The organism is Paenibacillus jilunlii (assembly GCF_900102965.1).
GTDB classification, from domain to species: Bacteria; Bacillota; Bacilli; order Paenibacillales; family Paenibacillaceae; genus Paenibacillus_AQ; species Paenibacillus_AQ jilunlii.
The window spans coordinates 1-57,671 of the sequence record NZ_FNGM01000008.1; the positions used below are offsets into that span (position 1 = coordinate 1).

Annotated in this window: 47 protein-coding genes; 37 read left to right on the forward strand and 10 right to left on the reverse strand. The window is 52.6% G+C overall.

The genetic code is table 11. From position 1 onward, the window contains the following. From BLQ82_RS14910 to BLQ82_RS14925, 4 genes are all read right to left on the reverse strand, one after another. Positions 1–278: transposase (locus tag BLQ82_RS14910; RefSeq protein WP_074648801.1), on the reverse strand; the 278-nt coding region annotated here is incomplete at its 3' end. A gap of 248 nt (positions 279–526) precedes the next feature. Continuing rightward, positions 527–802, reverse strand: coding sequence for a hypothetical protein (locus tag BLQ82_RS32010; RefSeq protein WP_062518909.1), 276 nt, complete (start codon positions 800–802; stop codon positions 527–529). A 67-nt stretch (positions 803–869) separates the two neighbouring features. After that, a complete protein-coding gene (gene ilvD, locus BLQ82_RS14920; protein WP_062518911.1) occupies positions 870–2,555 on the reverse strand; it encodes a dihydroxy-acid dehydratase in 1,686 nt (561 codons plus the stop codon). Between the two features lie 302 nt (positions 2,556–2,857). Then, positions 2,858–3,898, reverse strand: coding sequence for an acyltransferase family protein (locus BLQ82_RS14925; RefSeq protein WP_062518913.1), 1,041 nt, complete (start codon positions 3,896–3,898; stop codon positions 2,858–2,860). Positions 3,899–4,099: 201 nt separating this feature from the next. Between BLQ82_RS14925 and BLQ82_RS14930 the strand changes: the two genes are divergently transcribed. The 4 genes from BLQ82_RS14930 to mgrA all read left to right on the forward strand — a co-directional run bounded on the left by BLQ82_RS14930 (position 4,100) and on the right by mgrA (position 7,566). Next, the gene (locus tag BLQ82_RS14930) at positions 4,100–4,843 is read left to right on the forward strand and encodes an alpha/beta hydrolase (protein WP_244280802.1); all 744 of its coding nucleotides are present in this window, start codon (positions 4,100–4,102) and stop codon (positions 4,841–4,843) included. 40 nt (positions 4,844–4,883) lie between these two features. Further along, the gene (locus BLQ82_RS14935) at positions 4,884–5,657 is read left to right on the forward strand and encodes an HAD family hydrolase (protein WP_062518917.1); all 774 of its coding nucleotides are present in this window, start codon (positions 4,884–4,886) and stop codon (positions 5,655–5,657) included. 32 nt (positions 5,658–5,689) lie between these two features. Next, entirely contained in the window at positions 5,690–6,427 is a 738-nt protein-coding gene (locus BLQ82_RS14940) for an NAD-dependent protein deacylase (protein ID WP_062518919.1), read from the forward strand. 137 nt (positions 6,428–6,564) lie between these two features. After that, positions 6,565–7,566 carry an L-glyceraldehyde 3-phosphate reductase gene (mgrA, locus tag BLQ82_RS14945; RefSeq protein ID WP_062518921.1) on the forward strand — a complete coding sequence of 334 codons (1,002 nt, stop codon included), beginning with the start codon at positions 6,565–6,567 and terminating at the stop codon, positions 7,564–7,566. Positions 7,567–8,456: 890 nt separating this feature from the next. On the opposite strand, the gene BLQ82_RS14950 is transcribed toward mgrA, so the two are convergent. Then, on the reverse strand, positions 8,457–9,314 hold the full coding sequence (locus tag BLQ82_RS14950) for an AraC family transcriptional regulator (protein ID WP_062524858.1): 858 nt from the start codon (positions 9,312–9,314) through the stop codon (positions 8,457–8,459). A 235-nt stretch (positions 9,315–9,549) separates the two neighbouring features. On the opposite strand from BLQ82_RS14950, the gene BLQ82_RS14955 reads away from it, so the two are divergent. From BLQ82_RS14955 to pulA, 14 genes are all read left to right on the forward strand, one after another. Next, a complete protein-coding gene (locus BLQ82_RS14955; RefSeq protein WP_062524856.1) occupies positions 9,550–10,728 on the forward strand; it encodes a galactokinase in 1,179 nt (392 codons plus the stop codon). Position 10,729: 1 nt separating this feature from the next. Next, the gene (gene galE / locus BLQ82_RS14960; RefSeq protein ID WP_062524854.1) at positions 10,730–11,716 is read left to right on the forward strand and encodes a UDP-glucose 4-epimerase GalE; all 987 of its coding nucleotides are present in this window, start codon (positions 10,730–10,732) and stop codon (positions 11,714–11,716) included. 64 nt (positions 11,717–11,780) lie between these two features. Next, positions 11,781–13,361 carry a UDP-glucose--hexose-1-phosphate uridylyltransferase gene (locus tag BLQ82_RS14965; RefSeq protein ID WP_062524852.1) on the forward strand — a complete coding sequence of 527 codons (1,581 nt, stop codon included), beginning with the start codon at positions 11,781–11,783 and terminating at the stop codon, positions 13,359–13,361. A gap of 252 nt (positions 13,362–13,613) precedes the next feature. Further along, positions 13,614–13,874, forward strand: coding sequence for a hypothetical protein (locus tag BLQ82_RS14970; RefSeq protein WP_062524850.1), 261 nt, complete (start codon positions 13,614–13,616; stop codon positions 13,872–13,874). A gap of 456 nt (positions 13,875–14,330) precedes the next feature. Beyond that, a complete protein-coding gene (locus tag BLQ82_RS14975; protein WP_062524848.1) occupies positions 14,331–15,494 on the forward strand; it encodes an iron-containing alcohol dehydrogenase in 1,164 nt (387 codons plus the stop codon). Positions 15,495–15,796: 302 nt separating this feature from the next. Continuing rightward, positions 15,797–16,333, forward strand: a complete 537-nt coding sequence (locus tag BLQ82_RS14980; RefSeq protein WP_062524846.1) for an NfeD family membrane protein — start codon at positions 15,797–15,799, stop codon at positions 16,331–16,333. Then, positions 16,333–17,874, forward strand: coding sequence for a flotillin lipid rafts scaffold protein FloT (locus BLQ82_RS14985; protein WP_143013446.1), 1,542 nt, complete (start codon positions 16,333–16,335; stop codon positions 17,872–17,874). Before BLQ82_RS14980 ends, BLQ82_RS14985 begins: the two co-directional genes overlap by 1 nt. Positions 17,875–17,957: 83 nt before the next feature. After that, complete coding sequence (locus BLQ82_RS14990) at positions 17,958–18,674, forward strand: ABC transporter ATP-binding protein (RefSeq protein WP_244280804.1); 717 nt, start codon at positions 17,958–17,960, stop codon at positions 18,672–18,674. Next, a complete protein-coding gene (locus BLQ82_RS14995) occupies positions 18,667–20,283 on the forward strand; it encodes a hypothetical protein (protein WP_062524843.1) in 1,617 nt (538 codons plus the stop codon). The genes BLQ82_RS14990 and BLQ82_RS14995 overlap by 8 nt, the downstream gene beginning before the upstream one ends. A 135-nt stretch (positions 20,284–20,418) precedes the next feature. Continuing rightward, positions 20,419–21,288 (forward strand): glucose PTS transporter transcription antiterminator GlcT, encoded by an 870-nt coding sequence (glcT, locus tag BLQ82_RS15000; protein WP_062524841.1) that lies wholly within the window; start codon positions 20,419–20,421, stop codon positions 21,286–21,288. A 326-nt stretch (positions 21,289–21,614) separates the two neighbouring features. Next, positions 21,615–23,678: a glucose-specific PTS transporter subunit IIBC gene (gene ptsG / locus BLQ82_RS15005; protein ID WP_062524840.1), complete on the forward strand. Its 2,064-nt coding sequence runs from the start codon at positions 21,615–21,617 to the stop codon at positions 23,676–23,678. A gap of 99 nt (positions 23,679–23,777) precedes the next feature. After that, the gene (locus BLQ82_RS15010; protein WP_039790804.1) at positions 23,778–24,053 is read left to right on the forward strand and encodes an HPr family phosphocarrier protein; all 276 of its coding nucleotides are present in this window, start codon (positions 23,778–23,780) and stop codon (positions 24,051–24,053) included. Further along, positions 24,046–25,758 (forward strand): phosphoenolpyruvate--protein phosphotransferase, encoded by a 1,713-nt coding sequence (gene ptsP, locus BLQ82_RS15015; RefSeq protein ID WP_062524838.1) that lies wholly within the window; start codon positions 24,046–24,048, stop codon positions 25,756–25,758. Before BLQ82_RS15010 ends, ptsP begins: the two co-directional genes overlap by 8 nt. A gap of 635 nt (positions 25,759–26,393) precedes the next feature. After that, positions 26,394–28,790 carry a type I pullulanase gene (gene pulA, locus BLQ82_RS15020; protein WP_062524836.1) on the forward strand — a complete coding sequence of 799 codons (2,397 nt, stop codon included), beginning with the start codon at positions 26,394–26,396 and terminating at the stop codon, positions 28,788–28,790. 468 nt (positions 28,791–29,258) lie between these two features. Here pulA and BLQ82_RS15025 read toward each other — a convergent pair whose 3' ends face one another. Next, complete coding sequence (locus tag BLQ82_RS15025) at positions 29,259–30,863, reverse strand: sensor domain-containing diguanylate cyclase (RefSeq protein WP_062524834.1); 1,605 nt, start codon at positions 30,861–30,863, stop codon at positions 29,259–29,261. A gap of 1,041 nt (positions 30,864–31,904) precedes the next feature. Between BLQ82_RS15025 and pheS the strand changes: the two genes are divergently transcribed. From pheS to BLQ82_RS15045, 3 genes are all read left to right on the forward strand, one after another. Continuing rightward, positions 31,905–32,939, forward strand: a complete 1,035-nt coding sequence (gene pheS / locus BLQ82_RS15035) for a phenylalanine--tRNA ligase subunit alpha (RefSeq protein ID WP_062524830.1) — start codon at positions 31,905–31,907, stop codon at positions 32,937–32,939. Positions 32,940–33,280: 341 nt separating this feature from the next. After that, positions 33,281–35,725, forward strand: a complete 2,445-nt coding sequence (pheT, locus tag BLQ82_RS15040; protein ID WP_062524827.1) for a phenylalanine--tRNA ligase subunit beta — start codon at positions 33,281–33,283, stop codon at positions 35,723–35,725. Between the two features lie 195 nt (positions 35,726–35,920). Further along, positions 35,921–38,092 carry a hypothetical protein gene (locus BLQ82_RS15045; RefSeq protein WP_074648268.1) on the forward strand — a complete coding sequence of 724 codons (2,172 nt, stop codon included), beginning with the start codon at positions 35,921–35,923 and terminating at the stop codon, positions 38,090–38,092. Positions 38,093–38,702: 610 nt separating this feature from the next. Here BLQ82_RS15045 and BLQ82_RS15050 read toward each other — a convergent pair. Then, on the reverse strand, positions 38,703–39,095 hold the full coding sequence (locus tag BLQ82_RS15050) for a cupredoxin domain-containing protein (RefSeq protein ID WP_062524823.1): 393 nt from the start codon (positions 39,093–39,095) through the stop codon (positions 38,703–38,705). 307 nt (positions 39,096–39,402) lie between these two features. Between BLQ82_RS15050 and BLQ82_RS15055 the strand changes: the two genes are divergently transcribed. Continuing rightward, positions 39,403–40,440, forward strand: coding sequence for a GGDEF domain-containing protein (locus BLQ82_RS15055; protein ID WP_163704371.1), 1,038 nt, complete (start codon positions 39,403–39,405; stop codon positions 40,438–40,440). 80 nt (positions 40,441–40,520) lie between these two features. On the opposite strand, the gene BLQ82_RS15060 is transcribed toward BLQ82_RS15055, so the two are convergent. After that, complete coding sequence (locus BLQ82_RS15060; RefSeq protein WP_062524820.1) at positions 40,521–40,868, reverse strand: phage holin family protein; 348 nt, start codon at positions 40,866–40,868, stop codon at positions 40,521–40,523. 153 nt (positions 40,869–41,021) lie between these two features. On the opposite strand from BLQ82_RS15060, the gene BLQ82_RS15065 reads away from it, so the two are divergent. The 9 genes from BLQ82_RS15065 to BLQ82_RS15100 all read left to right on the forward strand — a co-directional run bounded on the left by BLQ82_RS15065 (position 41,022) and on the right by BLQ82_RS15100 (position 50,907). Then, on the forward strand, positions 41,022–43,388 hold the full coding sequence (locus BLQ82_RS15065; RefSeq protein WP_062524818.1) for an endonuclease MutS2: 2,367 nt from the start codon (positions 41,022–41,024) through the stop codon (positions 43,386–43,388). Between the two features lie 31 nt (positions 43,389–43,419). After that, on the forward strand, positions 43,420–43,839 hold the full coding sequence (locus BLQ82_RS15070) for a DUF350 domain-containing protein (protein ID WP_062524816.1): 420 nt from the start codon (positions 43,420–43,422) through the stop codon (positions 43,837–43,839). Positions 43,840–43,970: 131 nt separating this feature from the next. After that, entirely contained in the window at positions 43,971–44,516 is a 546-nt protein-coding gene (locus tag BLQ82_RS15075) for a hypothetical protein (RefSeq protein WP_062524814.1), read from the forward strand. 78 nt (positions 44,517–44,594) lie between these two features. Beyond that, on the forward strand, positions 44,595–45,809 hold the full coding sequence (locus tag BLQ82_RS15080; RefSeq protein WP_062524812.1) for an MFS transporter: 1,215 nt from the start codon (positions 44,595–44,597) through the stop codon (positions 45,807–45,809). Positions 45,810–45,838: 29 nt separating this feature from the next. Further along, entirely contained in the window at positions 45,839–47,449 is a 1,611-nt protein-coding gene (gene dcuS, locus BLQ82_RS15085; protein ID WP_143013452.1) for a DcuS/MalK family sensor histidine kinase, read from the forward strand. Then, positions 47,439–48,155 carry a response regulator gene (locus BLQ82_RS15090; RefSeq protein WP_062524810.1) on the forward strand — a complete coding sequence of 239 codons (717 nt, stop codon included), beginning with the start codon at positions 47,439–47,441 and terminating at the stop codon, positions 48,153–48,155. Before dcuS ends, BLQ82_RS15090 begins: the two co-directional genes overlap by 11 nt. Before the next feature lie 44 nt (positions 48,156–48,199). Continuing rightward, positions 48,200–48,382: a hypothetical protein gene (locus BLQ82_RS31470; protein ID WP_143013448.1), complete on the forward strand. Its 183-nt coding sequence runs from the start codon at positions 48,200–48,202 to the stop codon at positions 48,380–48,382. 13 nt (positions 48,383–48,395) lie between these two features. Beyond that, on the forward strand, positions 48,396–48,830 hold the full coding sequence (locus BLQ82_RS15095; protein ID WP_062524808.1) for a hypothetical protein: 435 nt from the start codon (positions 48,396–48,398) through the stop codon (positions 48,828–48,830). A 544-nt stretch (positions 48,831–49,374) separates the two neighbouring features. Further along, complete coding sequence (locus BLQ82_RS15100; protein ID WP_062524806.1) at positions 49,375–50,907, forward strand: flavocytochrome c; 1,533 nt, start codon at positions 49,375–49,377, stop codon at positions 50,905–50,907. A gap of 170 nt (positions 50,908–51,077) precedes the next feature. On the opposite strand, the gene BLQ82_RS15105 is transcribed toward BLQ82_RS15100, so the two are convergent. Continuing rightward, positions 51,078–52,319, reverse strand: a complete 1,242-nt coding sequence (locus tag BLQ82_RS15105) for an NAD(P)/FAD-dependent oxidoreductase (RefSeq protein WP_062524804.1) — start codon at positions 52,317–52,319, stop codon at positions 51,078–51,080. A 172-nt stretch (positions 52,320–52,491) separates the two neighbouring features. On the opposite strand from BLQ82_RS15105, the gene BLQ82_RS15110 reads away from it, so the two are divergent. From BLQ82_RS15110 to BLQ82_RS15130, 5 genes are all read left to right on the forward strand, one after another. Then, positions 52,492–52,728, forward strand: coding sequence for a hypothetical protein (locus BLQ82_RS15110; RefSeq protein ID WP_062524801.1), 237 nt, complete (start codon positions 52,492–52,494; stop codon positions 52,726–52,728). A gap of 49 nt (positions 52,729–52,777) precedes the next feature. Next, a complete protein-coding gene (locus BLQ82_RS15115) occupies positions 52,778–53,164 on the forward strand; it encodes a spore coat protein (protein ID WP_062524799.1) in 387 nt (128 codons plus the stop codon). 170 nt (positions 53,165–53,334) lie between these two features. Beyond that, positions 53,335–53,835, forward strand: a complete 501-nt coding sequence (locus BLQ82_RS15120) for an Lrp/AsnC family transcriptional regulator (protein ID WP_074648272.1) — start codon at positions 53,335–53,337, stop codon at positions 53,833–53,835. 13 nt (positions 53,836–53,848) lie between these two features. After that, positions 53,849–55,069, forward strand: coding sequence for an aminotransferase class I/II-fold pyridoxal phosphate-dependent enzyme (locus BLQ82_RS15125; protein ID WP_062524796.1), 1,221 nt, complete (start codon positions 53,849–53,851; stop codon positions 55,067–55,069). 230 nt (positions 55,070–55,299) lie between these two features. Continuing rightward, positions 55,300–55,557: an aspartyl-phosphate phosphatase Spo0E family protein gene (locus BLQ82_RS15130; RefSeq protein ID WP_082722723.1), complete on the forward strand. Its 258-nt coding sequence runs from the start codon at positions 55,300–55,302 to the stop codon at positions 55,555–55,557. Positions 55,558–55,612: 55 nt separating this feature from the next. Here BLQ82_RS15130 and BLQ82_RS15135 read toward each other — a convergent pair whose 3' ends face one another. Next, positions 55,613–56,041 (reverse strand): MarR family winged helix-turn-helix transcriptional regulator, encoded by a 429-nt coding sequence (locus tag BLQ82_RS15135; RefSeq protein ID WP_062524794.1) that lies wholly within the window; start codon positions 56,039–56,041, stop codon positions 55,613–55,615. Between the two features lie 182 nt (positions 56,042–56,223). Here BLQ82_RS15135 and BLQ82_RS15140 point away from each other — a divergent pair, with 182 nt between their 5' ends. Further along, positions 56,224–57,540 (forward strand): amidohydrolase family protein, encoded by a 1,317-nt coding sequence (locus tag BLQ82_RS15140; protein ID WP_062524792.1) that lies wholly within the window; start codon positions 56,224–56,226, stop codon positions 57,538–57,540. Positions 57,541–57,671 lie beyond the last annotated feature (131 nt).

The window sequence follows — 57,671 nt, forward strand, 5'->3', positions numbered from 1 at the left end:
ACGATGGCGAGCTCCTCTTCGACGTCTGCAATTCGCTGCGCCCTTGCCTGTAATTCTTTTTCTTGTTCCAACAGTCGCTGCTCGAGTTCACGAACCTTTTCCGCACTGTTTACAGGTTCATTCCCGAACTCCCGATACTTTGCCAGCCAGTTGTGCAGTACGCCAGGGGAGATGCCCAGCTCCTCACCAATCTCCACCACTGTCTTCGTCTGTTCCTGAATATACTTGACCGTTTCTCTTTTAAACTTTTCATTGTACCGTTGCCGTTGTTCACCCATGTGAACACCTCCTCGTTAAGTTCATTATTCATACTCTCTTAACGGGTGTCCACTTTTTATTCTACTTTCAAAAGGAAACTTAATTCGGCAATTTCCTTCCACCAGGAGAGAAACGAGCTGAATTAGTGTCCCTTTTTCCACTTAGCCTGCGGAGCGCAGCATTTTCGAGCGAATTAGTTTTACTTTTTCCACCTAACCGGCTAAGGAAGCCCCGAGAAGTTACGTATGCTTCCTACACATCTCTTACGCTATCCCGCCGCCATAGCACCCCCCGCAATAACGGCAAAAATGCCGTTGTTTGTCCCGGCGCAGCGCCAAACCCCCGTAACAACGGCAGAAATGCCGTTGTTTGTCCCGTCGCAGCGCCAAAGCCCCGTAACAACGGCAGAAATGCCGTTGTTTGTCCCGCCGCAGCAGAAAAGCTCCGTAACAACGGCAGAAATGCCGTTATTACGGAGCTCTTGTGAACCAACATCTGTGATTCTCCTGGCAGGTGTCTTAGCCAGGAAACCTTTGAAGCACATTCACTCACCGTTCTTGTGCTTCCCGCACGGAAACGTTAGCGGTGCTGTGCAAATTGAACAGTGCCGATTAGATCTTCAACACGCCGCCCTTGCTGGCATTGGTTACCAGCTTGGAGTAGCGGGCCAGGTAGCCTGTCTTCACCTTCGGCTCGAAGCCTTTCCAGCCGGCGCGGCGGACAGCCAGCACTTCCTCGTCAACCAGCAGCTCGATCTTGCGGTTGTTGAGGTCCAGCTCGATGATGTCGCCGTTCTCGACAAAGGCGATCGGGCCGCCTTCCGCAGCTTCCGGCGAGATATGGCCGATACTGATGCCGCGAGATGCGCCTGAGAAGCGGCCGTCGGTGATCAGACCCACCTTGGCGCCGAGACCCATGCCGACGATCTGCGAGGTTGGTGCGAGCATTTCCGGCATGCCCGGTCCGCCCTTCGGACCTTCATAACGGATTACAACTACATGGCCTTCTTTGACTTTGCCGTTGGCAATGCCTTCAAGCGCCTCTTCCTGCGAATCGAAGCAGATGGCCGGTCCTTTGTGGTAGCCGCCTACGGAAGCATCCACCGCACCGACTTTGATGATGGAGCCTTCAGGTGCAAGATTGCCGTAGAGGACAGACAGACCGCCCACTTCGGAATACGGGTTGTCCAGCGGATGAATAACCGTCGTATCCAGGATTTCATGCCCGGTGACATTTTCGGCCAGCGTTTTGCCGGTAACGGTCATGCAATCCCCGAAGATGGCCCCCGGTTTCTTCAAAAGCTCATTCAGTACAGCGCTCACGCCGCCCGCCCGGTCAACGTCTTCAATGAAGATGTCGGAGGCCGGAGCCAGCTTGGACAGGTAAGGCACGCGGTTAGCAACTTCGTTAATGCGTTCCAGCGGGTAGTCAATTTCCGCTTCCTGAGCCAGAGCCAAGGTGTGCAGCACCGTATTGGTGGAGCCGCCCATGGCCATATCCAGTGCGAAGGCATTGTCGAGCGATTCTTTGGTTACGATATCACGCGGCTTCAGATCCAGCTTGATCAGCTCCATGAGCTGGGTAGCCGATTTGCGGACGAATTCCTTGCGTTCTTCGGCTACAGCGAGAATGGTGCCGTTGCCCGGCAGCGCGAGGCCCAGTGCCTCAGCCAGACAGTTCATGGAGTTCGCGGTGAACATCCCGGAACAGGAGCCGCAGGTTGGACAGCCGTATTGTTCCAGTTCAAGCAGCTCATCATCATTGATTTTGCCGACCTGGTGAGCGCCTACGCCTTCGAATACGGAAGTCAGGGAGAGCTTTTTCCCCTTGCTGTCCACACCGGCTTTCATAGGACCACCGCTGACAAAAATCGTCGGAATATTGACGCGCAGGGCGCCCATCATCATGCCCGGGGTGATTTTATCACAGTTGGGAATGCAGACCATGCCGTCGAACCAGTGGGCGGAAACAACCGTTTCCAGGGAATCGGCAATGATCTCGCGGCTTGGCAGGGAATAACGCATCCCGATATGTCCCATGGCGATCCCGTCATCGACGCCGATCGTATTGAATTCAAAAGGAACGCCGCCGGCTTCGCGGATCGCTTCCTTGACGATTTTGCCGAATTCCTGCAAATGCACGTGGCCAGGCACGATGTCGATATAGGAGTTGCAGACCGCAATGAACGGCTTGCCGAAATCCTCCTCTTTTACACCTGCTGCCCGCAGAAGACTGCGGTGCGGAGCGCGGTCAAAGCCTTTTTTGATCATGTCTGAACGCATTTTCTTGACTGCCATGATGACATTCCCCTCCTAATTAATTGTGAACCGGATATAGTGTCGCATTAACGCAATGCAATCCCAAAATCTGCGTATCTGCGGCTTATAGAAAGAACGGGGTCCAGCTTCCTGACGAAAAATAGAAGAGGGCGAAGCCGTTTCTATAAAATATAAGCGGATATAATACGAACGTTATTAGAGAGTCTATCACAAAAAACCTCTTTTTTCTACCGGGCAATGTGAAGTTTGTCATTAGAAGATTCCCTTGCCGGACGCGGAAAAAGCCCATCCCGGAGGGGATAGGCTGATTTGGAATTATGTTACAGGGAACGGCGCAGGGCGGCGCGCTGCAGAGAAATCATCCAGTCCACGGAAGGCTCGACAAGGGGATGCAGCCATCGTTTGACTGCGGGCTGGGCCAGCAGCACTGTAAAAGCAACAGCGCACAGCAGCACAAGCGTTGCCCCGGCGGCATTGCCAAGATAAGCGTAAATTCCCGACACGGCAGCGAGGCGGACCACAAAGCCGTGCAGCAGGAAGACATACAGTGTGCGGCGGCCCCAGTCGGTCATCCGGCTCAGCCGGTGAGGCACCCATCCCAGAAAAGCGAGGGAAGCGGCAAGCTGCAGCCCGTACATTCCCAGCCGGTACACACCTGCATACCACTCAGGCGCGTCAAGCTGCATATAGGTCATGCTGCCGTACAGCCAGCCCAGCGGAAGCTCCGAACCGAGCGTGCCCAGCAGGAGGAGCAGCAGGACCGATGCGGCAGCGGCAGCGATTTTAACATATTTATTGTAAAGCCGGGCAAAAGCCTCAAAGGAGAAATGGTAGCCGATTACAAAAAACGGCAGATAAACAAAGGTGCGGCTGATGCTGAACCAGATACCGTCAAGCTGCAAATAGCCGACAGCGACACCGGCCGAAACGGAGAAAATAATTTGTGCCGCCCTGCTCCATCTGCCCATGCCCAGCATCAAAAGGCGCCAGCAGGCATGACTGGCCAGAAACCACAGCAGCAGATAAGGCGCGAAAAAGGAATGATGGATATTAGCTGCATGGAAGACGGATACGTCCAGCACGGAGTACAGAGTCTGAAAAATGAGGTATTGGAGTCCGATTTGCAGCAGGACCTTGCGTCCGGCGGCACCGGTGAGGCTTTTTCCGGCAAAATAGCCTGTAACAAGCACGAACAGCGGCATATGGAAACTGAAAATCCACAAATACAGGCTGTGCATGCCGCTCAAGGAATGAATCAGAGGTTCAATGGCATTGCCGGCAAAAACGGTGACTATAAGCATGAAGCGCAGGTTAAGAAAAAAGGTTTCTCCGCGTGCTGTAAGTGAACTGTTAGCTACCATGACTTTACCTCCAATAGGCTTGCGCTAAGCAAATTACTTTAATTTTAAAATACTAGATTTCCGGAAAAACAATTGTGAAATACATCACAAATACCAATTTAGTAAGCGCTATCATAGCGGATAATTGTGGCGATGTGTTGAAGGTTGTTTGAATGCATTGATTCCTCTATAATTTTCTGTATGCAGTCATCGGGAGTGAGCATGATGGGAAAAAAATTAACGAAGCGCCGTGTCCTACTGGGGATTTTTGCTATTCTGATTGCGGCAGGTTTTTTTCTGTGGAGATATTTAACACCTTATGCGCCTGAGGAAAAGGCAGAGAGTGCACTGGTCTCCGCAAATGGCGTCCGGGTGGAACAAAATGATAACTGGATTTCATTTGAGCCTTCGGTCACTCTTGGAGCGGCCGTGATTTTTTACCCGGGAGCGCTGGTTGCAGCGGAGGCTTATGCTCCTCTGGCCAAAAAAATCGCTGCAGCCGGACACCCGTTCTATATCGCCAAAATGCCGCTGAACCTCGCAGTCATCAAAAGCGATGCGGCCGGAGAGATCATCCGCGTGCATCCGAAGCTGTCTTTTGTGCTGGGCGGCCATTCGCTGGGCGGGGTCATGGCTTCGCGTTATGCGGCAGAACATGCGGACCAGCTGAAGGGGGTATATTTTTTGGCCTCCTACCCGGATGAGAAGGGCAGTCTGAAGGATACTACGCTGTCTGTCCTGTCGATACTGGGCACGGAGGATCAAGTGGTTGACCAGGACAAATATAATAAAGGGCGTTCCTATCTGCCCGGCAACACGGTATATTATTCGGTCAAAGGCGGAAATCATGCCCAGTACGGAAGTTATGGCGAGCAGAAGGGCGACGGGAAAGCTGCGATATCCGAGGAAGAGCAGCAGACCCTCACCGCGCGGGCGATGCTGGATTGGATGGGCAATCTGCGTTAAGCTGCCCTGTTCACCTGTTCATTAGGAGAGGAGCTGAAGAATGGCTGTACTGCATGTAAATGATCTGGCCATACCCTGCAAGGGCATATTGTTCGACAAGGACGGCACCTTGCTCGATCTGCTCGCGACCTGGGGAACCTGGGCTGATCTGGTATTGAAGGGGCTGGAGAACCAGTTGGCGTTCATCGGAAAAGACAACTCTGGCTCCGGCCGGGGCCTCGCCAGGGTGCTTGGTACAGTGCATGACGACGCCGGGCAGGTGATCGGCTATGACCCTGCCGGTCCGCTGTCCATGGCTACCGCAGAGGAGACAAATGGCATCCTGGCCTGGCAGCTGTATACAGCGGGAGTCCCCTGGAACGAAGCGCTTGCCAAGGTAACGGCCATCGGCAAGGAAGCGATGAATGAGCTGCGCCGTCTCCGCAAGGCCCAGCCCTTGCCGGAGCTGCTGCCGTTTCTCCGGCAGTGTGCCGCAGCTTCATTGAAGCTTGGCGTCGTTACTTCCGATGGGGCTGTGACCACCAGCGAGCAGCTGGAATGGATGGGGATTACCGGTTATTTTGATACGATAGTTACAAGAGACCGCGTTACTCACGGCAAGCCCGCGCCGGAAATGGCAGAGACCGCCTGCCGGGAGCTGGGCCTTGACCCGGGGGAGACTGTGATAATCGGCGATAGTAACGCCGATATGCAGCTAGGCAAAGGCGCGGGCCTGCGCCTGTCCATTGGCATATCGCCAGCCGGGAGCACCGCTCACCTGCTGGAGGCGGATACTGTCATTTCCGGCTATCATCAGCTTCGTCTCACAATCTGAATTATATATATGGAAAGGATGCGTGCAGGCTTATGGACCCATTGCAGACACTGGTTTCCTGGATTAAGGACAGCGGCAGCATTGTTTTTTTTGGAGGGGCGGGAACATCCACAGAAAGCGGAATCCCGGATTTCCGCTCAGCGGCAGGGCTGTATCAGACACAGCACAATTCTCCTTATCCGCCTGAGGTAATGCTGAGCCGCAGTTTTTTTATGTCCTCGCCGGACATTTTTTTTGACTTTTACCGCAGCAAAATGATTCACCCGGAAGCGAAGCCGAACGGGGCGCATCAGCTTCTTGCCCAGCTGGAGCGTGACGGCAAGCTCAAAGCGGTTATTACACAAAATATCGACGGCCTGCATCAGCTGGCTGGAAGCCAGCGAGTCCTGGAGCTGCATGGCTCGATTCACCGCAACCACTGTATGGATTGCTCGCGTTATTACGGGCTGGACCAGGTGCTTGCCTCCGGGACCGGAGTTCCGCGCTGCCCGGAATGCGGCGGGATTATCAAACCTGATGTGGTGCTCTATGAAGAGGAGCTGGATCATGATGTCCTTGTTGAATCGGTCGCGGCCATTGCTGCTGCAGACCTGCTCATCATCGGCGGGACTTCGCTTACGGTGCAGCCGGCCGCCAGCCTGATTACTTATTTCCGGGGCCGGCACACGGTGCTGCTGAACGGAGATCCGACTCCGTATGATCATCAGGCCGATCTGATTATTACGGACCGGATCGGCGCTGTGATGGGGAAGGTTCAGGAACTGCTGTAAGCCGGCAGCAGCTATGCCGGGAGGCAGTAAGAAAATATATTTTATAAACTGCCTGGTTCTCAGAAGATTACATTCACCTCCAGTGGTTTAAAATAGGGTAGCGCGTCTATCAGCGAAACGAGGGGCAGGGATGAAGAATGGTATATGTGGCTAGCGATGAACGGTATGAAGGGATGCGGTACAACCGCACGGGCAGATCCGGCCTCAAGCTTCCGGCCATTTCACTGGGACTCTGGCATAATTTTGGCGGCATCGATACCTATGAAAAGGGCCGGGAGATGATCACCCGCTCGTTTGACCTCGGGATTACCCATTTTGATCTCGCCAATAACTACGGGCCGCCCGCCGGGTCGGCGGAGGAGATGTTCGGCAAGGTGCTTGCCCGCGATCTGGCTCCCTACCGTGATGAGCTGATTATTTCAACCAAGGCAGGGTATTATATGTGGCCCGGCCCCTATGGGGACTGGGGTTCACGTAAATATATGCTGGCGAGCCTCGATCAGAGCCTGAAACGGCTGGGGCTGGATTATGTGGATATTTTTTATTCGCACCGGCCTGACCCGGAGACGCCGCTGGAAGAAACGATGGGCGCTCTGGATACTGCGGTCCGTTCCGGCAAGGCACTGTATGTGGGGCTGTCCAATTATACGGCGGAGCAGACCGTGGAGGCCATCCGTATTCTGAACAGCCTCGGCACGCCGCTGCTGATTCATCAGCCCCGGTACTCCATGCTGGACCGCTGGATCGAAGGCGGGCTGCAGGATGTGCTGGAGGAGCATGGTGTTGGCAGCATCGCCTTCACCCCGCTGGCGCAGGGCCTGTTAACCAGCAAATATCTCAACGGTATTCCGGAGGGTTCCCGGGCGGCAGGTCCGTCCGCTTTTCTGAACGAAAGCCGGATTACCCCCGAAGTGCTGCGCAAAATTCACGCGCTCAATCAGCTTGCCGTCTCCCGCGGCCTGTCTCTGGCGCAGTTTGCGCTGCTCTGGACCCTGCGCGGCGGACGGGTTACCTCTGCACTGATCGGCGCGAGCCGGGTTAGCCAAATTGAAGAGAACATCGCCGCATTATCCCACGGCGAGTTCTCGCAGGAGGAGCTGGACCGGATCGAGACGATCCTGAAGACGGACAGCGAGTAGTTCAGAATAAGCTGCTCTGTATAAAAACAGCATCACATCTGAAAAGCCCGCTTCCTGCTGATCCGGAAACGGGCTTTTCGTGCAGATTGTCCGGCCGGTGGCCGGTCATGCAAAGTATTTGCAGGAGCTGCTTGCATTGCTAACGCTTTTATTAGGAAAGAAGAGAGAAGCGGAGGCCCGGAACAGGTCCAGCGTTGGCCTGTCAGTTCCTGCTCCGGGCGCTGTCTCAAGTCCGGTTTATCATGGAAGCTTCGCGCTGAGTAGGGCAAAAGCATACGTAATCCGGACTTTTAGTCTCCATGCGTATTTTAGCGTGAGAAGTACCACTAATCTGGTTCAACTGTATGCTGGGACGTTCTGAGTGGAAAAAGTATCACTAATCCGGCTTGACTGTTCGCTGGGGCACTTTTAGTGGGAAAAAGTATCACTAATTCACCAATAAACGTCCGGATGTGAGGAAACAGCTTGAATTAAGTGGACAAAATCCCACTAAAACCTGCTCCCGCCAGATTTCCGGCAAATTAGGTTTACTTTTTCCACTTAGCACCTACCGCAAGTGGAGTTTCAAGCGGGAACAATCTGAGGAAAAAGGCGTAAGTACAATTCTACTTAGCGTTCAGCCAATGTTGGCGATTATGAACAGGTTGGACCGGACCCAGGGGGACTGGCAGAAACTCCGCGAGCCTCAGCCGGCCGCCAGCCCCGTCCGTCTGCTAGCTCTGGCCATCCACCCGCGAGCCCCGTCCGTCGCGGGCCCCAACCGTCCCCCAGCCCCGTCCGACGCGAACCCCGTCCGTCTGCCAGCTCCGGCCATCCACCCGCGGGCCCCGTCCGACGCGAGCTCCAGCCCCGTCCGTCCGCCAGCCCCGTCCGTCCCCCAGGGCCGCCATCTATTTCTCCCCATGCCTTGCCGTAGCAATGCGGTAAGCGGTGGGGGACTGCGCGCAGAAGCGCTTGAACTGCCGGGAGAAATACAGGGCATCCGTCAGGCCGACCGAGGCCGCAACCTGCTCAACGGACAGCTCCGGGCGCTCCCGCAGCAGCAGCCGCGATTTCTCAATGCGCAGCTTCAGCAGGTAAGTTACGGGCGACAGGCCCGTTTCCTGCTTGAAGATGCGTGACAGATAAGCGCGGTTGTAGCCCAGGCTGGCGCACATCTGCTCAATGGAGACGGGATGGGCGTACTGGGCCGCCATGTAGTGGATCATTTGCTTCACGGTGCGCTTAACCTGCGATTCCGCGCCGGGCAGCCGGGAAGAGGCGAGAAGCAGCTCGGCTGCTTCGCCGACGAGCAGATAGAGATAGCCCAGCGAGGTGAGATGGGCGCTCTCTTTGCCCGTATAGAAGGCACGCATCATCCCGGCCAGGGCGCCGGGGAAGACACTGCCTTCGGTGGTGGACAGGACCGGCTTCTGCGGAGTGAAGCCGGTCTGCAGCACGAGCGCGTCCGCGTCCGTGCCGGTGAAGGCTGCCCAGCGGTAGCGCCAGGGCTGCGCCTCGTCCGAGACATAGCTGACGAGCTGTCCGGGATGAATCAGGAAGCAGTCACCCGGCCCAAGCTCGTACTTCCGCTCCTCGGTGCGGAAGGCTCCGAAGCCGGATTCAATGAAATGCATGAGGTAGTAATCGTAGATTTTGGGACCGGCCTGATGCAGAGGCAGAGTCTGGCTCTCGCCGGCAAAAAGCACATGTAAATGCTGCCGGTCATAAACCACGGGATTGGACCCTACGGAATAAGTATGTTCCACGCTGGAACCGCCTTTCTTGAGTTAACGCTGCCATAACCGTGCAGACGGGTGAATAGGGCGAGAGGACTTCCTTTTGATTATATCGCCACTTTTTTGAAAAGTCACATTTGTCCATGCATTACACACATGATTGCATTATCAGGGCAAGTCTGATTTGATTATAATGTAAGCATAAACGACGCAATACGATTTCCAAAGTTCAAGCGAGAAGCAGCGAAAGGATGGAGTGGCATTAATGAGTGTACAGGATCTGAAAGGCAAATTTATCGAGAAATACGGAGAAAGCACAGAGGAGGCACGTGTATTCTATGCTCCGGGGCGGGTGAATCTCATCGGAGAGCATTTGGACTACAACGGGGGCTACGTGTTTCCGGCAGCGCTGGACTTCGGGACTACACTGATCGTGCGGCCGCGCAGCGACGGCAAGGTTCAGTTCGCATCGACGAATTTTCCATATGAAGCTTCTATTGACTACAGTGAAATCGGCAAAGCCAAAACCGGGGAATGGGTGGATTATCCGGTAGGTGTGATGGTGGAACTGGCCAAAAAAGATCTTCCGGTCGCTGCAGGCTATGACCTCCTGTTCCACGGCGAGATTCCGAACGGCTCGGGCCTGTCCTCCTCGGCTTCCATCGAAGTGGTCACCGGCTTCGCCTTCCTGACGCTGCTCGGCGGAAATACGGATACTGTGGAAATCGCCTTGCTGTCGCAGCGTGCGGAGAACCAGTACGTGGGCGTAAATTCGGGGATTATGGACCAGTTCGCCGTGGCCAACGGCAAGCGCGACCAGGCCATCCTGCTGATGTGCGACACGCTGGAGTACAGCCTGGTTCCTTTTGTGACCGGCTCTTACAAGCTGGTCATCAGCAACACGAACAAGAAGAGAGGCCTGGTGGACTCCAAATACAATGAGCGCCGCAGCCAATGCGAAGAGGCCCTGGCGATTTTGAAGCAGGAGGTTCCGGGCTTGTCTTACCTGGCAGAGCTTGCGCCTGAGCAATTTGAAGCGCACAAGGACAAAATCACCGACGAAACTGTACAGCGCCGCGCCCGCCATGTAGTGGAGGAGAACCAGCGTGTGCTGGACTCCGTGGAAGTGCTGAAGCAGAACGACCTGAAGCAGTTCGGCCTGTATATGAATGATTCCCATGTCTCGCTGCGCGACCTCTACGAAGTCAGCTGTGAAGAACTGGATGTCATGGTGGAAGAAGCACAAAAAATTCCCGGCACCCTCGGCTCCCGTATGACCGGCGCAGGGTTCGGCGGATGTACTGTGTCGCTGGTGCATGAGAACGACGTGGAACGTTTTATTCGTGAAGTAGGAGAAGCCTACAGAACCAGAACCGGTTTAACCGGCGAGTTCTATGTATGCGGGATTGGCAATGGAGTAGAAGAACTGAAGGGAGTGGAGTAAGATGGCGATTCTAGTAACAGGTGGGGCAGGGTATATCGGTTCCCATACCGTAGCGGAGCTGCTGGAGCGGGGCGAAGAGGTTGTGGTGATCGACAATCTGCTGACAGGACACCGCGAGGCGCTGCTGGGCGGCAAGCTGTATGAGGGGGATCTGCGTGACAAGGTAACGCTCAATAAGCTTTTTTCGGAAAATAAAATCGATGCCGTCATCCACTTTGCCGCCAGCTCACTGGTTGGCGAGAGCATGAAGGACCCGGTCAAATATTACGACAACAATGTGTATGGCACCCAGTGTCTTTTGGAAGCCATGCAGCAGGCCGGTGTGGACAAAATCGTCTTCTCCTCCACAGCCGCAACCTACGGCGAACCGGAGAAGGTGCCGATTGAGGAAACCGACCGCACGGAGCCGGCCAATGTGTACGGTGAAACCAAGCTGACCATGGAACGGATGATGGCCTGGTTCGACAAGGTGCTGGGCATCAAATATGTGGCGCTGCGCTACTTCAACGCCGCAGGTGCTCATGCCAGCGGGAAGATCGGGGAAGACCACCGTCCGGAGAGCCATCTGATTCCGCTGGTGCTGCAAACTGCGCTGAAGCAGCGCGAGAGCATTGCGGTTTTCGGTGACGATTACCCGACAGAAGACGGCACCTGTGTGCGCGACTATATCCATGTCAGCGATTTGGCGGATGCCCATGTGCGGGCAGTAAACTACCTGCGCAGCGGCAGCGCCAGCAACATTTTTAATCTGGGCAACGGGCTGGGCTTCTCCGTTAAGCAGGTCATCGAAACGGCGAAGAAGGTAACCGGTCTGGATATTCCGGTAGTGATTCAGGAGCGCCGCGCCGGAGATCCGGCTGTACTGGTCGCTTCCTCCGACAAAGCCCGGTCTGTCCTTGGCTGGAATCCGCAGCACGCCGATGTCGAAGGCATTATCCAAAGCGCCTGGAACTGGCATTCGGCCAATCCGCAGGGCTATGGGGAATAGATATCCGACGCGGTCGAATATCTACACCATTAGGGTAAGCACAGCCAGATGAAGGAGTAATGAAATGGATAACGAAAAGAGTGCCGCTCCCGCTGCGCAGAAGGCGCTGCATGCGATCGAACAGCTGGTGCTGTTTGCCAGCCATCAGCAGTTAATTCAGCCTGCGGATGCCGATTACAGCCGCAATGCGCTGCTGGACCAGTTCGGCTTCAGCGAGCCGTATGCTGCAGAATTCACAGAGGCTCCGCTTGAGAGCCCGCAGGCTCCGCTGGATGTTCTGATCGACTATGGCTTTGAAACCGGCCTGATTCCCGAGAATACCGATACGTACCGCGACCTGCTGGATGCCAAAATCATGGGCCTTCTCATGGCCCGCCCTTCCGAGGTCAATTCCGAGTTCTACAGGCTTTCTGCGGAGAAGGGCATTGAGGCGGCAACCGACCGCTTTTATAAGCTGAGCATAGATTCCAATTATATCCGTATGGACCGCATCTCCAAAAACGTGTTCTGGCTGCAGGATTCTCCGTACGGCGACATTGAGATGACGATCAATCTGTCCAAGCCGGAGAAAAATCCGAAGGAAATCGCCATGGCCCGGCTGCTGCCGCCGCCGGTCTATCCGAAATGTCTGCTTTGCCGCGAGAATGTAGGTTATGCCGGAAGGCTCAATCATCCGCCGCGGCAGAATCTGCGCGTTATTCCGCTGAAGCTGAACAACGAGAATTGGTTCCTCCAGTATTCTCCTTATGTCTACTACAATGAGCACTGCATCGTGTTCCACCACGATCATGTGCCGATGAAGCTGACAAAGGATTCGCTGAAGCGCCTGCTTAGCTTTGTGGAAGCTTTTCCGCATTACTTCATCGGCTCCAATGCCGATCTGCCGATCGTTGGCGGCTCCATTCTGACCCATGACCATTTTCAGGGCGGACGCCATACTTTTCCGATCCAGAAAGCACCGAAGGAGGTTACCTTCACCCACGCTGCCTATCCGGGTGTCAGCCTCAGCATTGTGAAGTGGCCGATGTCGGTGCTGCGTCTGAATGGTACAGATCCGGCGGTGCTGCTGGAATGCGGTAATGAAATCTATGAAGCCTGGAAAGTCTACAGTGATCCTGAAGCCGAAGTCCTGGCCGCAAGCGAGGTGGACGGGGAACAGACGCGGCATAATACCGTCACTCCGATTGTACGCCGGTCGGAAGACGGCGGATTCGAAATGGATCTGGTGCTGCGCAACAACCGGACCAGCGAGGCGCATCCCGAAGGGATTTTTCATCCGCACCGGGAGATGCACCATATCAAGAAAGAAAATATCGGCCTGATCGAAGTGATGGGGCTGGCGATTCTGCCGGGCCGCCTGAAGGAAGAGCTGGATGCCATCGCCGGGATTCTCGCCGGAGACACGGCTCTGCTGGAAGGCGTACAGTCACAGGCAGATCATGTGCTGGCGCAGCATGCTTCCTGGGTTCAGGAGCTGGTGTCACGCTTTGGGACGGCTATGGAGCGTGAAGAGGCAGTCAAGGCCGTGCAGAATGAGGTCGGCATTAAATTCACCCACATTCTGGAGCATGCCGGTGTCTATAAGCGGACACCGGAAGGCCAGGCGGCTTTCCGCCGTTTTGCCCACAGCCTGGGCTTCCGCTGAGCCGGCGTCTGCACAGCTCCTGTGTGTGCATAAGGCTTTATCGGAAGCCGTATAGGCTCTGCTAATTTTATAGCCCTGCTTTATGAAATGTCCCCGGTTGTTGCGGCGCGGGGACATTTTTGTTCTTGTATAGGAAACTATGGATTACTTCCGCTTGTGAATAAAATTATGCCAAAGTTGTAGAATAAACACTTTGGACCAATTTGTAACGAACAACGGCAGAAATACCGTTGTTGAGTGCCGAAGGCCAGCTTGCCCGGAAACAACGGCAGAAATGCCGTTGTTGGAGAGTCGAAGGCCGGTTTACCTAGAAACAACGGCAGAAATGCCGTTGTTGGAGCGTCGAAGGCCGGTTTACCTGGAAACAACGGCAGAAATACCGTTGTTGGAGTGCCGAAGGCCAGCTTGCCCGGAAACAACGGCAGAAATGCCGTTGTTATAGCGTTGAAGGCCGGTTTGCCTGGAAACAACGGCAGAAATACCGTTGTTGGAGTGCCGAAGGCCGAGTTCTGAGGGGGGGAGTCGGTCTAGATATCCTAATTCCAACTAGCAATTACTTACCGGCTTCTTCGCAGGTGCTAGTTGGAAAAAGGGATCTTATTTTTCCGAAAATGAAAAAGTCCTAAAATTCAAGTGGAAAAAGTAAACCCAATTGGGCCACATTTCTTGTCCAATGGAAAATGAGCTGAATTAGTGCACCTTTTCCACTTCATCTGCCCAAGGACAGGATACTATAGCAAATTAGTAAACCTTGTTCCACTTAAAGAGTTGCCGTAGGATTCATGGGGCGTCGTTCTCCTGGTAGCGCTAGAACCAAGAAGGCTGCACTGTCCCGTGGAGGACGGCACGGCCGTTTTTGTGCTTTTCTTATGCCCGGCGGTAGTTTAAGTGCTGATTTGAATGCTGCGGGTGAGAGGTCTATAATAAATTATTGCATCACATTCCAGAAATAACGGAGGGTTCATCCTTATGCGCAAGTTTGAATTTTATAATCCTACCAAGTTGATTTTTGGACAAGGTACCCTAAGCGCGCTTCAGACCGAAGTGCCGAAATACGGCAAAAATGTACTGCTTATGTACGGCGGCGGCAGCATCAAGCGCAGCGGTCTGTACGATAATGTAATTTCCGGTTTGAAGGCCGCCGGCGCTGTGGTCACGGAATTGTCCGGTGTCGAACCGAATCCGCGCCTGTCCACCGTACATAAAGGTGTGGCCCTGTGCCGCGAGAACAATATTGAGCTGATTCTTGCCGTCGGCGGCGGAAGCGTGCTGGACTGTGCCAAGGCGGTTGCAGTCGGTGCGAAGTATGATGGAGACATGTGGGACTTTGTAGAGCGCAAGGCGGCTCCACAGGGGGCTTTGCCGCTGGGTACAGTGCTCACTATGGCTGCTACCGGCTCGGAAATGAACAACGGCTCCGTGATTACCAATGAAGTCACCAAAGAAAAAATGGGCTGGGGCAGTGTTCATGCCTTCCCGGCCTTTTCGATCCTTGATCCGGAGAACACCTTCTCCCTTCCGCGTGACCAGACCGTATACGGGATGGTAGATATCATGTCCCACGTGCTGGAGCATTACTTCCATACCGACGGCAACACTCCGGTCCAGGACGGGTTCTGTGAGACGCTGCTGCGCACGGTGATTGAAACTGCGCCGAAGCTGATTGAAGACCTGAACAACTATGAGCTGCGTGAAACGATCATGTACTGCGGTACAATGGCGCTCAACGGAATGGTCAGCATGGGCTTTGCAGGTGACTGGGCCACCCACAATATTGAGCATGCCGTATCGGCGGTTTACGATATTCCGCACGGCGGCGGGCTGGCGATTCTCTTCCCGCACTGGATGAAATACAACCTCAGCACGAATCCTGCCCGTTTCCGCCAGCTGGCTGTGAACGTATTCGGCATTGATGCCGCCGGCAGATCCGATGAAGAGGTTGGTCTTGAGGGCATCGAAGCGCTGCGCCGCTTCTGGGATTCCATCGGCGCGCCAAAATCGCTGGGCGACTATGATATCGACGGCAGTGAAATCGGCAGCATGGCCGACAAAGCCGTCCGCTTTGGACCATTCGGCAATTTCCGCAAGCTGCAGCGTGAAGACGTTGTAGAAATTTATACAATGGCACTGTAAGAGCATCCGGCAGCCCGCTGCCGTTCAGTGGTTAAGAAGAAAAAGCTGCCCCTTTTGGGGCGGCTTTTTTTATGGGGCAGCCCATGCTGGAAAAAGTACTACTATTCCGGCTCAACTGTCACCCTGGGACGCTTTTAGCGGGAAAAAGTACCACTATTCTGTCCATAAACGGCCGGATGTGATGAAACAGCTTTTGTTCCACACATTTTTGAGATAAATACCCAGGATTGTGAAACCAAGGACATGGTTTATACGTTTAAGCTATTATGACAGTCCGGAAGTAAAGACGGGAGGAGAACGACATGGAAACGCTGTATTTGGGCTGTTTGGCGCTTGGCGTCATTTTTGCCGTAGTCAGCGTGCTTTTGGGAGATCTGATCGGCAGTGCTTTGGACGGAATTTTTGATGTGGTGTCCTTTCATTTTATCAGTCCTGCGGTTCTGGCCGGAGGCATCACCGTATTCGGGGGAGCAGGCATTCTGCTGACCCGCTACAGCAGTCTGGACAATGGTCCGATTCTGGCATTGTCTCTCTTGACGGCAGCGTTTATGAGCGTTGTCATGTATCTGGGCGTAGTGAAGCCGGTGAACAAGAGCGAAATGTCCAGCGGGTTCTCCATGAATGAGCTGCCCGGCAAAATCGGGGAAATTACGGTACCCGTCCCCGCACAGGGCTACGGCGAGATTATGGTGAAGTTCGGTGCAGGCAACAGTCTGCATACGGCGGCTAGCTTCGACCATCATCCTCTGCCTGCCGGAAGTAAGGTTGTAGTGGTCGAGGTTGAAGATGGTGTTGCGCTTGTGTCTGAATTCGAACAGCGAAGAGGAGTGGATGCGTAATGTTTGGCTTGCCTGATTTTTTGTTTATTCCAGCTGTGGTAATTGCTGTGCTTCTGGTGCTCGGGATTGCCTTCTGGGCGCGGTACAAGACGGTAGGCCCCGATGAAGGGATGATCGTTACCGGTTCGTTCCTTGGCAGCAATCATATATCCGATGACGGCTCCGGCCGCAAAATCAAGATTGTCCGCGGTGGCGGGGCATTCATTCTGCCGGTTTTCCAAAAGGCGGAGTTCATGTCGCTGCTCTCCCACAAGCTCGATGTGACGACACCGGAGGTGTATACGGAGCAAGGGGTGCCTGTGATTGCCGACGGGGTGGCCATTATTAAGGTGGGCAGCTCCACCGAGGATGTGGCTACCGCAGCAGAGCAGTTCATGGGCAAGCCGATTGATGCGCTGAAGAGCGAAGCCCAGGAGGTGCTCGAGGGTCATCTGCGGGCAATCCTCGGCTCGATGACCGTGGAGGAGGTCTACCGCAACCGTGACCGTTTTGCCCAGGAGGTCCAGGGGGTAGCCGCACGTGATCTGAAGAAAATGGGGCTGCAGATTGTCTCCTTCACGATTAAGGATGTGCGCGACAAGCATGGATATCTGGAAGCGCTCGGGAAGCCGCGGATTGCAGCTGTGAAGAGGGACGCAGAGATTGCTGAGGCGGAAGCGCTGCGGGATGCGCGGATTCAGAAGGCCAATGCCGAAGAACAGGGGCAGAAGGCTGAACTGCTGCGGGATACGAACATTGCCGAAGCCTCCAAGGATAACCAGCTCAAGGTTGCTGCGTTTAAGCGTGATCAGGATACCGCGAAGGCAGAAGCTGACCAGGCGTACCACATTCAGGAGGCACGTGCCAAACAGACAGTGGTAGAGGAGCAGATGAAGGTCGAACTGGTCCGCAAGGAACGTGAGATTGACCTCCAGGCCAAGGAAATCCAGGTCCGTGAGAAACAGTATGATGCGGAAGTGAAGAAAAAAGCCGAAGCCGACCGCTATGCGGTGGAACAAGCAGCCGAAGCCGACAAGGCGAAGAGAATGCGCGAAGCGGATGCCTTGCAGTACAGCATTGAAACCCAGGCCCGGGCGACTTCAGAGCAGAAGCGGCTGGAAGGCCAGGCGGTGGCCGATGCGGAGCTGGCCAAAGGTAAAGCAGAATCCGAGGTGATCCGGCTGCGCGGTCTTGCGGAAGCGGAAGCCAAGGAGAAGCTGGCGGAAGCGTTCCAGAAATTCGGCGAGGCCGCTGTGCTTGATATTATTGTCAAAATGCTGCCGGAGCTGGCCGGACGCATCGCCGAGCCGCTCGCTTCGATCGATAAGCTTACGGTGGTGGATACCGGCAACGGGGAGGGTGCGGCCCGGGTCAGCAACTATGTGACCCAGCTGATGTCCACGGCTCCTGAAATGCTGAAGAGTGTCTCCGGGATTGATGTGGAGGCGTTGATCAAGGGGCTGACCAAAGGGAAAACGCACACCCCGGCATCTTCCGGTCCGGCTGTAACCCAGCCTGCAGCTTCTGCTCCTGTAGCACTGGCTGAGAAACGCGAAGAATAGTAAATAAGCACCAAGATCCAGGGGATGACCGGCTTCTGCCTGTCGTCCTTTCTGATAAACACCCGAATTTATATGTAGTGGAGGTGGCCCGGTTGCAACTGGTCCTGGATAATATCCGCAAAAGCTTTGAGAACAAAACAGTGCTAAAAGGCATCGACTTTACCTTTGAGCAGGGCAAAATCTACGGCTTGCTGGGGCGCAACGGAGCCGGGAAGACTTCGCTCTTCAATTGCCTGAGCGGAGAAACCCGTATGGACAGCGGTGGAGCTTTTTTACGGAGAAATGAAGTAAGCCTGCCGCTGCGGGAGGAGGAGATCGGGTATGTCTTTTCTCTGCCGATCCTTCCGGAATTCCTGACAGGCTATGAATTTGTGAAGTTTTATATGGACATCAACCAGGATAAAATACAGTCTGGGAGAACCATTGACGACTATTTTGACATTATCCGGTTCGAGCAAGAAGACCGGCACCGGCTGATCAAGGGCTATTCCCACGGCATGAAGAACAAAATCCAAATGCTGTGCTTTATCATCACCCGTCCGCCGCTGATCCTGCTGGATGAGCCGCTCACCTCGTTTGATGTCGTCGTCGCACTGGAGATCAAGAAGCTGCTGCGCGAGATGAAGCAGGACCATATTATTATTTTTTCGACCCATATTCTGCAGCTTGCCGCCGATCTGTGCGATGAACTGGTCATATTGAATAACGGTGTGCTTCAGGAGATTCCAGCTGATACCCTGCACAGTCCTGAATTCGAGGAACAGATTATCGCACTGCTGAAGGATGGCAGCCATGATTAGCACGCTGAATACCATAATGAAGATTCGCGGAGCCTCTGGGGCCAATCGTCTGCTGTACTATTTTGGACGGCTGCCTCTCATCGGCAAACTGATGAATGACAGCGTGTATTCCAAGACATCCCTCAAAAAAACATTTACCATAGTGGTCCTTATACTTAAAATAATCTGGGGCTTTCTGACCAAGTTTGCCTATCTGGGGCTTGTGGTATACCTGCCTATCCAGCTTGCCGTCAAGGAGCTGCAGCTTGCTGATCAGTACGATCTGTATCTGTATGTGCTGGTTCTGCTAAGCTTTGGGGTGGGGACTGTGTCAAATGCTATTATTCTGGAACCCAAGCGGGATAAATATATCTGCGTCAAGCTGATGAGACTGCCTGCCGATAAATACATGCATGCTGTCCTGGCTCTCAGGGCGCTGACCTTTTTTATTTACTTTGTTCCTGCAATGCTGGTATTTGCCGAGGCCTATGGCGCGCCGCTCTGGCAAGGTCTGCTGCTGTCTCTGCTGCTGTCCCTATGGCGTATAGCGGGTGAAGCGCTGCATTTGTGGATTTTTGACCGGCAGGGAATTGTTCTGGTCAAAAAAAACGGCTTCGTCTGGATTGTCATTGGTGCAGGATATCTGCTGGCCTTTGTCCCCTTGTACATGGGAAATTCCCTGCTTGATATGGATAGCGTACTGTTTAGCCTTCCCTTAAGTCTGGCGCTTGTGGTTCTGGGAGCTGTATCCGCTTTGTATATTGCGAGGTATGCCGGCTACCGGAACGCAGTGGATGCGGTCACCAAAATAGATGATCCGCTGCTGGACATGGGAAGGATGATGAAAGAGGCAAACATGAAGCAGGTCGAGACCAAGGTGAAGGACTTCTCGGCGGAGAAGCTGCGGCCTGGCCAATTTGCGGGGAAAAGCGGCTTTGCCTACTTGAACGCGATTTTTTTCTCCCGGCATAAACGGTTCCTGATTCAACCCATTCAGCGGCGGCTGGTGATCATTGGTGCACTTTCTGCTGCCGGGCTGCTGGCGACGTATGCCTCACCGGATACCTTCTCGAAGCTGGCCCGGTATTTAATCAGCAGTCTGCCTGTCCTGGTCATTGCCATGAATTTCACCTCTATCGGGGAACGGGTCTGCAAAGCGATGTTCTTCAACTGTGACCTGAGTCTGCTGCGGTATGGCTTTTACCGTGAACGCTCGGCGATTCTGAGCAATTTCCGCACCCGCCTGCTCCGCATCAGCGGCCTTAATCTAATTCCGGCCGCAGCCATCAGTGTGGCAGTAAATCTGCTTCTTTTCTTGTCCGGGGAGCGTTGGGGGGTCGGAGAAGCACTGTCCGTCAGTGGCGCGGTTCTGGGGTTATCGCTGTTTTTCTCAGTGCATCATTTGTTTATGTATTATATCTTCCAGCCTTACAGCACGGAGCTGAATGTGAAGAATCCCTTTTTCAGCATCGTGAACAGTATTGTTCTGGCTGTGGGTGTTGTCTGCATGCAGTTTCAGAGCACACCGGCCCGGTTTGCTATAGTGGTGGTGCTTGCGGCTGCGGCCTACATGCTGATTGCCTTGTTTTTGGTATACAGATATTCGGACAGAACCTTCCGCGTAAAATGATGTCTCCTTCCAGCCCCTTCTAAAATGGAATTCTTGATGTTATGATGGTAGCTCAAGAATAATCCACAGATGCTGCTATGTTATACGGGTTGCTTTATAAAGAAAGGGTATTCAGAAGTAAAAGAGGTGTCGGAAGTGAGCAGCATAACAGTAGCTAAGGTACTGAACAATAACGTGATTATAGCCCAGCATCCCCAATATGCCGAGGTAGTTGTCATTGGCAAGGGCATCGGGTTCAACCGTAAAGTACGCGATCTGATCAATCTGTCCTCCGTGGAGAAGATGTTTATTCTCCGTAACCAGGAAGAGCAGGAACAATATAAGCAGCTCGTTCCCCAAGTAGACGAGAAGCTGATTGAGGTTATGCAGGAGATTGTCCTGCATATCCTGCAGAGCAGCCGCCAGCCGCTGAATGAGCATATTCATATTGCGTTAACCGACCATATCTCATTCGCCATCCGCCGCAACGAGCAGAATATTGCCATACATAATCCGTTTCTGTACGAAACCAAAGAAATCTATCCTGAAGAGTACAGCCTGGCGGAGTATGCGGTGGGGAGGATTAACGAGGCGATGGGGGTAAGACTGCCTCCGGACGAAATTGGTTTTGTCGCCCTGCATATTGTCAGCGCACTCAGCAACCGGCATATTTCCGAGGTCAAGGAGCATTCGCTGCTGATTGGAGATTTGGTGAATCTGGTGGAGGATCATCTGGAATATCGTATTCCGCGCGATTCCCTGGATTACTCCCGGCTGGTGACCCATCTGCGCTTCGTGCTGGAGCGGCTCCGCCGGGGAGAAACGGTCCGGGAAACCTCCTCGCTCGATGGGTTGATGAAACGGGAATATCCGGAGATGTATATGCTGGCCTGGAAGCTGACCAAAGTTATTGAGAAGCGGGTGCGGATTCCTGTATACGCTGCCGAGGTAAGCTACCTGACGATTCATCTGCAGCGGCTTGCCCAGAAAAAAGAGGATGAAGCGGATATGCAGCAGCCGGATTAGCCATTACAAAGTTGAGACGTTTGTGCTGCCCGCTGAAAAAGGCATTTTCATATGCATTCTTATATTTGGAGCAAAGTCCCGCGTTTCGGTTTTTTTTAGCTTGCATGTTCAAATGAACGGTGCTACAATGTTTCCTGGTAAAACAAAACAGAATCCAAAGCGTGTAACTGATTCGATCAGGCATGAGTGATTTACAGTATTTTGGTTGTTCAGCCCCAAGTCGGGGTAATCTAACCTTGTGTTAGAGGAACAACCTGTATGCTGTGTTGCTCATGCCTTTTTTGGCTTCTGTTTGGACGAAATTAACTAATAAGGAAGTGAACTCCATGTTCAAAAAGTTGTTTGGCGTGCTGCAGAGGGTTGGTAAGGCGCTTATGCTGCCCGTTGCCATTCTGCCTGCCGCGGGTCTGCTTCTTGGGATCGGCAACATGCTGGTTAACCCCGACTTCCTTCAATACGTTCCGGCACTGGAAAATGATGTAGTTCAAGCCATTGCAACCGTATTGATGAATTCCGGGCAAATTGTTTTTGACAATCTGTCGCTGCTGTTCGCGGTTGGTGTGGCCATCGGTCTGGCCGGAGGCGAAGGCGTTGCCGGTCTGGCCGCCATCATTGGTTTCCTCGTTATGAACGTAACGATGGGAACGGTTGTCGGTGTGAATGCTTACGTGCTATCCTGGAAGGATTTTGCCTACTCCAGTGTGCTCGGCATTCCTACATTGCAGACAGGTGTCTTCGGCGGTATTCTGGTAGGTATTCTAGCCTCCGCCATGTATAAGCGGTTTTTCCGCATAGAGCTGCCGTCCTATCTCGGTTTCTTTGCGGGTAAACGGTTCGTGCCAATTATGACTGCAGTAACCTCTCTGTTGCTGGGTCTCCTGCTAACACTGATTTGGCCGCCGATTCAGCACGGTCTGAACTATGTATCGCAGAGTATGATCAACACAAACCTGACGCTGTCGGCGTTCATCTTTGGGGTCATCGAGCGTTCACTGATTCCTTTTGGCCTGCATCACATCTTCTATTCGCCATTCTGGTATGAATTTGGAAGCTATGTGGATAAAGCGGGCGAGCTGATTCGCGGGGACCAGCGGATATTCATGCAGCAGCTCCGCGATGGTGTTGAGTTTACAGCGGGTACCTTTACAACCGGTAAATATCCGTTTATGATGTTCGGTCTGCCTGCTGCGGCGCTGGCAATCTATCATGAAGCCAGACCCGAAAATAAACGGGTAGTCGGCAGCTTGATGATTTCTGCGGCCCTGACTTCATTCCTGACCGGGATTACCGAGCCGCTGGAATTCTCGTTCCTGTTCGTGGCTCCGCTGCTGTTCGCAGTACATGCCGTATTCGCAGGTCTGTCCTTCATGACTATGCACATCCTGAATGTCAAAATCGGGATGACCTTCTCCGGCGGGTTCATCGACTATATGCTCTTCGGGGTTATCCCTAACCGTACGGCATGGTGGCTCGTTATCCCGGTAGGTCTTGTGCTTGCGGTCATCTACTACTTCGGATTCCGCTTCGTAATCCGGAAGTTCAACCTCAGAACGCCTGGGCGTGAAGATCCGTCCGATGATATTGAAGAGACTAACACTGAGAATGTATCCAGAAGCGGCGACGATCTGCCGCGCAACATCTTGTCCGCACTTGGCGGCAAAGAAAACATTACCCACCTCGACGCTTGTATTACACGCCTTCGTGTAGAGGTCAAGGATAAAGCCGGAGTTGACAAGAACCGCCTGAAGAAGCTGGGTGCATCCGGTGTGCTTGAAGTCGGCAACAACGTGCAGGCGATCTTCGGAACCCGGTCCGATACGATCAAATCGCAGATCCAGGATGTGATGGACGGCAGAACGCCTGCCGCTTCACCTGCCGCAGCCGCACCGCAGCCCGAGCTTGAGAAGCAGGCTGGTGAAGAAGGTGCAGCCATTATCCCTGAAGATATCGTGTCTCCGGTTAACGGAGAACTGCTCGATATCACCCAGGTGCCGGATGCCGTCTTCTCACAGAAGATGACCGGTGACGGATTTGCATTCCTGTCGGATGACGGCAAGATTGCCTCGCCGGTATACGGCAAAGTATTTAACGTCTTCCCGAGCAAGCATGCGGTCGGCATCATGTCCGATGGCGGCAAGGAAGTGCTGGTTCATATCGGCGTCAACACGGTTAAACTCAAAGGGAAAGGTTTTACAGTCCTGGTTGAAGAAGGTGATCTGGTTGCCGCAGGACAGCCGATCATGGAGGTTGATCTGGAGTACGTCAAGGCGAATGCGCCTTCTGTAATCTCACCAGTGATTTTCTCCAATCTGCCGGAAGGATCAGCGGTGACTTTGAAGAAGCCGGGTAAAGTGGTTATCGGCGATAAAGATATCATCAGCATTGTGTAAAATGTGCAATGGCGAAGCGCTTCCTTTATAATTAAAGGGAGCGCGGCCTTCACCATATAATATAAACCTATATGAACAGAAAGCGAGTTGGATATTATCATGCAAAAAACATTCAGAATTATTGACGAAGACGGAATTCACGCACGCCCGGCAACAGCGCTGGTAAATACAGCAACTAAGTTTAAAGGCACTGAATCTTTTGCAGAAGCCAAAGGTAAAAAAGTAACGCTTAAATCCATTCTTGGCGTATTGTCTTTGGGTCTTGAAGCCGGCGATACGCTGACTCTGATTACAGAAGGCAGTGAAGAAGCGGAAGCGCTGAGCGCACTTCAGGAAGTTATGGTTAAAGAAGGGCTGGGAGAGCTGCATGAGTAAAATTTCAGGAATCGCGGCTTCAGCAGGTATTGCCGTAGCCCGTGCCTTTATCCTGGAACATCCGGACTATACCATTACAAAAACGGCTGCCGCCGACGTGGAAGCAGAGATTGCTAAACTGACAGACGCGCTGGAGAAATCCAAAGCCGAGCTGCAGAGCATCAAGGAGCGCACGCTTGCTGAGCTGGGGGAGAAGAAAGCGGAGATTTTTGAATCCCATCTGCTGATTCTGGATGATCCCGAGCTGATCAGTCCCGTAATGGACAAAATCCGCGAGGAAATGGTTAATGCGGACTACGCCTTAAATGAAGTGGCCACACAGTTTATTGAAATGTTCGAAAATATGAAAAGTGCTTACCTGCAGGAACGTGCAGCGGATATGCGCGATGTGACCAAACGCGTGCTGAACCACCTGCTGGGTATCCATTATGTCAGCCCTGCCGAGATCAGCGAGGAAGTCATCGTGATTGCCCAGGATTTGACGCCTTCCGATACAGCTCAGCTGAACCGCAACTTTGTCAAAGGCTTCACTACGAACATTGGCGGACGCACGTCACACTCGGCGATCATGGCCCGTTCGCTGGAAATCCCTGCGGTAGTCGGCACTAAGAATGTACTGTCTGAAGTCAAGGCAGGAGATCTGGTGATTGTCGACGGCCTGAGCGGCGATGTGCTGATCAATCCGAGCGACGCCGAAGTTGCGGAGTACAAAGCCAAGCAAGCGGCTTATGATCTGCAAATCGCTGAGTGGAAAAAGCTCCGCGACGAGCCGACGGTATCCGCAGACGGCAAGCATGTGGAGCTGGCGGCCAACATCGGCACACCTAACGATGTGAACGGTGTGATCGATAACGGCGGGGAAGGCGTGGGCCTGTACCGCACCGAGTTCCTGTACATGGGCCGCGACAAGCTGCCCTCCGAAGAAATCCAGTACAATGCTTACCGCACCGTACTGGAGAACATGAAGGGCAAACCGGTTGTGGTGCGCACGCTCGATATCGGCGGCGACAAGGAGCTGCCTTACCTGGATCTGCCGAAGGAAATGAACCCGTTCCTCGGTTTCCGGGCGATCCGCCTGTGTCTGGACCGTCAGGATATTTTCCGCACCCAGCTGCGTGCCTTGCTCAGAGCGAGTGCCCACGGTGATCTGCGGATCATGTTCCCGATGATCGCTACGCTCGGCGAATTCCGGGCAGCCCGTGATTTGCTGCTGGAAGAGAAGGCCAAGCTGCGCGAAGAAGGCAAGGAAGTATCGGACAGCATTCAATTGGGCATTATGGTGGAGATTCCTTCCACTGCGGTCCTGGCTGACCAGTTCGCCAAAGAAGTGGACTTCTTCAGTATCGGAACCAATGACCTTATCCAATATACAATGGCTGCTGACCGTATGAATGAGCGGGTATCGTACCTGTACCAGCCATACAACCCGGCCATTCTGCGCCTGGTCAAAACTGTGATTGACGCCGCCCATGCTGAAGGCAAATGGGCTGGCATGTGCGGTGAAATGGCTGGAGACAGCACAGCTATTCCGCTGCTGCTTGGCCTTGGCCTTGATGAATTCAGCATGAGCGCCACCTCCATTCTTCCGGCACGCAGCCAGATCTCCAAGCTGTCTGCCGCAGAGATGAAGGACATGGCTGCGAAGGCGCTGCAGCTTAGCACCGCCGAGGAAGTTGCCGCACTGGTGCAGAGCAGCGTCAAATAATTACTTGTTTCAGGAATTACTCCGTTTGATCCGCAAGTCACTTTTCCAACTACTCTATGCCGGCCTCCTTTGGGAGGCCGGTTTTTTTTGCTGATTATAGGGTCAGAATCCTTTTTCCAACTAGCGCTTGGCAGGAAGCAGGATTGGGGGGAATTAAGTTCACTTTTTCCACTAGGTCATGCTGCCAATCCAAACAATAAGGCTATTAACATGGGCAGTTGTAACATTATTCTGTGGTACTGCGTCGAAAGATAAGAAGGGTTGTGTTAATCCATCGCTTCGCAAGCGTTAGAGCATGTTCATAACATCAATTTACAGTAGCTATCCAAACCATAGCAGGTTATACTTCCGGTAGACCATCTGTTTTGCTGGATAAGCTTAAGCAGGGAGCCATAACAGCCGATATAGGAATGTAGACAGCAGAATAGGTTCTTGGACCCAAACTTGTGAACATAGTGTTACATATAATAAGTTGAGCCAAGTAATAGGTTGGATCAGAGCAATACAATACTTTCAAAGCCCTGCTTGCAAAGCCGTGCAAGTATTATTTTTCATCCGTGCGGAAACGTTGGATAATAGCAGCGGCAAATCCGTTTTCCGGCAGCTTTGCGGAGAACATGGGATGGTGATTATGAATGAACAGCAATTATATAAATACAGAAAAAGAAATCGAAACCTATACCGGCAAAGATCTGGGTTTGACCTATACTGCCGGGTACAGCCTTTTTAAAGTATGGGTACCCACAGCGTTTACCGTGTCGCTGGTGTTGTATCAGACGGACGGTAACAATATAGAAAGCGCGGTTTCCGGTGATAGGGACAGCGGGCGGATCGTGAACATGCAGCGTCAGGAGGGGGGGATCTGGCAGGCCCGTCTCCATGAAGATCTGAAGGGTATGTATTACATGTATCGTGCCGTATTTGAAGACGGCACGCTTAATGAAGCCGCAGATCCTTACGCCAAGGCGGTGTCGGCCAACGGTGTACGCTCGGCCATTGTGGATCTGCAGGACACTGACCCGGAAGGCTGGGACCGGGATGTGTCCCCGGCTTTGCCGCATCCCGCCGATGCTGTGATTTATGAGCTGCATGTGCGGGACTTCTCGTCGGCTGCGGATTCGGGTATGCGGTACAAGGGGAAATTTAAGGCTTTCACTGAATTCGGGCTGACCAATTCCGCAGGGCAAGCTATTGGGGTTGATCATTTGGCTGAGCTGGGCATAACCCATGTGCATTTAATGCCGGTAGCTGATTTTCAGACCGTCAACGAACTCGGAATGAACAGCGAACGGTCTGCCGAGCCTTTTTTCACCGAATATAACTGGGGATATGATCCGCAGCACTATAACGTGCCGGAGGGGTCTTACAGCACCAACCCGTCTGATCCAGGCACCCGTATTCGTGAAATGAAGGAAATGGTGCAGGCGCTGCACAGCAAAGGCATATCCGTGATCATGGATGTCGTATATAACCATACCTATTCTGTGGAAAAAGGGCCTTTTCAGCCGCTGGTGCCGGACTATTTCTACCGGCATGACTATACTGGCAGGCTCTCCAACGGCTCCGGCGTCGGCAATGAGCTGGCCACGGAACGTCCGATGGTACGCAAATATATCAAGGATTCATTGGCCTATTGGGCTTCTGAATATCACATCGACGGCTTCCGTTTTGATCTTATGGGGCTGATGGACAGTGTGACCATGCGTGAAATTGCAGAAGAGCTCCGGCTGGAGGCTAACTCCGATCTTCTGCTCTATGGTGAACCATGGACCGGAGGCGACTCTCCGCTGGCAACCAAAACGCTTAAGGGTGTGCAGAAGGGCAAGGGATACGCCGTCTTCAATGACAATTTCCGTTCTGCGGTCAAAGGCGACAGCGACGGCTGGGGCAAAGGTTTCGCAACCGGAGAGTATGGCAAGGAAGGTGCGGTTGCTTCCGGAATCAAAGGGGCGATTCATGAATTCACCGACTCCCCGGTGGAGGCCGTGAATTATGTTACCGCCCACGATAATTTGAATTTGTGGGATAAAATGCTTGCCACGCAAGGTTTGCGCCAGGCAGCAAGGCTGCCTGAGCTGGAGAATGGCCGGCTGAAGTACGGAGGCTCCGTGGAAGCGGCGGTTGCCGCAGCTGATCCTTACATTGGGATTGACCCGGACGATATTCTCGGCAATGAGACGGTGCGCCGGACACTGCTCGCGAACGGAATAATCCTGACCTCGCAGGGGATTCCTTTTCTGCAGGCCGGTGATGAACTCCTCCGCAGCAAGTACGGAGACCACAACAGCTACCGCAGTCCCGATGCGGTTAATGCCATCCGCTGGGAGAACAAAGGGAAATTCCTCCCTGTTTTTGAGTATTACAAAGGGCTGATTGCGCTGCGCCGCGGGCATCCGGCCTTCCGCCTGCATGGACGCCAGGAGATTGAGCGTTCTCTGGAATTCCTTCGCTGTGACAGCGGAGTGGTAGCGTATCTGCTGAAGAATAACGCAGGCGGTGACGCCTGGAATAATATCGTGGTGATTTTTAATGCCAATCCCGGACCAGTCAGCCAAAGGCTTCCTGATACGGACGGCTGCTGGAATATTGTTGTTGACCATACTGCTGCCAGAGCCGATGCCTTCCGCAGTATCCAGGACCCTGAGGTAGAGATTGAAGGGTTGTCCATGATGGTACTTTACGATAAATACGGCCAGCCTGAGCCAAGGTCCAAAATGATTGAAATCCGTTATGAACGTCCGGATGGCGATTACCGGGGCTGGAATCTATGGGTATGGGGTACAGGCATTCAGGATGGACAACATGATTTCCGGCAGATGGAAAACGGTTATGCGGTGGCGCGGATCGAAGTGCTTCCAGAGACTTCTTCGGTAGGCTATATTCTCAGGCTGAATGACTGGGAAGAGAAAGACGGCGCCGGAGACCGCTTCATCGACTGTTCCGGCAGCAAGGATCTGGTGCAAGTGACCGTCCGTGAACGTGAGCAGGAGAACAGCGGCGATAAGAATGATCCGCTGCCGATGACCAGTTAGCATACAAGCAAAGGAGCTGTTCTGTACGGCCTCCCTCTTAGAGGGCTGCCGGCAGAACAGCTCCTTTTATATTCCTTAGGAAACTTTCTGTTGGAGATAAGATGGGCTAGGGATAAGAATCCTTGGCAGAATCGTCCAAAGGGTGCTAGTTGGAAAAAAGAAACTTATTTCTCCCTGAAATCAACAAATGTGAGGTTTAAGTGGAAAAAGGAAACTTGATGGGGCCATATTCCTTCGTCGGAGTGAAATGAGCTGAATTAGTTACCCTTTTTCCACTTAACCTGCGCGGAATATGATGCACGAGCAAATTAGTTACTCTTTTTCCACTTGGAATTGCCGAAGGATTCATAAAAGGTTCTCCAGGCAACGTTGTGCTCCTTTGAAATATAAGCTTCATTAGCTGGAGGCTATTAAGTATGCGGCGCTAAAACGGAAGTCTCCTCCCACAGACGACGGCCGAAGACAGCTTTATTTAGGCTGGTTCTTATAGTCTTCATCCACAAGCTCACTGTAGAGATTGGCTTCGTTGCCGCCGTGTTTTTTGGAACGGTACATCGCCAGATCGGCGGCGCGAAGAAGCTCATTGATGCTGCTGCCGTGCTGCGGATACAGCGCGACGCCGATGCTGGCTGAAGTATGGAAGCTGGAGCCTTTGTTGATCGACCAGGATTTATTGAAAAGCTGCAGCAGCCGGTCCAGGATTTCATCCAGCATCTCGGGACTGGTAAAGCGGTGAAGCACGACGGCGAATTCATCCCCACCGATCCGGAATGCCTGGCCGGAGCCCTTCACGGTCTGCTGCAGCTCGCGTGAGAGCAGCTGCAGGAATTCATCCCCTGCGAGATGGCCAAGGGTGTCATTGAGCTGCTTGAACCGGTCGCAATCGAGCAGGGCAAGCGCAATGTCCTGTTTGCGCTCCTCCGGCTGGCTGATCAGATTCTCCATGTACATTTTGAAATGGGCCCGGTTGGGGATGGCGGTCAGATGATCATAGAAGGCCAGCTTATGCAGGCGTTCTTCATATTGTTTTCGCTCGGTGATCTCGCGGGAGACCAGCATGAACTGCGCAGGAACAGCACCGCCCCCCTTAATGGGGGTAACCTTTGTTTCCAGCCATACCCAGTGGCCATCCGCTGCACGCATGCGCAGCTCGGAAATCCGCGGAGTGGACTGGACTACACTTTTGAGCTTGGCCCAGGTAATTTCCGCCTCGCGGATATAATTGGAGAGCGGAGTCCCCCTGCCGGGAAGATAGCCGAGCAAGCTGGAATGGGAGGGGGAAGCATACATGATCTGTCCATTCGGGTCGGTTAAAATAATAAAGTCAGACATCGTCTCCCCGATTAACTGATACAGCGACTTCTCCTCAAGCATTTCGTTCTGGAGGTCAATCAGCTTGCGGCAGAGATAGATAATGACAAGCACCAGTAAAAACAGGAAGAGTGAATACAGCGCAAATAATGAACTTTTTTGGTCCCGGAATTCCTGTGTAACCTGAAGTGCGTAGTCGTCAATCAACTGCTCGCAATTATCGAGAGGCTCCCGTACATTTTTTAGAAGGACATTGGCCTCCAGGGCAGAGTAAGATTCGGCGTTCCAGCCGCTTCGGACCCGCTCGGCCATAAGTTTCGTGCCTGTATCCTTCCAGATTTGAAAGGGGGCATCAATACTGTCCAGCACTTCCCTCAGTTTGCTTAGCAGCAGTTCGCTCTGCTTCATTCCGCTGAACGGGTTCTTCACGGAATTGATGTTATCGCTGGCCATCCGGAGACGCTGCTCCGCCTGGGCATTGTTCTCTTGGAAATCCTGGGACAGCCTGCTGTGCTCCCCGGTGGTCAGATTCCCGTTCATCGCCGTATGGAAGGCCAGGGATGCCTGGTACAGGTCACGGTCGGCGTTCAGAATAAGCTGGGAATTCTGATAGACGCCGCTGTATAAGGAGCCGGACAATTTGTTCATCGTATGATTCAGATACAAAAGGGAAGCAACACTGATGCCGACCAGAAGAACGGAGATAGCGGTGAATAAAAGGATTAATCTGCGTGTGTTTTTGATCTCGGGAAAACCTGCCACTTCATCCACCCCCTGCAATAACAATTATGTGTTCTCTATTGCTGTGTACATGAACACGCGAAGTATATCCATATTGGGGACCAATTGCTGTGTGTGCAGGACATTGAAGAGATGACGATCCAAGCGAGTCATACAGAGCTGGAGGAAGAATGAGGTGGCAGAAATGGGATTCTCCCGGTATGATCGAAGTTTCTTCTCATCAGTATACAAGGAAGCACTCATGCAGGCCAATTGCCCGGAAATTAATGGATACCGCGTAAATAATGATCTCAGAGACTTCCGCTGTTTTGGATTAAGAATAGGTCTTTTTCCATATTAAGCGTGGACAAATGAACACTCGAAACGAACACAATTCTTTTCTTTTACAAGAGTATGTATAACCTGCTACCTTATGAATATTCCAGCCCTTGAGTCCTATTACCCAACTTTGCTGCAAACGATACCCTCCCCGGAACAATCCGCAGATTTCGGTCCCGGTTGTCTTAGGCATAAGGCAGAAGTCTTGAAAGAACTAAACCGCAAGCCCCAGGTAAAATGTGGTTTGCGCTTAAATTGGTTACAGTAATTCAGCCAGTCATTGCGCAGCGCATAAACCGGCCGGAATTTGTCCCCCTTGTCAAAACGGCTGATTTTGCATATAATAAATGGACATATCTTCTTAAGCAGAAGATGCCATTGATTCAGCAGCATCCATGTGAAATGCATTGATGGAGAAGAGTACGCAGTGCCTGGCTTACAGGGAGGAGACGCCGCAGATTGAGAGCGTTTCTAGGAGAGCAGAGCTGCCGAAGTTCACTCCGGAGCAGTTCCCTGAATTTTTTTCATTCCATATGGAAGGAAAGCGTAGGGGAAACCGGCCGCAGACCGTTATTTCTGCTAAAGTGAGGCAGGTCTCTGTCATGCCATAAGGGCAATAGTGCTCTTAAGGGATGCAATTCAGGGCGGTCTAACAAGGGTGGTACCACGGTCTTTTCGTCCCTTACCGGGAGGAAAGGCCTTTTTTTGTTGAATAACACCATGATAAGGGGGCAGTACACGGCCATGAAAGAGAAGCTTGAAGCATTGAAGGTCGAAGCGTTGGCGAAGCTGCAGGAAGTTACCGATCCGCAGGTTCTGAATGATTTGCGCGTGAAGTATCTGGGGAAAAAAGGTGAACTTACAGAGGTCCTGCGCGGCATGGGCGGACTCAGCGCGGAGGAGCGCCCGGTGATCGGCCAGGTCGCCAATCTGGTGCGGGGCGCCATTGAGGAGATTATCAGCACGAAGCAGGAGGCCTTCCAGCAGCAGGAGACGCTAAACCGCCTGAACGCTGAGAAGGTAGACGTAACCCTGCCGGGCCGCAGTCTGCCGCAAGGCGGGATTCACCCTCTAAGCCGGGTAGTGCAGGAGATTGAGGATATTTTCATCGGCATGGGCTACCGGGTAGCTGAAGGTCCGGAGGTAGAAACGGATTATTATAACTTTGAAGCGCTCAACCTGCCGAAGAACCATCCGGCCCGCGATATGCAGGATTCCTTCTATTTGACAGAAGACATCCTGATGCGTACACAAACCTCTCCGGTGCAGATCCGCACCATGCAGGCGATGAAGGGGGAAACTCCCGTCAAAATCATCTGTCCGGGCAAGGTGTTCCGCCGCGACGATGACGATGCGACCCACTCCTTCCAGTTCCACCAGGTCGAAGGTCTCGTGATCGGCCGCCATATCCGCATGAGCGATCTGAAGGGCACGCTGCAGCAGTTCGTGCAGGAAATGTTCGGACCCAACACAAGCATCCGCCTGCGTCCAAGCTTCTTCCCGTTCACCGAGCCGAGTGTTGAGGTGGATGTGAGCTGCTTCAAATGCGGCGGCCATGGCTGCCGTCTCTGCAAGCAGAGCGGCTGGCTGGAAATCCTCGGGGCCGGCATGGTTCACCCGAACGTGCTGGAAATGGGCGGCTATGACCCAGCCGAGTACAGCGGCTTCGCTTTCGGTGTGGGTGCGGAGCGGATTGCGATGCTGAAATACGGCATCGATGACATCCGCTATTTCTATACGAATGATATGGCTTTTGTGAAGCAGTTCAAGGGGATTTAGATTTTTGGCGGGGTTGCGGGACTGGGGTGCAGAAGCAACTGTCGAGGAGCTTTGTTTCTGTTTAAAACAATCTGTTAAAAATGGACCGGAGGGGAAGTTTGGAACTGGAGGAGCGTTAGCGTTCGCCTTTGTATCCGGATTTCATCCGCTAAGAGCGGTATAAATCAAGAAATCTGGATACAACAGCGGCCGGAAGTCCAAACATTCCACGCAGGGACCCTATTAACAGACGTATTTTTAAATAGAATTAAAAGTTACGCTCGCTGCTCTCTGTCTCCCCATAGCCAAGCAAACCCGGCACGTAGATAAATACATCTGATACAAAAAGGAAGTGTGCGAACATGAAAGTATCAACCTCCTGGCTCACGGATTATATCTCGCTTGAGGGCGTGACCGCAGCTGAGCTGGCAGATAGAATCACCACCGCCGGCATCGAGATCGACGGTGTGGAGCGCCGCAATAAAGGCCTTTCCGGCATTGTTGTCGGCTATGTGAAATCGAAAGAGAAGCACCCTGACGCCGACAAGCTGAATGTATGCATCGTGGACGCCGGACAAGGCGAGGATCTGCAGATCGTCTGCGGAGCCAAGAATGTAGCCGCAGGCCAAAAGGTTCCGGTTGCCCTGGTGGGCGCTAAGCTGCCGGGCCTGGATATCAAGAAAGCCAAGCTCCGCGGCGTACTGTCGCAGGGCATGATCTGCTCCGCTAAGGAGCTGGGGCTTAATGACAAGCTGCTCCCTAAGGAGATTCAGGAAGGTATTCTGGTTCTGCCCGAGAACACGGAAATCGGCCAGGATATTCTGAAGGTGCTGGGTCTGGACGACGAAATCCTGGATTTCGATCTGACCCCGAACCGTTCCGACTGTCTCAGCATGATCGGGGCCGCCTATGAAGTGAGTGCGATTCTGGGCCGTGACCTCAAGCTGCCGGATCCGGCAGCGGATCTGGTGGAGGCAGGCGGTTCGGCCTCCGACTCCATCTCGGTCAAGATTGAGGACGAAGCCTACTGTGCGCACTACTCAGTGCGCTACATTTCCGGGGTGAAGCCTGGCCCGTCACCACTTTGGATTCAGAACCGCCTGATGGCGGCGGGTGTGCGTCCGATCAACAACATCGTAGACATTACCAACTATGTGATGCTGGAGTACGGACAGCCGCTGCATGCGTTCGACGGCGACAAAGTGAAAGGCGGAGTGCTGGGTGTGCGGTTTGCCCGCGAAGGCGAGCTGCTGACCACGCTTGACGGGCAGGAACGCAAGCTGGAGCCGCAGATGCTGGTTATTGCTGATGGTGCCAAGGCTGTGGCCCTGGCCGGAGTCATGGGCGGTCTGGAGACGGAAGTAACGGCAGATACCGTGAACCTTGTACTGGAATCTGCCAAGTTCGACGGAGGAACTGTCCGTAAAACCTCGCGCCAGCTGGGTCTGCGCTCCGAAGCCTCCCTTCGCTTCGAGAAGGAAGTGGATCCGAATGCCGTGATCCCCGCATTGAACCGTGCCGCTGCCCTGATCGCCCGTTATGCCGGAGGCACTGTGCACACGGGGATTGTGCAGGCCGGGACTGAGACTGTGGAGGAAAAGGTGCTGACCTTATCCCTGGAGAAGCTGAACCGTTATCTCGGTACAGACCTGTCGCTGCTGGAAGTGAAAACCTTGCTCACCCGTCTGCACTTCAAGTGCGGAGATGCGGATCAAGGGCTCGTCGAGGTGCAGGTGCCGACAAGACGCGGTGATATCAGCTATGATGTTGATCTGATTGAAGAAGTCGCCCGTTTGTACGGCTATGACAATATTCCTACAACCCTGATTGAGGGTGTGACTACACCGGGAGCCTTGACCAGCCGGCAGTCCCAGCGCCGTGAATTGCGGCGCCTGCTGGCAGACGGGGGCTACCAGGAGGTTATGGGGTATTCCTTCATTCGGCCGGAACAGAGTAAATTATTCCCGGCCCTCGCCGATGGCCTTCTATCTGTGAAGCTGGCGATGCCGATGAGCGAGGAGCGCAGCGTTCTGCGCACCAGTCTGATTCCCCAGCTGCTGGACATTGCCCGCTACAATACAAACCGCCGCCAAAGTGATCTGGCGCTGTTCGAGATCGGGAACGTCTTCTTCACGGACGAAGAGCAGCTGACCCGCCAGCCGCGTGAACTGCCGGTGCTGGGCCTTCTGCTGAGCGGCAGCCGGGCAGCCAAGCAATGGAATGTGGAAGAGCAGCCTGTGGATTTCTTCGACCTCAAGGGTGCGCTGGAAACTGTGTTTAACTATCTGGGCCTTGCGGACAGCGTGAGCTATGAAGGCGATGCGCCGGAGAATTACCATCCGGGCCGTTCCGCCTCCGTCTATTTGCAGGGCACTGAAGGGCGTGTGAAGCTGGGGACCCTCGGCCAGCTCCATCCGGAACTGCAGCGTGAGCTGGACCTGGAAGATACCTATGTGGCCGAGCTGCTGCTTCAGCCGCTCTACAGCGCCGCCCGTACCAATCTGCAGTACACTGAACTGCAGCGCTTCCCGGGAATGGAGCGGGATATCGCTGTTGTGGTGGATTCCGCAGTGCCTGCCGGGCACCTGCTGGCCTCCATCCGTGAGAACGGCGGAACTCTGCTGCAGAACGTCCAGGTCTTTGATGTGTATACTGGCGGTAAGATGGAGAGCGGCAAGAAAAGCATAGCTATTTCGCTGCTGTACCGTCATACCGACCATACACTGACCGACGAAGAGGTTGTAGAGGTGCATGACAAGGTGGTTTCCGCACTTCAGCAAACTTTTGGCGCAGAATTAAGAAAGTAGCAGGAATTGTGCAAAGCCGCAGCGAATCCATTTACAAACGGAATTCGCTGCGGCTTTTTCTCACTTTTTTGAGCTGCGGCCGTTACCGGAAAATCTATGCAATCAGCGCTTTTTGGCAAAAGAGAATGAATCACGCTACAATAGGAGCAGAGAGACCAGCTTAGAATCCGCACACATACAAAGGAGGGCACAACTGTGGCTATGGACCGGACTCGTGTCGCCGTGGAGATATATGGAACTTCTTATAAACTTGTCGGAAGCAGCACTGAATATATGAAACAGGTTGCCCGTTATGTGGATGAGCATATGCGGGCCATTTCCAAATCACATACCAGACTGGATACCCCGCGGATTGCAGTGCTTGCTGCCGTACATATGGCGGAACAGGCTATTCAGGTACAGGACTTTAAGAACGAGCTGAACATGCTGACCGGAGAGCGCACGGAGCTGCGTGTAGAAGTTGCACGTCTTACGGAGGCCCAGAAGGAACGGCAGGAAGAATATGAAAGGCTGGAAGCGGCAGCCAAAGAGGAAGCGGCCCGTCTGGCCGCTGAAGCCGAAGAGGAGCGCAGGCGGCACCTGGAGATTCAGGAGCAGGAGCGGAAGCTTCACGCCGAGGCACTGCTGGAAGCGGAGAGGACAGCGGCTGCAGCACGTGAGCAGCTGGCTGAAGAGCTGAAGGCGCGTGAAGCGGAGCTGAAATCGCTCAGAGAACGCTATGAGCAGGAGCAGGCAGCCGGACGTGAGAGCCACCGGCAGGAGCTGGCTGCCGCCGAGGCGGCCCGTCTGCAGCAGCTTGCAGATCTGCAGGCTGAACATCAGCAGGAACTGGAGCAGCTGCGCGAAACGCTGGACAAGGAAAAAGCAGAGTCGCTGTTCCGGCTTGAGCAGGAGCTTGCCGAGACCCGCGAGTCCCTTGGAGGCGAGATTGTAGAGATCCGTTCGTCGCTCAGCAAGGAGCTGGCGGATACCAAGTCTGCGCTTGAGAAGGAGCTTGCGGAGGAGCGCGAGGTACTGCAGAAGGAGCTTGCCAAGAACAAGGAGCTGCGGCAGTCGCAGGGCACGCAGGAGCACCGCCATAAGCAGCAGCTTCAGGAGATGGAGAAGCAGCTTGGCGAGCTGCGCGGCGGCACCGGGCAGCTGCAATCCAGGCTGCGCGCGGCTGAAGCTGGACTTAAGAGCGAGCGCGAGGCGCGCTCGACGCTGCTGGCCCAGTATGAAGCCGTGCTGAAGCGTGAAGAGCAGCTGACGGAAGAGCTTCGTGCTGCTGCCGAGCAGGGAGCGCTGCGGCAGGAAGAGCTTGAGGCTCTCCGCCAGCGTTATGAGGCTGTGCAGCAGGAGGCTGCCGGCCTTAAGGAATCGCTGCAGGAAACCGCAGAGAACCTGAGCCGGGTAGAGGCTGAGCTGCATTCTGCCAATGAGCTCGGAGATCTTCTTAGTGATGAGCTGGAGGAACTGCGCCAGCGTCATAGCAGGAAGCAGGAAGAAGCTGCTGTGCTTCACCAATCACTGGAAGAAACCAAGAGCAGTCTGCACCAGCTGGAAGGTGAGCTTACCCAGGCTGCTTCGGAAGCGGCAACCTGGCATGAGCTGGCGGACAAGCACATGGAGGATATCGGAGAACTGGAAATGAAGCTGCTGGAAGCGGAAGAGAAGTCTTCGGTGCTGCAGACGGAGATTGATACGCTGCGCGGACAGGCGGACGGCATGGTTCAGCAGCTTGACCGTGAATCCGGCCTGCGGGCTGAAGCGGAAGCCGAGAGCCGGCAGTACCGGGCGGAGGCGGAAGCCGCCCGCAAGGAGCTGGCCGCGCTGCGCGGCCGTTACGAAGAGCTTATTGCACAGTATGACGAGGTGCTGCAGGATGGCGAGCAGCTGAAGGAAAGATATGAGCTGCTGGAGGCGGAAGGCGAAGAAACTGCCCGCCGCCTGGAAGAGCTGTACGAGGCTGGACGAGAAGCCGCCGCTGCGGCGGCAGAGCAGCAGGAAGCGCTGCGGGAAACCCGCGAAATCGAAGCTTCCTGGAAGCGGAAATACGAGGAACTCCTGCAGAGCCAGCAGGAGTGGAGCGAGACGGAAGCGCAGCTCCGCGAGGAAATCGAGATTTGGGAGCAGGAAGCCAGCAAGGCGGAAGCGGAAGCAGAATCCATGAACCGGGAGCACACTCAGGTGCAGCAGCAGCTTGATGAGATCGGCGAGAGCTATGAGCTGGTTCAGGGCCAGCTGCGCCTGATGCAGGCGCAGTCTGAGATGCGGCAGGGGGAGCTAAACAAGCTGACCCAGGAGCACCAGAGCCTGCAGGCGGAATATGCCAAGCTGCAGCGTGAATATAATGAATGGATTCAACTGATCGAACAGGACAGTTGAATGGCGGACGCATGAAGAGAAGGGCCCCAGGCAGTTCCTACTGCCTGGGGCCCGCCTTATTTGTTCTTAATTATGATTGCCTCCATCTATGGAAATAATGTGCATAAGGTTGGGGGGAAATAGACGGACGTGAATTCGCGCATTTAGGCGGAAAATCAGCCAGCTTCGATAGCCTTTTTCCAACTCAAGCTGGCTATTAAACAGGTGAAACAACCGCTAGGTGGAATAAGGGAACTTATTTCCCCTCCAAATCAACAAATGAGGGATTTAGGTGGAAAAAGGGAACTTAATGGGGCAATTTTACTCCTTCAGGAAGCGATATAAGCTGAATTAGTGATCCTTTTTCCACTTAAGCTGCGGAGATCGGTGTGCTGGGGCAAATTAGTGATCCTTTTTCCACTTGGAACTGCCGCTGGACTCATGAAGGGTCCGCAGGCAAACGCTAAATTGAAATCCCAAGCAGCTACGTTATCCGGTAAAGGACGGCGTAGCCTTAATTGTTCATGGTGTTGGGACACGTTTCTCCTGTCCGGAATTGCTGTTTACTTGTCCTCAGAAGCGAAAGCGGCAGCTCCATACTTTCCGGCCCCTAACTCTCAAAGCCATCGCCCTACTCGACAATTACCTTTGCGCTCATGCCGCTGTGGCCTGAGCCGCACATAATCGCACAGGTCATTTCGAACGTTCCGGCTTCCTCCGGGACAATGACCTTTGAGGAATCTTTTCCATCCAGCCGCAGGTTCAGCTCCGGAACAAGGATGCCATGATTGCCGCTTTCATTTTTGAATACAATATTGACCGGAACCCCTTTTTTCAAATGGTATTCGTTTTGGTCGAAGCTGTAATTGGTTGCCGAAATAATGAGTTCCTCGTCTGCGGTGATGCCGGCTTCAGCTGCTCCATCCTTGCTGTTTGCGGTCCCGGTGTTATTGCCTGTCCCGCCGCAAGCCGCGAGAATAAGCAGGAAGCTGATGGACAGCAGCATGGCAAATCTTCGGATCATCTTTATCCTCCTCCTGGAATCATATTGAGCCTTTCGTGCCCCTAGCATAACTTAATTCGGCAAAGAAGTCCCGGAAAATTGAAGGAGGTTTTTTCTACACTTGAAGAACTCCAAAGTTTGTCGAAATATGCAAAAATATGATGCAATAATCATTAAAATTTATTATACTTAATGCTATATATTATTAGGTTGAGAAGTAGGGGATCATATTAATATCGCCGAATATTCGCCGAATACGGAGAAATGGCACCGTAAAATATTGACCGGTTACTGGATCATAGTGTTTTGTATGCTGGTGGCCCAGCTTTTGTTTGTTTTGTCGAATCATGTCATTGAGATTAGATCTATCCTGCTTCCCAGCAAAGGACATTTGTTCATCGGCTGCAATCTGATGATTGTTATAGCTATGGCCACGGCGGAAATGTGGCTGCGGTCAACCTCACAGTATCACAAGCAGGCGGTTGTGGTCTGTGGATTTGCGGTTTCTTATCTGATGTATTTTGTGCTTGAGCCATTTGTCGACGGTGCGCAGATGACTCTTATGATGCCTATAATGATTTCACTTGTCTATTTTGACCGGCGGCTGCTTAATGCTCTGGGAGCCTTCAGCCTGCTGTTCTATGCCGTGATTTATTTGGGGCTGGAGCAGAGGCTGCTGGACAAGCCGCTGCTGGAGTTTTTGATGGTGGAATGTGTGTTTATCGTGTTCGTTGTCATGGCCCAGGCGGTCATTGTCCGTGCCCGTGAGGTGCGCGAGCATCTGGAGCAGCTGACCAAATCCGAGCAGGAGCTGATGGTGGAGCGGGCGATTTCCGATAAGCTCCTGAAGATTGACGCGCTGACCGGACTGTACAACCATAAGACCTTTCATGAATATCTGGTTTCGCTCCTGGAGCAGTGTGAGAGCAACGGTCTCAGGCTGCAGCTCGCATTGTTCGATATAGATAACTTCAAGCGGGTGAATGATACCTACGGCCATTGGGTTGGTGATCTTGTTTTGAAGGAGGTTGCAGCCAAGGTAGGCGGATTGATCGGGTTAAATGATTTTGCGGCCAGATATGGCGGGGAAGAATTTGCGGTTATTTTTACGGATAAAAGTGTTCACGAAGCTTACGCCGCTGCCGAGGAAATGCGTCTGAAGATTGCGGCCATGGAGCATCCCTATGCCGGTGGGAAGCCGATTACTGTCAGCATCGGGTTATGCGACTACCAGCTTGGGGACGGCAAGGAGAAGCTGTTCCGCAAAACGGACCATGCCCTGTATGCCGCCAAACATTCCGGTAAGAATGCCGTAGTTACTGCGTCGGCCACCCATGAAGATGACAATATTCTCTCCTATGCCTAAAAGAATACAACAAACCCCCTAATTCCGTTAGATTCCGGAGCAGGGGGTTTTGTGTCTGCAGGATGCTGTGCAGTTTGCTTTTATTTCCCGGCTTCAAACGGTGTGGATACCGGCAGGAACAAATCGATAATCCCAATGACCAGTGCTGCCAGAAGTGCTCCCAGAACGGTGACGCTGACACCGCTCACGATGAACTGGGCAATCCAAATGACCAGTGCGCTGACCAGGAAGCCGACGATGCCTCGGCCGAAGGGCGTTGTTTTTTTGCCGAAGATGCCCTCAATCACCCAGCCGAGGAGTGCGATAACCAGGGCGAGAATAAGCGCGCTCCAGAAACCGCCAACCGTAAACTGCGGAACAATCCAGCCAACCACCATCAGCACAATCGCTGCCACGATGAAACGGACCACATGACCTAAAAATCTCACTGAACTAACCTCCTTTGGCCTTCGCATAAGGATATGTGCAGTTGTTATTGTGGCCTGCGGCAAAATTTCTATTCCCTGAAAACATACCCAAATAGCGAAACCCGGCTGAATTAGGTATAATGTAACCATCTATGAAGGGAGCTGTGACTGTAATTGGACGACAAGATTTTGCATACGCTTGAATATCGCAAGATTTTAAATAAATTGACGCAATATACGCAGACCCCGATGGGGCGGCAGCAGGCGGAAAGTCTGAAGCCATCCGGTGATTTTGAAGGCGTGAAAAAGCTGCTTCAGGCTACGGATGAGGCGGCGAACGTCGACCGGCTGAAAGGCATCCCTTCCTTTGGCGGCGTAACGGACATCAAGATGGCCCTGAAGCGTGCTTCCATCGGAGGATTGCTGGGGACCAGCGAGCTGCTGTCTGTAGGGAACACGATCGGCGGCGCGCGCAGAGTCAAACGGTTCCTGGCGGCGATGCACGAAGATGAGAATATCCCGCTTCTGTTCGCGCAGAGCGATCTCTTGTCGGAGCAGAAGCATGTGGAGGATGCAATCCGCGCCTGCATTGACGAGAACGCTGATGTGCTGGACACGGCAAGCCCTGAGCTGGCGGCAATCCGCCGTGAGCTGCGTGGAGGCGAAACGCGTATCCGGGAGAAGCTGGATTCCATGATCCGTTCTTCCTCTGTAGCCAAAATGCTGCAGGACCAGCTTGTGACCATCCGCGGTGACCGCTTCGTCATTCCGGTCAAAGCGGAATACCGCGCCCATTTCGGCGGGATTGTCCATGACCAGTCGGGTTCCGGTGCCACGCTCTTTATTGAGCCGGAATCGATTGTGGCCATGAACAACAAGCTCCGCGAGACCCGGCTGCGCGAGGAGCGGGAGATTGAGATCATTCTGCACCGCTTGACCGCGCTGGTTGGCGATATTGCCGAGGAAATGGCCTATGATGTGGATATCCTGGGCGAGCTGGACTTCATCTTCGCCAAAGCCCGTCTGGCCCGTGACATGAAGGCGACCCAGCCGCGGATGAATGACCGGGGATACCTCAAGCTGCGCAAGGGACGGCATCCGCTGATTCCGGCGGAGCAGGTCGTGCCGCTGGATGTGGAGCTTGGCAACCAGTACAGCTCCATCATCGTGACCGGACCCAATACGGGCGGGAAGACGGTGACGCTGAAGACCATTGGCCTGCTCAGCCTGATGTCGATGTCGGGATTGTTCATCCCGGCGGAGGAAGGCAGCCAAATGTGTGTATTTGATGCCATTTATGCCGATATTGGCGACGAGCAGAGCATTGAGCAGAGCCTCAGTACCTTTTCAAGCCATATGACTAATATTATCTCCATTCTGCGCAGAATGACTCCGAAGAGTCTGATTCTCCTGGATGAGGTGGGTGCAGGTACCGATCCTGCTGAAGGCTCGGCGCTGGCGATTGCGATTCTGGAGAATATTCACCGGACGGAATGCCGGATGGTGGCCACCACCCATTACAGTGAGCTGAAGGCCTATGCTTATGAACGCAAAGGCGTCATCAATGCCAGCATGGAGTTTGATGTTCAGACTCTAAGCCCCACCTACCGGCTGCTGATCGGTGTGCCGGGACGAAGCAATGCATTTGCTATTGCCGAACGTCTGGGCCTGCCGGATGCGATACTGGAACACGCGCGCGGTGAGGTCAAGGAAGAGGACCTGCGCGTCGAGCACATGATTGCCTCGCTGGAAGAGAACCGTCTGGGTGCAGAGAGCGAGCGTGAACGCGCCGAAGCGGTCCGCCGTGAAGCGGAGGAATTCCGCAAACGGCAGCAGCTGGAGCTGGAGAAGCTGGAGAGCCAGCGTGACAAGCGGCTGGAGAAGGCCGAGAAGGATGCCAGCGCAATCCTCGACAAGGCCCGCAAAGAAGCGGAGCAGATTATCAGCGACCTGCGCCGCCTTGCTCTGGAGGAAGGGGCTTCCGTCAAAGAGCATAAGCTGATAGAAGCCCGCCGCCGTCTGGATGAAGCGGAGCCCGCACCCCGTAAGAAGACAGCAGCCCGCAGCAGCGTCAAGGCGCCGCGGAAGATTCAGCCCGGCGATGAGGTGAAGGTGCAGAATGTGAACCAGAAAGGCTATGTTGTGGAGCTTAGCGGTCCCAAGGAAGCCATTGTGCAGTTTGGCATTATGAAGATGAAGGTCAATCTGGAGGATTTGGAATTTCTGGCCTCCGCACCGGATTCACCGCCGCCTGCACTCCGCCGGGCAACTACGGTAAAACGCACCCGTGATGAGAATATCCGCAGTGAGCTGGACCTGCGCGGAACGAATCTGGAGGAAGCCATAATGGAAACAGACCGCTTCATTGACGAGGCTTTTCTGGGCAATTTGGGCCAGATCTCCATCATTCACGGCAAGGGAACCGGAGTGCTGCGCACCGGGATTCAGGAATATCTGCGCAAGCATAAGCATGTAAAGAGCTACCGGCTCGGGAATTATAATGAAGGCGGCGCGGGAGTCACCGTGGCTGAACTGCAATAGCGGCTGGAGTCCAGCAGAAAGAGGGAGAAGGATGCAAGAAAATATTGATCTTTTGCTGGATCATCCGCTGGGAGCGCTGCTCGGCTACTTCACTGTGGCCATACTTGGCCTGGTGGTATTCCTGTCTTTCTTTGAAATGGTGACCAAATATAACTGCTGGGACGAAATCCGCAAGGGGAACGTGGCGGTGGCTATGGCAACCGGAGGCAAAATCTTCGGCATCTGCAATATACTGCGCTTCAGCATTTCAGCAGGCGTCTCGATCTACGAAACGATGAAATGGTCGGTTGTGGGGTTTCTGCTGCTGATTCTGGCGTATTTCCTTTTCGAGTTTCTGACTCCGGTTTTTTCCATTGACGATGAGATCGCCAAAGATAACCGGGCTGTGGGCTTGACCGCCATGATGATTTCCGTGTCCCTTTCCTATGTCATTGGTGCTGCTATTTTCTGAAGCGGGGGTAGAATACATGAAGATCTTAGTTCGGGTTTTGTTCTTTTCTGCCCTGACTTTTATAGCGGCCGGTATAATTTATCTAATGATCAACTGAATTCAAATTGTGAGGTAAGAAGGAGATAGTTCAGATGGAAACAACAGTTTGTCCTTGGTGTCATACAGAGATTGTATGGGACGAGGAGTTCGGGCCGGAGGATACCTGTCCCCATTGCAACAATGAGCTTAGCGGATACCGTACGGTGACCCTGGGGATCGATGATCTGGAAGATGAAGATGAACCGGAAGAGGCCGGGGAGCCGGACCAAGACTCGGTTAGTGACGACGATCTATGGGATGATGAGGATAAGGATAGTGTAGTGCCGATCTTCAATACGCTGGTTCAATTCGGTGAAGATTATGATTTGAAGCAGTACGAGTCCAAAGTGGCGGCTATTCTGGCTGCTCAGCTGGAAGCGCCTGAATGTCCGCAGTGCCATGAGCTGATGCTGCTGTCCGGTACACAGAAGGTGGATGGATTTGAGCCGTCGTCCCCGGAAGAGCTGGGCGGGCCGGTGCTGAAACCGCCCTTCGCGCTTAATCTCTTCGTCTGCCCTTCATGCTTCCACGTACAGCACAGCCTGGCGCAGGAAGACCGCGTTCAGCTGGTGCGCAATCTGAGCACAAAAGCCAAGTAGTTCAATTATACCGGTTATGCTTTTCCCTTGAGCTGGGCATGTTAAGCAAAACACGTCCAGTTGTCAAGGGGGAGCAGCATGAAGGATTCAGCGCATAAACAGGAGGTACTGCTGCTTGCAGTCAACGGGTTATGTTCACTCGCAAGCGTGCTGGCAGGAACCTTTTTGAACGTTTATTTGTGGAAAAACCAGCAGAATTTTGCCATGATCGGGTGGTTTACGGTGGCTCAGCAAATTGCCGTGGGGCTCAGCTTCTGGCTGGCCGGAAAATGGGTCAAGGAACATAACAAGATGAACGCCCTGCGGCTGGGCCTGGCCGTATCGGGCCTTTTTTATTTGCTTGTACTGTGGCTTGGTAATCGGGCGGTCCATTACATTTGGCCGCTTGGATTGGTTTTGGGCATAGCTATCGGTTTGTTCTGGCTAGCGTACAATATTGTTTATTTTGAGATTACGGATGCCGGGAACCGGGACTTTTTCAATGGCTGGATGGGGCTGCTGGGTTCATTTACCGGCATACTGGGCCCGTGGGTGTCGGGCTGGATCATTTCTGCACTGCATGGAGAGCGCGGGTATCGTCTGGTCTTCCTTTTGTCGCTCTCGATTTATGGAATTGCTGTGGTCTTAAGCTTTTTTCTTAAGAAGCGCAAGAGTGAAGGGGCGTACTTATGGATGGAACCTTGGAGGGAGCTGCACCGCAAAGGGAGTGCCTGGAGGCCGGCAGCGGCAGCCTTGGTGTTTCAGGGGCTGAGGGAGGGTGTGTTTTCCTTTCTGATCGGTCTTCTTGTGTACATAGCCGCTAAGCAAGAAAGCAAGCTGGGACAATTTGCACTGATTACTTCAGCGGTTGCGCTGATCAGCTACTGGGCTGCGGGCAAATGGTTCACGCCGAAACTCCGCTCGGGCGGAATGCTGGTTGGCGGCATTCTGCTGGTTGCGGTCATCACACCGCTTCTCTGGAGCGTCAGCTACGGCACCTTGCTGATTATGGGCATAGGCACCTCTCTTTTTCTTCCATTATATATGCTGCCGATGACCTCAAGCGTCTTTGACCTCATGGGGGAGTCGAAGGAAAGCGCGGGCAAACGGGTGGAACTGGTGGTTCTACGGGAGCTGTGCTTGATGAGCGGGCGCATGCTGGGCGTCTTCGTGTTCATTGCCGTACTTTCGGTAAACGATTCGCCGCGTGTAATTACCTGGTTAATGCTGCTCCTGGGAGCGGCTCCGCTGGGAAGCTGGGTTACACTGCACCATCTTTTGAAGCGAAAGGCCGATGCCTCCCTATCACAATGATTTAAGGAATGAACAGGGGGAAAAGCGTATTGGTCAAAACAAAGGATTACGGCCTGAGGACAAAGGTTACCCTCATGGTCTCCGCCGTGGTGATGCTGGTCATGGTGGTGCTCTACATTGTATTCAGAAATCAGATTATTCCCCAGACCAGACATGCCCTGGAGGACAAGGCAACCGCCATCGCCCGGACCATTGCCCTGATTCCCCTGGTGTCAGAAGGACTAAATGAAGGACGCAGCAAAGAGATCCAGGCTTATACCTCCAAAATCACCCGCCGCAATGATATTATGTTTGTAGTCGTAATCGACATGCACAGCATCCGCTATTCACATCCCGATCCATCGCGGATCGGCAAGTCTTTTGTCGGGGGAGGGCAAAAGGCTGCGCTGCACGGCGAAGAAAGCATTTCAGAGGGTGAGGGGCTGCTCGGTAAGTCACTGCGGGCCTTTGTGCCTGTGTATAATAACAGGGGTGCCCAGGTAGGCGTAGTGGTTGTAGGCCTCTCTATGGAACGGGTTCACCGGCTCATCCGGCAGAATGAATGGACGATTATCGCAATTCTGCTGTCCGGTGCTGTGCTTGGAGCGGCAGGAGCGATGGTTCTGGCCCGGAAAATCAAGCAGATGATGTTCGGCATGGAGCCGTCCGACATCTCCAAGCTGCTGCAGGAACGCAGTGCCATGCTGCAGTCTACACGCGAGGGGATTATTGCGGTCGATCACGCAGCCCGGATCAGCATGATCAACCGGGAAGCGGAGAGGCTGCTGGGCACCGCCGGGATTACAGGCAATGGGATGACCCGGCATATCGCCGATTATTGGCCGGAGCTGCGCCTGGAGCAGGTGCTGTCCAGCGGCGAGTCCAGGCAGGACCAGGAGCTGGAGCTGAACGGGATCACTTTGCTGGTGAGCAGTGTGCCCATCCAGGTGAATGGCATGATTGCGGGAGCCATTGCTACATTTCGGGATAAGACAGAGCTTGCTGTACTGGCGGAACGGCTGTCCGGCATATCCGTCTATGCGGACGCCCTGCGGGCAGGCGCCCATGAATATATGAATAAGCTGCATGTGATTATGGGCATGACGCATATGGGCCTCTACGATGAGCTGCAGCAATATATCTCGGGAACCGTGAGCAACTATCAGAATGAGATCGGTTCGATCACCAGGCAGATCAAGGACCCGGTTATGGCCGGCTTTCTGCTGGGGAAACTTAGCAGGGCCCGTGAAGCTGGAACTGACCTGCAGCTTGCAGAAGACAGCTATCTCCCGGAATCCGCCGATCCGCAGGTGATTCATCAGCTGATTACCATCGTCGGCAATCTGCTCGACAACGCTATGGAGGTGCTGGAAGGGCAGCGCATGAAGGAAATCGGGCTTTCTTTTCAATATGAACGGGGACGTCTGATCTGCACAGTGCGGGACAATGGTCCGGGAATCCCCGAGCCTTTGCGGGAACAGATATTTGTCCAGGGATTTTCCACCAAGGGAGAGCGGCGGGGAATGGGACTGTACCTGGTTCGTAAAAGTGTGGAGAAGCTCCAGGGCCAGCTTCAGATAATACCCGGCCCGGAGCCGGGAACGACATTTATGGCCGATGTGCCATATGCAGTAAAGGGTGATGAGACCAATGACCATTAAGGTGCTGATCGTTGAAGATGATCCGATGGTGGCGAAGTTCAATCGGCACTATGTGGAGCAGGTTCAGGGCTTCGAGTTCGCCGGCTGGGCCGCTTCCGTTGACGAAGCCAGGAAGCTGCTTGCCGAGCTGAAGGTTGATCTCATTCTGCTGGATATCTATATGCCGCGAACCAGCGGGCTGCAGCTGCTGTCCTCTTTGCGTGAGCAGGGCAGCGTGGTCGACATTATCGTCATTTCTGCAGCCAGCGACAATGCCAGTATCCGCAAGGCCCTGCAGCTGGGGGCCGTCGATTATTTAATCAAACCGTTCGAGTTCGCCCGCTTTCAGGCGGCATTGTCCGCCTACCGGGAGGATTACATGCTGATGAAGCACAGGGAGCATCTCAGCCAGGAGCAGCTGGACAAGCTGCTGCGCCATTCCATAGGAATGGAGGAGGAAAAGAGCGGCACACTGCCCAAGGGCCTTACCGAAGGAACACTGGAGAGCATCTGGAGCACCATTCAGAAGCTGGAGAATCCCGTATTTTCCACCGAGGAGATCACGGCAGAGGCTCCGATATCGCGGATTTCCGTACGCAAATACCTGGCTTTTCTCACAGAGGCCGGTGTGCTGGAGATGGAAGTCAGCTACGGTGCGGTAGGCAGGCCGGTATATATGTATACCGTGACCGCTTCAGGACATGAAATTATAGCTACATATATTTAAGCGGGCTGGCCGCGAAAGAGAGGACCTTTGGCGGTCCTTTTTTTGTGAAAATTTGGTTGGCTGAAATGCCAACTGGAGGCGGTACAGTTCTCCTTCGGAGGCTTATGCTGTCTTTACAAAATGACGGCGAAGGCGTTCCTAAAAAAGGTGTAGTGGCTATAGTTAAAGATGGGAAAATTCAGTCAATGATGCCGAGTGATCCAAAATCTTTTGGAAAATTAGAATAGGGGGCATTAAATTATGAAACTTGAAGGTACGATTGAAAAAATAATCATAGATGGTTATGAAAGACTTATTTATAAAAGCGTCACTAATAGACAAAAAGAACTATGGTGTCATTTGATCCAACACGAGGAATATTTGGAGGAGGGGGATCATTCTAAGTTTCTTCATGAAGGGCAGACTATTACTTTGAAGTTTGGGATTGATTTGGTAAATGATTATTCAGTTATTCCTAGACAATTAAAACTTTCTGAAGAGTTGCTGCAGCCCATAAGTGAATCCTCTTATATTATTGCTGTGGCTACAGTTTTAGAAAAGGAAGATGATTACACGCTTATTTGTGATATTGAAGGTTTGGGGAGAAACATCTTAGTGGAATTTGAAGAAAAAGTTAGAGTGGAAATCGGAGGAGGTCTGAGATTAAAAGGGAATTTAAAAGCAGAACTTTTGTGACAAACCGAATGGGGGCAATAAGTACTGATTCTCCATCGTTAACCAACAACACGCTTAAACCATGCAATACCTTATGAAGATTTCGTCATTTTATTTGTATGCGTTTATTTTTGAATTATATACCCTAAATAACTCTCTCCATTATACTAAACAGGTCGATTATGGTCAGATACCGCCATGATTGATCTGTTTTTTATTACCTTCGTTTTCTTACAGTTTTTTCACGTCTATCACAACTTTACGAATAGGATGGATACAGAGTTGGGAACATCGCAACAAATTCGCAGGATCCCACCAACTATATTGTCAGAATTTAATGGAATATCTAACAATGGAAAGGCCATAAAAGCTCCCCCCCATCCTCTAGTTAAGCACGAAATTCGTTAACAATCAGGAAGAGGTGGCTTATTGAAAGGAATGATGTCCTCCCCCAACCCCGCTTACTTTAATTACTAAACTATTTTTTTAATTACGTAAGCTTCCAAGAACCGCGCCTTTGCCGCTATGATTATTGTGAAAATATGCACAAGGGGGCAATAACACCATGAAAAAGAAAGCAGCGGCTGCTCTTATTCTCATTCTATCGGTCATGCTCGTTATCGCAGGATGCGGCAACAGTGGCAACAGCAATAACACCGGGAACAAGAGTAAGGACAATGAGGCCAAAAAAGAGACCACTGAAGCAGTATCGGGGGCATCGGAAGCAAGCTATACACCGTATGATCAATTAAAAGATAAATATGATATCATCATCGTCGGTGCGGGTGGTGCCGGAATGTCGGCAGCGCTTGAGGCCAAAGCCAAAGGATTGAATCCGGTTATTCTGGAGAAAATGCCGGTAGCGGGCGGGAATACTACCAAATCCTCTTCGGGGATGAACGCTTCGCAGACGAAGTTCCAGAAAGAGCAAGGCATTGAAGACAGCAATGATTTATTTTATGAAGAGACGCTAAAAGGCGGCCACGATACCAACGATAAAGAGCTGCTCCGTTTCTTCGTGGACAATTCTGCGAGTGCCATCGACTGGCTGGATTCCATCGGAATCCGCTTGAACAATATCACCATTACCGGCGGGATGAAGGAAAAACGCACACACCGTCCTGAAGACGGCTCTGCGGTAGGGCAGTATCTTGTTAAGGGATTAGTGAAAAACGTACAAGAGCAAGGCATTCCACTATTTGTGAACGCGGATGTCAAGGAAATTACCGAAAAAGACGGTAAGGTAACCGGCGTCAAAGTCTTGTTCAACCAGGCAGACGAAAAAACAATAACAGGTTCTGCTGTCATTGTCACCACCGGAGGTTTCGGAGCGAATAAAGAAATGATTGCCGAGGTTAGACCCGATCTGGAAGGGCTGGTAACCACGAACCAGATTGGCAGCACCGGTGACGGTATCAAAATGATTGAGAAGCTCGGCGGCACCACAGTCGATATGGATCAAATCCAGGTTCACCCGACCGTGCAGCAGGAGAAATCCTATCTGATCGGGGAAGCCGTTCGCGGTGAAGGCGCCATCCTCGTATCCAGTGAAGGCAAACGGTTCACCAATGAAATGGATACCCGTGACCACGTCACCGCAGCCATTAATAAGCTTCCTGAAAAAGCAGCGATCCTTGTGTTCGATTCCGGCGTCAAATCCCGTGTCAAAGCGATTGAACAGTATGAGAAAATGGGATTTGTTCTGACCTCGGACTCGATCGAAGGCCTGGCCAAAGAAATGAATGTTCCGGCAGACCAGCTGCAAAAGACAATGGATACCTGGAACAGTGCAGTAAAGAATAAGAAGGATGCCGAATTCGGCAGAACTACAGGGATGGATAACGACTTGTCCGGCGCGCCATTCTACGCGATCAAAATCGGTCCAGGGATTCACTACACCATGGGCGGTGTGAAAATCAACACCAACACAGAAGTATTAAATAAAGAAGGTCAACCGATTACAGGTCTGTTCGCGGCTGGTGAAGTAGTAGGCGGGCTGCACGGCCAAAACCGGATCGGCGGCAACTCGGTCGCGGAAATTATTATCTTTGGGCGTCAAGCAGGGATTAAATCGGCTGAATTTGTAAAAGCACAATAAATGATCCCATACCAATAATATAGAAGGGTTGTCTCTCAGTAGATTTTTTCTACGGGTGAGACAACCCTTCTTTTTTGAAAATATAAGGGTCTATCTCGCTGAAACGGTACCTCTTTAAGAAGAAGGCGCCGCCGTTTCTGCGTGACATGGGACATCTTCATAGAAACGTATTATGTCCGAACAGCCGGAGAAGAAGGGGAAGGTCTGGACGTTCGGGTCAGTGAAAAGAGTTCAAGCTCCGGCCGGGAAATGCCCGCCAGCGTATCGGCCAGGAGTTCTGCTGCAATCATGCTGTAGACGGTTCCGTTGCCGCCATAGCCTTCTATGAAGTAACAATGAGGATAATCCGGGTGTGGGCCTATAAAAGGCAAGCCGTCATGGGAGATCCCAAATACACCGCCCCAGGAGAACTCTGCAGATACCCCTTTAATCTCGGGGAAGAGGGCTTCCAGCTCTTCAAGCAGCCGCTGGCTCTGGGACCGGACTCTGGCCTCGCGTTGCTGAGGATCAGTTAGCTGCTCATCCTTGCCCCCGGCAATGATACGCCCGTCATTCGTTGTGCGGAAATACAAATAAGGCCGGGCCGTTTCCCAGATCAGGCTTTGTTCATGCCAGTGGGGGAGGTTCTTCAAAGGCCGGGTCATAATTGCGTAGGTATAAATCAGCTTGGCTCCCCGGTCCTTTTTCATCTCCTGTGTTTCATAACCTAAGGCAAAAATAACATGGTTGGCAAAGATGCGGCCGCTCTCTGTATAACAGGTTACTCCTTCCGTTCCAAAATCAAAATGACGGGCCTTCGTATGTTCATAGACGCGGACACCACTTGCAGATGCCTTATGAATGAGACTGTGCAGCATCCGGAACGGGTTCGTTTCAGCATCCCCTCTGGAGTAGATGGCTGCTGGTTTGGCGAAGGAGTAATGGGCCCTGATTTTATTTTCCTCCCAGAATTCTGTGTCAAAACCATGCGCGGCCAGATGCTCATGCTCCGTCTTCAGTGCGGCAACATCCTCGGGAAAACTTGCATAGAGCAGACTGCTTCTGGGTATAATGTGCGGATCAATATCCAGTTTGCCCGGCAATTTCAGGATATCCTCTAGCGCCTTGCGGCATAGCTTATAGAATAACAGGCCGTTGTCTGCTCCAAAAGTATTCATGCAGGAGGTAAGGGATTTATCGTTAGCAACTTGCAGTAATCCGGTGTTGGCATACGTGCTCCCGTTCCCCACAGCATGTTTATCAATCACAACGGTATTGACGCCGCTTGAGGATAAGCGGTAAGAAGCCATCGCCCCTCCCATGCCTCCGCCAACAATCAGGCAATCGCAAGTGATATCCCCATCCAGCACAGGATATACGGGAAAATGGGGGAGGGTTCTCTCCCAAGGTGCCTGCCCGCTGATTAATTTCATCTGTTGATCTCCCCCTAAATGAGATTCGGATAAGGTAGTATTGGTCGCTGTACTGACTCTCATACATCGCCGCCTTTTTTATAAGTAGGGAGTTAAGCATTTAAGCATATTTACCCTGCATACGCCGCATACTAAAGCTGTTTGAACCATTTCGAAGGAGGGATCAGTGAACATGCAATCTACGCAAATGCAAGCACTCACCGGGAAAGAACTGGAATATATTGCCGACTCCATCTCCAATGAGGATCTGCTGATCAAGCAGTTGGCGGCTACCGCAGGCAGCACCCAGAACTCGACAGTTAACCAGATTTGCAATCAGCAGATCCAGAGCCATACCCACCATCTGGGAATGCTCGTTCAGCTTCTGCAGCAGCACCAGCAGTACGCGCCCACACAACCCCAGCAATAAGTGATTTTCCAGTATGCTGAATCTAAAAAATATTCAAGGAGGTTATTAAGTGTACGCACAAAACGGAACGCAATTTATGGCGGATGAAGATCTGTTGACTATGATTTTGGATGACCTGAAACGGACAGTACGTGAATATACGACAGCGGCGACAGAATCGAACAGTCAAACTGTGCGCCGGGTCTTCAATGACCTGACCATGGATACACTGCGGATTCAAGGGGATCTGTACTACCAGATGTCGCAGATGGGAATGTACCAAGCACCAGACAAAGCCCTTCGCCAAGTCTTGGACAAGCAGATCCAAAGTGCACAGCAAACCCAGCAGAAAAGCCAGCAATTTGTGCAGCAAAAAATGAATGGAACCGGTAATTACCGACAGGCTCCGAATGTGCAGCAGCATCAGCCCAACGTCCACAGTTCATATTATATGTAACCCGGCTGGCTTCCGCCCGACGCAGCAGAGCTAATCTCTCCGATCCCTGGCGGAAGCTGCTGTTACGAACAATGCAATCTGTTAACCCCGCTCCTGCGGGGTTATTTTGTTTGCAGAGATGCCATTTTCATGTCATATTAGTATTAAACTCTTTTCGCAGGAGGGAAGGCATGAAGGAAATGAATGAATTGAAGAGGAAAGTGCTGGAACTGCTCAAGGAGGACGCACGCAGCTCTACGGCGCTGATGGCGACATTGCTTGGAGCGGATGAAGAGGATGTCAAACAAGCGATTGAGGAAATGGAACGAGACCATGTCATCGTAAAATATGCGACAGTCGTGAATTGGGATAAGGTCAGCGATGAACGGGTAACCGCACTGATCGAGGTACAGATTACACCGGAGCGGGGCCGCGGCTTTGAAGGGATTGCCGAACGGATCTATTTATATCCGCAGGTGAAATCGGTCTATCTGATGTCAGGCGCCTATGACCTTTTGGTTGAAGTCGAAGGCCGCAATTTGCGGGAGGTAGCCAATTTTGTCTCCGAAAAGCTGTCGCCGATTGATGCAGTGCTCTCTACCAAAACCAATTTTACGCTTAAAAAATACAAACAGGATGGTATCATCTTTGAAGAACATGAGGAAGACAACCGTCTCATGATATCTCCGTAAAGGAAGTAATCATATGATCACGAATAACAGTCAGCAAACCGGAGATACAGGCAAATCCATGCATTCTTATTTGGCCCCGCTGGTCCAGCAGATTCAGCCTTCGGGCATCCGCAAGTTTTTTGATCTGGCGGCAGGCAGCAAGGATATTATCTCCCTTGGGGTGGGGGAGCCGGACTTCAAGACGCCTTGGCATGTCAGGGAAGCCTGCGTATATTCGCTGGAGAGAGGATTCACCGGCTATACCTCAAATGCGGGCATGCCCGAGCTGCGGGAAGGCATCGCCGAATACCTGCACACCCGTTTCGCCGTAGAATATAATCCGGCCAATCAGATCATTGCCACAGTAGGCGGCAGTGAAGCGATTGATCTGGCGCTGCGCGCCATGATCTCGCCCGGAGATGAGATTCTTATTCCGGAGCCCTGCTATATTTCCTACTCGCCGATTACAGCAATAGGCGGAGGGATTCCCGTAGGCATTGAGACATTCGGGGAGAACAACTTCAAGCTTACTGCCGAGGGGCTGGAAGCCAAGATTTCTCCGCGTTCCAAAATCCTCATTCTCTGTTATCCCAGCAATCCGACAGGAGCGATTATGAGCCGTGAGGATTGGGAGCCGATCGCCAAGGTTGTGGAGAAACATGATCTCATCGTGATTTCGGATGAAATTTATGCCGAGCTGACGTATGGCAGCGCTCATGTCAGTTTCGCTTCCCTGCCGGGCATGAAGGACCGGACCATTCTGGTCAGCGGTTTCTCCAAGGCTTTTGCCATGACGGGCTGGCGGATGGGTTATGCTTGCGGCCACCCGGATTTGATCTCCGCGATGCTGAAGATCCACCAGTACACAGTGATGTGCGCGCCTTCCATGGGCCAGGTGGCCGCGCTGGAGGCACTGACCAACGGCATGGAGGAGAAGGACCGGATGGTTGATTCGTATAACCAGCGCCGCCGCCTGATTGTCAAAGGCCTGCGCGATGCCGGGCTGGAATGCCATGAGCCGCAGGGCGCATTTTACGCATTCCCGAGCATTCGCCGGACCGGACTGACCTCTGACGAGTTTGCCCAGCGCCTGCTGCTTGAACATAAGGTAGCCGCAGTTCCTGGCAGTGTTTTTGGATTAGGGGGAGAAGGGTATCTGCGCTGCTCCTACGCTACTTCCGTCTCCCAGCTGAATGAAGCCGTTGAACGGATAGGGGCATTCGTCTCACAGCTTGAACGTGAACGAACGGAGTAATGCAGCCAGAATGAAGTAAATCGGACTATGGCGGATCTTCCTGTTCTATGGTATTATTTTACTCTGGGAATAAGAAACACCTGTATATGTAAAATATAAGAATTTATATGCTTCACGCTATAAATTATCCTTATATTTCTCGCTGAAACGGGTACCGTACTTTTAAGGACGGTGTAGCCGTTTCTGCTTGTTACAAGGATTTTCTTTTCTGAATAATACATTTAGGAGGGATGATTGTGCTCAGCGCCGATTATTACTTGCCTTCTTTTGGCGGCGAATGTTTGACCGGAAGCGGCAAACGGCCCCCCAAAGGTGATGTTAACGCACGCAGACTCTCTCTGGAAGATGAGATTCGCACACTCCGCAGCAGAATGGAACAGCTTTTTGTACAGGAGAATTCCTTCACTTCGGCTAAGATAATTGAAATCAGCAGCCTGCTGGACCTGAAAATAAATGAATACATGAAGGGGCATTCCCGCCGGCGCTAAGGCTGAGGATGCTCTTGATCAGGGACCTTCGGGTCCCTTTTTTGTGTCTGTACCATTAGAAATTTTGATTGATTTTCACCAGCAGTTCTTTGAGGAGCTTCTGCTCATCGCTGGAAAGCGATTGAACGATTTCAGCCTCCACTTGTTGAAAAGACCTTTTGAACTCTTCAATTAATTCAACGCCTTTGGGCAGTACAAAAATATTTTTTTGCCGCTCGTTATGGGCGGGGATTTTGCGTTCGATGTATCCTTTTTTTTCAAGGCCTTGAAGTATGCTTGTAATGCTTGCCCCGCGGGCATGGAACCGGTCGGAGAGATCCCTCTGAATTACTCCCTTCTCCTGATGCTTATGAATATATTCGATTATTTTTCCTTGCTGGGCATTTAATCCTAATTCTCTAATGCTCTCATCAGCCCGCCTTTTCAACTTCAGCCCGATGAGCTGCAGTAATTCCAGATAGGGTATGTCCTGCTGAGTATTCATTAACGTTTTACCTCCTTACTCTTGGACTATTAAAGTTCTAACTATCAATAAGGAAACTTTATTAGGATTCAAAATAATTGTCAACAGAATATTCGTGCATTGACAATTAGAACTCTAATAATTAAAATACAATCAATCGGTCCGTCGTTAAGACGAACTGAACCAACTGAGGAGGTCATAAAATGAGCAGCGGCGGACAAAGTCATTCAATGACAGGGGTAACGGCTATTACGAATGCCCGTATTTTTGATGGGGAGAAGGTTATCGGAGCAAGACATATTATGATTCAAGGAGGCACGATCATCGCTGTGGGGGGAGAGATTCCGGCACATGCGGCCGTTATTAATGCGGATAATGCGATGTTAATGCCTGGTCTTATTGATGCGCACGTTCATACCTCCGTCGGCGGCTTGCGGGATGCTTTGAAATTCGGCGTAACGACTGAACTTGAGATGAATGGCGGTTTTACGAAAAAAGGGCGTGAAATTCAGTTACAGAATCTAGGTGACGTTGCGGACGTCCGTTCAGCCGGCATGGCTGTTACTGCTCCAGGCGGTCATCCCGACGAATTATTGCCGGATCATGATGGTGAGATTCCTGATTTTGTGCTTAAAGAATTAGAGAAGTTAACGGAGAAGGAACGAAATGCGATGCTCGAAGCTTTTGCCCATGATCATGATGAGGCCCCTCAAGTGACGACCATAGAAGAAGCGGTCAAACATGTTCATACTCAAGTGGAGAACGGCGCCGATTATATTAAAATCATGATTGAAGAAGGAACGGTCATGGGGGTGCCGGGACTTCCCGTTTTAAGCGAAGACATTCTGAAAGCGGCTGTAAGAGAAGCGCATAAGCTGAATAAAATCGTCCTGGCACACGTATTGACAGCTGACTCTTCGCTATCTGCCATCCAAATGGGTGTTGACGGTCTCGCCCACTTATTTATCGACCGGCCTGAATCTACGTCCGAAGTAGTGGCAGCTATTAAAGATTCCGGTGCGTTTGTTACGCCTTGTTTGGTATTGAACGCATCGATCATCGGAAATCCGGCGTCCGAACTGGCTGGCGATCCACGGGTGAACTCGAAATTAAGCCGGGAATGGATCGATATCTTGAACTCCAGCTTCAATACTTATCCGCAAGGGAGCCTGGACAACAGCTTCAAAAGCGTGATGGATATTCACAAGGCCGGAGTTGATATTCTCGTCGGGACTGACGTCTCACCCGTTCCGCTCCACAACCTCGGAGGCCTTGCCCATGGAGCCAGCGTTCATCATGAACTGCAATTGCTGGTGAAGGCCGGGTTCACTCCTGTAGAAGCTCTTCAGTCAGCTACCTCCAAGCCGGCCCGCCGCTTCGGCCTCCAGGACCGGGGGCGCATTGCCGAAGGCTTGCGTGCCGATCTGGTATTGGTTGATGGTGACCCGACAACTAACATATCAGACAGCCTATCCATCCAAGCGGTGTGGTTAAAAGGAGAGGGGCAGCAGATTCATTAAAAATCGTATAACAAGTTAATGGCGGACTTGCCTCCCCTGCCGGTTACGGCAGGGGTTTTCTTTTAACAGTAAGTTTGTTCTTATATATGATATTTACACATCATCACTCCTTATAATAGTAGTTAAGTGCC

What these genes read in the sequence shown, in the direction of transcription:
- BLQ82_RS32010 (WP_062518909.1), bottom strand. Translation starts at nt 802, where the DNA reads ATGTGCTTCAAAGGTTTCCTGGCTAAGACACCTGCCAGGAGAATCACA.
- ilvD (WP_062518911.1), bottom strand. Translation starts at nt 2,555, where the DNA reads ATGGCAGTCAAGAAAATGCGTTCAGACATGATCAAAAAAGGCTTTGAC.
- BLQ82_RS14925 (WP_062518913.1), bottom strand. Translation starts at nt 3,898, where the DNA reads ATGGTAGCTAACAGTTCACTTACAGCACGCGGAGAAACCTTTTTTCTT.
- BLQ82_RS14930 (WP_244280802.1), top strand. Translation starts at nt 4,100, where the DNA reads ATGATGGGAAAAAAATTAACGAAGCGCCGTGTCCTACTGGGGATTTTT.
- BLQ82_RS14935 (WP_062518917.1), top strand. Translation starts at nt 4,884, where the DNA reads ATGGCTGTACTGCATGTAAATGATCTGGCCATACCCTGCAAGGGCATA.
- BLQ82_RS14940 (WP_062518919.1), top strand. Translation starts at nt 5,690, where the DNA reads ATGGACCCATTGCAGACACTGGTTTCCTGGATTAAGGACAGCGGCAGC.
- mgrA (WP_062518921.1), top strand. Translation starts at nt 6,565, where the DNA reads ATGGTATATGTGGCTAGCGATGAACGGTATGAAGGGATGCGGTACAAC.
- BLQ82_RS14955 (WP_062524856.1), top strand. Translation starts at nt 9,550, where the DNA reads ATGAGTGTACAGGATCTGAAAGGCAAATTTATCGAGAAATACGGAGAA.
- galE (WP_062524854.1), top strand. Translation starts at nt 10,730, where the DNA reads ATGGCGATTCTAGTAACAGGTGGGGCAGGGTATATCGGTTCCCATACC.
- BLQ82_RS14965 (WP_062524852.1), top strand. Translation starts at nt 11,781, where the DNA reads ATGGATAACGAAAAGAGTGCCGCTCCCGCTGCGCAGAAGGCGCTGCAT.
- BLQ82_RS14975 (WP_062524848.1), top strand. Translation starts at nt 14,331, where the DNA reads ATGCGCAAGTTTGAATTTTATAATCCTACCAAGTTGATTTTTGGACAA.
- BLQ82_RS14980 (WP_062524846.1), top strand. Translation starts at nt 15,797, where the DNA reads ATGGAAACGCTGTATTTGGGCTGTTTGGCGCTTGGCGTCATTTTTGCC.
- BLQ82_RS14985 (WP_143013446.1), top strand. Translation starts at nt 16,333, where the DNA reads ATGTTTGGCTTGCCTGATTTTTTGTTTATTCCAGCTGTGGTAATTGCT.
- BLQ82_RS14995 (WP_062524843.1), top strand. Translation starts at nt 18,667, where the DNA reads ATGATTAGCACGCTGAATACCATAATGAAGATTCGCGGAGCCTCTGGG.
- ptsG (WP_062524840.1), top strand. Translation starts at nt 21,615, where the DNA reads ATGTTCAAAAAGTTGTTTGGCGTGCTGCAGAGGGTTGGTAAGGCGCTT.
- BLQ82_RS15010 (WP_039790804.1), top strand. Translation starts at nt 23,778, where the DNA reads ATGCAAAAAACATTCAGAATTATTGACGAAGACGGAATTCACGCACGC.
- ptsP (WP_062524838.1), top strand. Translation starts at nt 24,046, where the DNA reads ATGAGTAAAATTTCAGGAATCGCGGCTTCAGCAGGTATTGCCGTAGCC.
- pulA (WP_062524836.1), top strand. Translation starts at nt 26,394, where the DNA reads ATGAACAGCAATTATATAAATACAGAAAAAGAAATCGAAACCTATACC.
- pheS (WP_062524830.1), top strand. Translation starts at nt 31,905, where the DNA reads ATGAAAGAGAAGCTTGAAGCATTGAAGGTCGAAGCGTTGGCGAAGCTG.
- pheT (WP_062524827.1), top strand. Translation starts at nt 33,281, where the DNA reads ATGAAAGTATCAACCTCCTGGCTCACGGATTATATCTCGCTTGAGGGC.
- BLQ82_RS15050 (WP_062524823.1), bottom strand. Translation starts at nt 39,095, where the DNA reads ATGATCCGAAGATTTGCCATGCTGCTGTCCATCAGCTTCCTGCTTATT.
- BLQ82_RS15070 (WP_062524816.1), top strand. Translation starts at nt 43,420, where the DNA reads ATGCAAGAAAATATTGATCTTTTGCTGGATCATCCGCTGGGAGCGCTG.
- BLQ82_RS15075 (WP_062524814.1), top strand. Translation starts at nt 43,971, where the DNA reads ATGGAAACAACAGTTTGTCCTTGGTGTCATACAGAGATTGTATGGGAC.
- BLQ82_RS15080 (WP_062524812.1), top strand. Translation starts at nt 44,595, where the DNA reads ATGAAGGATTCAGCGCATAAACAGGAGGTACTGCTGCTTGCAGTCAAC.
- BLQ82_RS15090 (WP_062524810.1), top strand. Translation starts at nt 47,439, where the DNA reads ATGACCATTAAGGTGCTGATCGTTGAAGATGATCCGATGGTGGCGAAG.
- BLQ82_RS15095 (WP_062524808.1), top strand. Translation starts at nt 48,396, where the DNA reads ATGAAACTTGAAGGTACGATTGAAAAAATAATCATAGATGGTTATGAA.
- BLQ82_RS15100 (WP_062524806.1), top strand. Translation starts at nt 49,375, where the DNA reads ATGAAAAAGAAAGCAGCGGCTGCTCTTATTCTCATTCTATCGGTCATG.
- BLQ82_RS15105 (WP_062524804.1), bottom strand. Translation starts at nt 52,319, where the DNA reads ATGAAATTAATCAGCGGGCAGGCACCTTGGGAGAGAACCCTCCCCCAT.
- BLQ82_RS15110 (WP_062524801.1), top strand. Translation starts at nt 52,492, where the DNA reads ATGCAATCTACGCAAATGCAAGCACTCACCGGGAAAGAACTGGAATAT.
- BLQ82_RS15120 (WP_074648272.1), top strand. Translation starts at nt 53,335, where the DNA reads ATGAAGGAAATGAATGAATTGAAGAGGAAAGTGCTGGAACTGCTCAAG.
- BLQ82_RS15125 (WP_062524796.1), top strand. Translation starts at nt 53,849, where the DNA reads ATGATCACGAATAACAGTCAGCAAACCGGAGATACAGGCAAATCCATG.
- BLQ82_RS15130 (WP_082722723.1), top strand. Translation starts at nt 55,300, where the DNA reads ATGATTGTGCTCAGCGCCGATTATTACTTGCCTTCTTTTGGCGGCGAA.
- BLQ82_RS15135 (WP_062524794.1), bottom strand. Translation starts at nt 56,041, where the DNA reads ATGAATACTCAGCAGGACATACCCTATCTGGAATTACTGCAGCTCATC.
- BLQ82_RS15140 (WP_062524792.1), top strand. Translation starts at nt 56,224, where the DNA reads ATGAGCAGCGGCGGACAAAGTCATTCAATGACAGGGGTAACGGCTATT.